This window comes from Metallosphaera yellowstonensis MK1, from assembly GCF_000243315.1.
Lineage (GTDB): Archaea > Thermoproteota > Thermoprotei_A > Sulfolobales > Sulfolobaceae > Metallosphaera > Metallosphaera yellowstonensis.
This window is the reverse complement of record NZ_JH597770.1, coordinates 292,740-347,673: the sequence shown is the minus strand read 5'-3', so window position 1 is coordinate 347,673 and position 54,934 is coordinate 292,740. Positions and strand designations below refer to the sequence as shown.

Annotated in this window: 65 protein-coding genes, 2 tRNA genes and 2 pseudogenes (1 of these 69 running past the window's edge); 38 read left to right on the top strand and 31 right to left on the bottom strand. The window is 45.5% G+C overall.

The features are described 5' to 3' along the window. A protein-coding gene (thrC, locus tag METMK1DRAFT_RS12685; RefSeq protein ID WP_048088011.1) for a threonine synthase crosses the window boundary here: on the bottom strand, positions 1-571 show its start. Its footprint begins 611 nt before the window's first position; 571 of the gene's 1,182 nt are visible here — the first part of the coding sequence; its start codon is at positions 569-571; its stop codon lies off the left edge, out of view. Between the two features lie 90 nt (positions 572-661). Here thrC and METMK1DRAFT_RS12680 point away from each other — a divergent pair, with 90 nt between their 5' ends. Then, positions 662-2,107 (top strand): UbiD family decarboxylase, encoded by a 1,446-nt coding sequence (locus METMK1DRAFT_RS12680; protein WP_009074786.1) that lies wholly within the window; start codon positions 662-664, stop codon positions 2,105-2,107. On the opposite strand, the gene METMK1DRAFT_RS12675 is transcribed toward METMK1DRAFT_RS12680, so the two are convergent. Continuing rightward, positions 2,079-2,351 carry a hypothetical protein gene (locus METMK1DRAFT_RS12675; RefSeq protein ID WP_009074784.1) on the bottom strand — a complete coding sequence of 91 codons (273 nt, stop codon included), beginning with the start codon at positions 2,349-2,351 and terminating at the stop codon, positions 2,079-2,081. The two genes, METMK1DRAFT_RS12680 and METMK1DRAFT_RS12675, sit on opposite strands and share 29 nt — an antisense overlap. 82 nt (positions 2,352-2,433) lie before the next feature. On the opposite strand from METMK1DRAFT_RS12675, the gene cdvB1/B2 reads away from it, so the two are divergent. Continuing rightward, positions 2,434-3,099, top strand: a complete 666-nt coding sequence (gene cdvB1/B2 / locus METMK1DRAFT_RS12670; protein ID WP_009074782.1) for a cell division protein CdvB1/B2 — start codon at positions 2,434-2,436, stop codon at positions 3,097-3,099. A gap of 92 nt (positions 3,100-3,191) precedes the next feature. Further along, a complete protein-coding gene (gene ppsA / locus METMK1DRAFT_RS12665; protein WP_009074780.1) occupies positions 3,192-5,537 on the top strand; it encodes a pyruvate, water dikinase in 2,346 nt (781 codons plus the stop codon). Between the two features lie 561 nt (positions 5,538-6,098). Here ppsA and METMK1DRAFT_RS12660 read toward each other — a convergent pair. Then, a complete protein-coding gene (locus tag METMK1DRAFT_RS12660) occupies positions 6,099-7,178 on the bottom strand; it encodes an inositol-3-phosphate synthase (RefSeq protein WP_009074778.1) in 1,080 nt (359 codons plus the stop codon). A gap of 92 nt (positions 7,179-7,270) precedes the next feature. Here METMK1DRAFT_RS12660 and METMK1DRAFT_RS12655 point away from each other — a divergent pair, with 92 nt between their 5' ends. The 9 genes from METMK1DRAFT_RS12655 to METMK1DRAFT_RS12615 are packed head-to-tail and all read left to right on the top strand — an operon-like array spanning position 7,271 to position 15,028. Next, complete coding sequence (locus METMK1DRAFT_RS12655; RefSeq protein WP_009074777.1) at positions 7,271-7,546, top strand: acylphosphatase; 276 nt, start codon at positions 7,271-7,273, stop codon at positions 7,544-7,546. A gap of 49 nt (positions 7,547-7,595) precedes the next feature. Further along, positions 7,596-8,864 (top strand): TrpB-like pyridoxal phosphate-dependent enzyme, encoded by a 1,269-nt coding sequence (locus METMK1DRAFT_RS12650; RefSeq protein WP_009074776.1) that lies wholly within the window; start codon positions 7,596-7,598, stop codon positions 8,862-8,864. A 9-nt stretch (positions 8,865-8,873) separates the two neighbouring features. Beyond that, on the top strand, positions 8,874-9,599 hold the full coding sequence (gene trpA, locus METMK1DRAFT_RS12645) for a tryptophan synthase subunit alpha (protein WP_009074774.1): 726 nt from the start codon (positions 8,874-8,876) through the stop codon (positions 9,597-9,599). Further along, positions 9,589-10,632, top strand: a complete 1,044-nt coding sequence (gene trpD / locus METMK1DRAFT_RS12640) for an anthranilate phosphoribosyltransferase (RefSeq protein WP_009074773.1) — start codon at positions 9,589-9,591, stop codon at positions 10,630-10,632. The genes trpA and trpD overlap by 11 nt, the downstream gene beginning before the upstream one ends. After that, the gene (locus tag METMK1DRAFT_RS12635; protein ID WP_009074771.1) at positions 10,619-11,215 is read left to right on the top strand and encodes a phosphoribosylanthranilate isomerase; all 597 of its coding nucleotides are present in this window, start codon (positions 10,619-10,621) and stop codon (positions 11,213-11,215) included. Before trpD ends, METMK1DRAFT_RS12635 begins: the two co-directional genes overlap by 14 nt. Then, positions 11,212-12,471, top strand: coding sequence for an anthranilate synthase component I (locus tag METMK1DRAFT_RS12630; RefSeq protein ID WP_009074769.1), 1,260 nt, complete (start codon positions 11,212-11,214; stop codon positions 12,469-12,471). The genes METMK1DRAFT_RS12635 and METMK1DRAFT_RS12630 overlap by 4 nt, the downstream gene beginning before the upstream one ends. A gap of 3 nt (positions 12,472-12,474) precedes the next feature. Beyond that, a complete protein-coding gene (locus tag METMK1DRAFT_RS12625) occupies positions 12,475-13,053 on the top strand; it encodes an anthranilate synthase component II (RefSeq protein WP_009074767.1) in 579 nt (192 codons plus the stop codon). Position 13,054: 1 nt separating this feature from the next. Next, entirely contained in the window at positions 13,055-13,807 is a 753-nt protein-coding gene (gene trpC / locus METMK1DRAFT_RS12620; RefSeq protein WP_009074765.1) for an indole-3-glycerol phosphate synthase TrpC, read from the top strand. Between the two features lie 3 nt (positions 13,808-13,810). After that, entirely contained in the window at positions 13,811-15,028 is a 1,218-nt protein-coding gene (locus METMK1DRAFT_RS12615) for a pyridoxal phosphate-dependent aminotransferase (RefSeq protein ID WP_048088009.1), read from the top strand. Between the two features lie 8 nt (positions 15,029-15,036). Here METMK1DRAFT_RS12615 and METMK1DRAFT_RS12610 read toward each other — a convergent pair whose 3' ends face one another. Further along, positions 15,037-17,523 carry a valine--tRNA ligase gene (locus tag METMK1DRAFT_RS12610; RefSeq protein ID WP_048088008.1) on the bottom strand — a complete coding sequence of 829 codons (2,487 nt, stop codon included), beginning with the start codon at positions 17,521-17,523 and terminating at the stop codon, positions 15,037-15,039. A 42-nt stretch (positions 17,524-17,565) separates the two neighbouring features. On the opposite strand from METMK1DRAFT_RS12610, the gene METMK1DRAFT_RS12605 reads away from it, so the two are divergent. Genes METMK1DRAFT_RS12605 through METMK1DRAFT_RS16775 form a run of 3 tightly spaced genes read left to right on the top strand, consistent with a single transcriptional unit; the run spans position 17,566 to position 19,215 of the window. Next, positions 17,566-18,552: an NAD(P)/FAD-dependent oxidoreductase gene (locus METMK1DRAFT_RS12605; protein WP_009074761.1), complete on the top strand. Its 987-nt coding sequence runs from the start codon at positions 17,566-17,568 to the stop codon at positions 18,550-18,552. Continuing rightward, positions 18,527-18,901: a hypothetical protein gene (locus METMK1DRAFT_RS12600; protein ID WP_048088104.1), complete on the top strand. Its 375-nt coding sequence runs from the start codon at positions 18,527-18,529 to the stop codon at positions 18,899-18,901. Before METMK1DRAFT_RS12605 ends, METMK1DRAFT_RS12600 begins: the two co-directional genes overlap by 26 nt. A 5-nt stretch (positions 18,902-18,906) precedes the next feature. Further along, complete coding sequence (locus METMK1DRAFT_RS16775; protein ID WP_009074757.1) at positions 18,907-19,215, top strand: hypothetical protein; 309 nt, start codon at positions 18,907-18,909, stop codon at positions 19,213-19,215. Here the strand turns inward: METMK1DRAFT_RS16775 and METMK1DRAFT_RS12595 are convergent. After that, complete coding sequence (locus tag METMK1DRAFT_RS12595) at positions 19,179-19,472, bottom strand: hypothetical protein (RefSeq protein WP_009074755.1); 294 nt, start codon at positions 19,470-19,472, stop codon at positions 19,179-19,181. The genes METMK1DRAFT_RS16775 and METMK1DRAFT_RS12595 overlap by 37 nt on opposite strands. Continuing rightward, a complete protein-coding gene (locus METMK1DRAFT_RS12590; RefSeq protein WP_009074753.1) occupies positions 19,469-19,687 on the bottom strand; it encodes a hypothetical protein in 219 nt (72 codons plus the stop codon). The genes METMK1DRAFT_RS12595 and METMK1DRAFT_RS12590 overlap by 4 nt, the downstream gene beginning before the upstream one ends. Before the next feature lie 119 nt (positions 19,688-19,806). Between METMK1DRAFT_RS12590 and METMK1DRAFT_RS12585 the strand changes: the two genes are divergently transcribed. From METMK1DRAFT_RS12585 to METMK1DRAFT_RS12565, 5 genes are all read left to right on the top strand, one after another. Next, positions 19,807-20,331, top strand: a complete 525-nt coding sequence (locus METMK1DRAFT_RS12585) for a hypothetical protein (RefSeq protein WP_009074751.1) — start codon at positions 19,807-19,809, stop codon at positions 20,329-20,331. Further along, positions 20,273-20,881, top strand: a complete 609-nt coding sequence (locus METMK1DRAFT_RS12580) for an N-glycosylase/DNA lyase (protein WP_009074749.1) — start codon at positions 20,273-20,275, stop codon at positions 20,879-20,881. Before METMK1DRAFT_RS12585 ends, METMK1DRAFT_RS12580 begins: the two co-directional genes overlap by 59 nt. A gap of 261 nt (positions 20,882-21,142) precedes the next feature. Beyond that, complete coding sequence (locus tag METMK1DRAFT_RS12575; protein WP_009074746.1) at positions 21,143-22,114, top strand: NAD(P)-dependent oxidoreductase; 972 nt, start codon at positions 21,143-21,145, stop codon at positions 22,112-22,114. Beyond that, complete coding sequence (locus tag METMK1DRAFT_RS12570) at positions 22,111-23,232, top strand: pyridoxal-phosphate-dependent aminotransferase family protein (RefSeq protein WP_048088007.1); 1,122 nt, start codon at positions 22,111-22,113, stop codon at positions 23,230-23,232. The genes METMK1DRAFT_RS12575 and METMK1DRAFT_RS12570 overlap by 4 nt, the downstream gene beginning before the upstream one ends. A 34-nt stretch (positions 23,233-23,266) precedes the next feature. Next, the gene (locus METMK1DRAFT_RS12565) at positions 23,267-23,557 is read left to right on the top strand and encodes a DNA-directed RNA polymerase subunit K (RefSeq protein ID WP_009074742.1); all 291 of its coding nucleotides are present in this window, start codon (positions 23,267-23,269) and stop codon (positions 23,555-23,557) included. Between the two features lie 211 nt (positions 23,558-23,768). Here METMK1DRAFT_RS12565 and cdvC read toward each other — a convergent pair whose 3' ends face one another. From cdvC to cdvA, 3 genes are read right to left on the bottom strand one after another with little or no spacing between them, the layout of a single operon-like run. After that, positions 23,769-24,881, bottom strand: coding sequence for a cell division protein CdvC (gene cdvC / locus METMK1DRAFT_RS12560; protein WP_009074740.1), 1,113 nt, complete (start codon positions 24,879-24,881; stop codon positions 23,769-23,771). A gap of 6 nt (positions 24,882-24,887) precedes the next feature. Further along, on the bottom strand, positions 24,888-25,688 hold the full coding sequence (cdvB, locus tag METMK1DRAFT_RS12555; RefSeq protein WP_009074738.1) for a cell division protein CdvB: 801 nt from the start codon (positions 25,686-25,688) through the stop codon (positions 24,888-24,890). Positions 25,689-25,706: 18 nt separating this feature from the next. Beyond that, positions 25,707-26,426, bottom strand: coding sequence for a cell division protein CdvA (cdvA, locus tag METMK1DRAFT_RS12550; protein ID WP_009074736.1), 720 nt, complete (start codon positions 26,424-26,426; stop codon positions 25,707-25,709). Between the two features lie 170 nt (positions 26,427-26,596). Here cdvA and METMK1DRAFT_RS12545 point away from each other — a divergent pair, with 170 nt between their 5' ends. Next, on the top strand, positions 26,597-26,845 hold the full coding sequence (locus METMK1DRAFT_RS12545) for a hypothetical protein (RefSeq protein ID WP_009074734.1): 249 nt from the start codon (positions 26,597-26,599) through the stop codon (positions 26,843-26,845). 2 nt (positions 26,846-26,847) lie between these two features. Here METMK1DRAFT_RS12545 and eno read toward each other — a convergent pair whose 3' ends face one another. Next, positions 26,848-28,101 carry a phosphopyruvate hydratase gene (gene eno / locus METMK1DRAFT_RS12540; protein ID WP_009074732.1) on the bottom strand — a complete coding sequence of 418 codons (1,254 nt, stop codon included), beginning with the start codon at positions 28,099-28,101 and terminating at the stop codon, positions 26,848-26,850. Between the two features lie 346 nt (positions 28,102-28,447). On the opposite strand from eno, the gene METMK1DRAFT_RS12530 reads away from it, so the two are divergent. Both METMK1DRAFT_RS12530 and METMK1DRAFT_RS12525 read left to right on the top strand, forming a co-directional pair. Then, positions 28,448-28,768: a hypothetical protein gene (locus tag METMK1DRAFT_RS12530; protein ID WP_009074728.1), complete on the top strand. Its 321-nt coding sequence runs from the start codon at positions 28,448-28,450 to the stop codon at positions 28,766-28,768. Continuing rightward, entirely contained in the window at positions 28,755-29,174 is a 420-nt protein-coding gene (locus METMK1DRAFT_RS12525) for a signal peptidase I (RefSeq protein WP_009074726.1), read from the top strand. Before METMK1DRAFT_RS12530 ends, METMK1DRAFT_RS12525 begins: the two co-directional genes overlap by 14 nt. Here the strand turns inward: METMK1DRAFT_RS12525 and gcvPB are convergent. Next, positions 29,141-30,649 (bottom strand): aminomethyl-transferring glycine dehydrogenase subunit GcvPB, encoded by a 1,509-nt coding sequence (gcvPB, locus tag METMK1DRAFT_RS12520; protein ID WP_009074724.1) that lies wholly within the window; start codon positions 30,647-30,649, stop codon positions 29,141-29,143. The genes METMK1DRAFT_RS12525 and gcvPB overlap by 34 nt on opposite strands. Beyond that, on the bottom strand, positions 30,650-31,987 hold the full coding sequence (gcvPA, locus tag METMK1DRAFT_RS12515) for an aminomethyl-transferring glycine dehydrogenase subunit GcvPA (protein ID WP_009074721.1): 1,338 nt from the start codon (positions 31,985-31,987) through the stop codon (positions 30,650-30,652). Positions 31,988-32,032: 45 nt separating this feature from the next. Here gcvPA and gcvT point away from each other — a divergent pair, with 45 nt between their 5' ends. The 9 genes and pseudogenes from gcvT (at position 32,033) to METMK1DRAFT_RS20170 (ending at position 40,315) form a co-directional block, all read left to right on the top strand. Then, positions 32,033-33,076: a glycine cleavage system aminomethyltransferase GcvT gene (gene gcvT, locus METMK1DRAFT_RS12510; RefSeq protein WP_009074719.1), complete on the top strand. Its 1,044-nt coding sequence runs from the start codon at positions 32,033-32,035 to the stop codon at positions 33,074-33,076. 11 nt (positions 33,077-33,087) lie between these two features. Continuing rightward, the gene (gene gcvH / locus METMK1DRAFT_RS12505; RefSeq protein WP_009074717.1) at positions 33,088-33,498 is read left to right on the top strand and encodes a glycine cleavage system protein GcvH; all 411 of its coding nucleotides are present in this window, start codon (positions 33,088-33,090) and stop codon (positions 33,496-33,498) included. Then, positions 33,498-34,250 (top strand): proteasome assembly chaperone family protein, encoded by a 753-nt coding sequence (locus METMK1DRAFT_RS12500; RefSeq protein ID WP_009074713.1) that lies wholly within the window; start codon positions 33,498-33,500, stop codon positions 34,248-34,250. Before gcvH ends, METMK1DRAFT_RS12500 begins: the two co-directional genes overlap by 1 nt. A 5-nt stretch (positions 34,251-34,255) precedes the next feature. Further along, a complete protein-coding gene (locus tag METMK1DRAFT_RS12495) occupies positions 34,256-34,633 on the top strand; it encodes a hypothetical protein (protein WP_009074711.1) in 378 nt (125 codons plus the stop codon). Between the two features lie 79 nt (positions 34,634-34,712). Further along, positions 34,713-35,705: an AbrB/MazE/SpoVT family DNA-binding domain-containing protein gene (locus METMK1DRAFT_RS12490; RefSeq protein WP_009074708.1), complete on the top strand. Its 993-nt coding sequence runs from the start codon at positions 34,713-34,715 to the stop codon at positions 35,703-35,705. Positions 35,706-35,732: 27 nt separating this feature from the next. Then, the gene (gene sufC / locus METMK1DRAFT_RS12485) at positions 35,733-36,473 is read left to right on the top strand and encodes a Fe-S cluster assembly ATPase SufC (RefSeq protein WP_009074706.1); all 741 of its coding nucleotides are present in this window, start codon (positions 35,733-35,735) and stop codon (positions 36,471-36,473) included. A gap of 106 nt (positions 36,474-36,579) precedes the next feature. Continuing rightward, positions 36,580-38,019, top strand: a complete 1,440-nt coding sequence (sufB, locus tag METMK1DRAFT_RS12480) for a Fe-S cluster assembly protein SufB (RefSeq protein ID WP_048088006.1) — start codon at positions 36,580-36,582, stop codon at positions 38,017-38,019. Position 38,020: 1 nt separating this feature from the next. Beyond that, positions 38,021-39,157: a SufB/SufD family protein gene (locus METMK1DRAFT_RS12475; protein WP_009074702.1), complete on the top strand. Its 1,137-nt coding sequence runs from the start codon at positions 38,021-38,023 to the stop codon at positions 39,155-39,157. 158 nt (positions 39,158-39,315) lie between these two features. Further along, positions 39,316-40,315: pseudogene (locus METMK1DRAFT_RS20170) on the top strand (IS701 family transposase). 137 nt (positions 40,316-40,452) lie between these two features. On the opposite strand, the gene METMK1DRAFT_RS12465 reads toward METMK1DRAFT_RS20170, so the two are convergent. Beyond that, positions 40,453-40,539: transfer RNA gene (locus METMK1DRAFT_RS12465), tRNA-Met, on the bottom strand. A gap of 679 nt (positions 40,540-41,218) precedes the next feature. Between METMK1DRAFT_RS12465 and METMK1DRAFT_RS12460 the strand changes: the two genes are divergently transcribed. After that, positions 41,219-41,307: transfer RNA gene (locus tag METMK1DRAFT_RS12460), tRNA-Thr, on the top strand. Here the strand turns inward: METMK1DRAFT_RS12460 and ccr1 are convergent. Next, positions 41,289-41,426, bottom strand: a complete 138-nt coding sequence (gene ccr1 / locus METMK1DRAFT_RS12455; RefSeq protein ID WP_048088102.1) for an aCcr1 family cell cycle regulator — start codon at positions 41,424-41,426, stop codon at positions 41,289-41,291. The two genes, METMK1DRAFT_RS12460 and ccr1, sit on opposite strands and share 19 nt — an antisense overlap. 416 nt (positions 41,427-41,842) lie before the next feature. Here ccr1 and METMK1DRAFT_RS12450 point away from each other — a divergent pair, with 416 nt between their 5' ends. Continuing rightward, positions 41,843-42,571: an integrase gene (locus METMK1DRAFT_RS12450; protein ID WP_009074696.1), complete on the top strand. Its 729-nt coding sequence runs from the start codon at positions 41,843-41,845 to the stop codon at positions 42,569-42,571. 16 nt (positions 42,572-42,587) lie between these two features. On the opposite strand, the gene METMK1DRAFT_RS12445 is transcribed toward METMK1DRAFT_RS12450, so the two are convergent. The 17 genes from METMK1DRAFT_RS12445 to METMK1DRAFT_RS12360 form a co-directional block, all read right to left on the bottom strand. Next, positions 42,588-43,271: a hypothetical protein gene (locus tag METMK1DRAFT_RS12445; RefSeq protein WP_009074694.1), complete on the bottom strand. Its 684-nt coding sequence runs from the start codon at positions 43,269-43,271 to the stop codon at positions 42,588-42,590. Beyond that, positions 43,268-43,741 carry a hypothetical protein gene (locus tag METMK1DRAFT_RS12440; protein WP_009074692.1) on the bottom strand — a complete coding sequence of 158 codons (474 nt, stop codon included), beginning with the start codon at positions 43,739-43,741 and terminating at the stop codon, positions 43,268-43,270. The genes METMK1DRAFT_RS12445 and METMK1DRAFT_RS12440 overlap by 4 nt, the downstream gene beginning before the upstream one ends. Positions 43,742-43,746: 5 nt before the next feature. After that, positions 43,747-44,571 (bottom strand): B277 family protein, encoded by an 825-nt coding sequence (locus METMK1DRAFT_RS12435; protein WP_009074689.1) that lies wholly within the window; start codon positions 44,569-44,571, stop codon positions 43,747-43,749. A gap of 239 nt (positions 44,572-44,810) precedes the next feature. Continuing rightward, the gene (locus tag METMK1DRAFT_RS12430; RefSeq protein WP_009074685.1) at positions 44,811-45,059 is read right to left on the bottom strand and encodes a DUF5493 family protein; all 249 of its coding nucleotides are present in this window, start codon (positions 45,057-45,059) and stop codon (positions 44,811-44,813) included. A gap of 37 nt (positions 45,060-45,096) precedes the next feature. Further along, complete coding sequence (locus METMK1DRAFT_RS12425; RefSeq protein WP_009074683.1) at positions 45,097-45,348, bottom strand: V1/V3 family capsid protein; 252 nt, start codon at positions 45,346-45,348, stop codon at positions 45,097-45,099. A gap of 13 nt (positions 45,349-45,361) precedes the next feature. Further along, positions 45,362-45,772, bottom strand: coding sequence for a V1/V3 family capsid protein (locus METMK1DRAFT_RS12420; protein WP_009074682.1), 411 nt, complete (start codon positions 45,770-45,772; stop codon positions 45,362-45,364). After that, positions 45,735-46,067, bottom strand: a complete 333-nt coding sequence (locus METMK1DRAFT_RS12415) for a transcriptional regulator (protein WP_009074680.1) — start codon at positions 46,065-46,067, stop codon at positions 45,735-45,737. The genes METMK1DRAFT_RS12420 and METMK1DRAFT_RS12415 overlap by 38 nt, the downstream gene beginning before the upstream one ends. Beyond that, on the bottom strand, positions 46,064-46,534 hold the full coding sequence (locus METMK1DRAFT_RS12410; protein WP_009074678.1) for a C166 family protein: 471 nt from the start codon (positions 46,532-46,534) through the stop codon (positions 46,064-46,066). Before METMK1DRAFT_RS12410 ends, METMK1DRAFT_RS12415 begins: the two co-directional genes overlap by 4 nt. After that, positions 46,524-46,769, bottom strand: coding sequence for a hypothetical protein (locus tag METMK1DRAFT_RS12405; RefSeq protein ID WP_009074676.1), 246 nt, complete (start codon positions 46,767-46,769; stop codon positions 46,524-46,526). Before METMK1DRAFT_RS12405 ends, METMK1DRAFT_RS12410 begins: the two co-directional genes overlap by 11 nt. Next, positions 46,766-49,222, bottom strand: coding sequence for a hypothetical protein (locus tag METMK1DRAFT_RS12400; protein WP_009074673.1), 2,457 nt, complete (start codon positions 49,220-49,222; stop codon positions 46,766-46,768). Before METMK1DRAFT_RS12400 ends, METMK1DRAFT_RS12405 begins: the two co-directional genes overlap by 4 nt. 267 nt (positions 49,223-49,489) lie before the next feature. After that, the gene (locus METMK1DRAFT_RS12390; protein ID WP_009074669.1) at positions 49,490-50,413 is read right to left on the bottom strand and encodes a hypothetical protein; all 924 of its coding nucleotides are present in this window, start codon (positions 50,411-50,413) and stop codon (positions 49,490-49,492) included. 35 nt (positions 50,414-50,448) lie between these two features. Beyond that, a complete protein-coding gene (locus METMK1DRAFT_RS12385; protein ID WP_009074666.1) occupies positions 50,449-50,799 on the bottom strand; it encodes a hypothetical protein in 351 nt (116 codons plus the stop codon). 9 nt (positions 50,800-50,808) lie between these two features. Further along, complete coding sequence (locus METMK1DRAFT_RS12380; RefSeq protein ID WP_009074663.1) at positions 50,809-51,186, bottom strand: C2H2-type zinc finger protein; 378 nt, start codon at positions 51,184-51,186, stop codon at positions 50,809-50,811. Next, the gene (locus tag METMK1DRAFT_RS12375; RefSeq protein ID WP_009074661.1) at positions 51,183-51,491 is read right to left on the bottom strand and encodes a DUF5658 family protein; all 309 of its coding nucleotides are present in this window, start codon (positions 51,489-51,491) and stop codon (positions 51,183-51,185) included. Before METMK1DRAFT_RS12375 ends, METMK1DRAFT_RS12380 begins: the two co-directional genes overlap by 4 nt. Beyond that, complete coding sequence (locus METMK1DRAFT_RS12370) at positions 51,488-51,628, bottom strand: hypothetical protein (RefSeq protein ID WP_245544643.1); 141 nt, start codon at positions 51,626-51,628, stop codon at positions 51,488-51,490. The genes METMK1DRAFT_RS12375 and METMK1DRAFT_RS12370 overlap by 4 nt, the downstream gene beginning before the upstream one ends. A gap of 41 nt (positions 51,629-51,669) precedes the next feature. Next, positions 51,670-51,804, bottom strand: coding sequence for a ribbon-helix-helix protein, CopG family (locus tag METMK1DRAFT_RS12365; RefSeq protein WP_009074656.1), 135 nt, complete (start codon positions 51,802-51,804; stop codon positions 51,670-51,672). A 1-nt stretch (position 51,805) separates the two neighbouring features. Further along, positions 51,806-52,105 carry a hypothetical protein gene (locus tag METMK1DRAFT_RS12360; RefSeq protein ID WP_009074655.1) on the bottom strand — a complete coding sequence of 100 codons (300 nt, stop codon included), beginning with the start codon at positions 52,103-52,105 and terminating at the stop codon, positions 51,806-51,808. A 730-nt stretch (positions 52,106-52,835) separates the two neighbouring features. Here METMK1DRAFT_RS12360 and METMK1DRAFT_RS12350 point away from each other — a divergent pair. From METMK1DRAFT_RS12350 to METMK1DRAFT_RS20165, 4 genes and pseudogenes are all read left to right on the top strand, one after another. Next, a complete protein-coding gene (locus tag METMK1DRAFT_RS12350; protein WP_009074649.1) occupies positions 52,836-53,150 on the top strand; it encodes an F-112 protein in 315 nt (104 codons plus the stop codon). Further along, positions 53,147-53,788, top strand: a complete 642-nt coding sequence (locus METMK1DRAFT_RS12345; protein ID WP_009074647.1) for a nuclease — start codon at positions 53,147-53,149, stop codon at positions 53,786-53,788. The genes METMK1DRAFT_RS12350 and METMK1DRAFT_RS12345 overlap by 4 nt, the downstream gene beginning before the upstream one ends. A gap of 335 nt (positions 53,789-54,123) precedes the next feature. After that, positions 54,124-54,687 carry a putative integrase gene (locus METMK1DRAFT_RS19250; protein WP_009074643.1) on the top strand — a complete coding sequence of 188 codons (564 nt, stop codon included), beginning with the start codon at positions 54,124-54,126 and terminating at the stop codon, positions 54,685-54,687. Next, positions 54,653-54,934: pseudogene (locus METMK1DRAFT_RS20165) on the top strand (integrase); the annotation flags it as partial. The gene METMK1DRAFT_RS19250 and the pseudogene METMK1DRAFT_RS20165, both read left to right, overlap by 35 nt.

The following is a 54,934-nucleotide window of genomic DNA, read 5'->3' as shown; positions in this document are numbered from 1 at the left end:
ACGGGTTGAAGGAATTTAGGGGATATACTGTCCCCATCTCCCTGTACAATTTCATCACCGCTTTCATTCCGACGTCGAAACTACCGTCTACCTCCAGTATAGTAGCCCCGTATAAGATCGATTGGGCCAGCTTTCCTATGGCAACCTTCTCTTTAGGGAGAACTAAGTATATTCTTAATCCTGCCCTGGCGGAGTACGCTGCCGCGGACGCTGCGGTGTTACCGGTTGAGGCTGCAATGACGATCTTATAGCCCTTATTTACTGCCGAGCTTATCGCTACTGTCATTCCGCGGTCCTTAAAGCTTCCCGTAGGATTAGCCCCCTCAAACTTAAAGTAAACGTTGCCTTGTCTCGACCTTATTAGCGGAGTACCTCCTTCATTTATGGTCACTATCTTCCTGTATTCGCCAGCTATGGCGTCGGAGTACCTCCATACTCCTCTCCCTCTAAGTTTGGAGAAGGAGAAATCCCGAGGGAGTACAACGTTGATTTCGAGGATCCCTCCACATCTGGGACACGTAATCAACTTCTGATCTAGTTCAGACTCAAAACCACAGTCCATACACCGCATGAAACCTTCTAGACTGTTTCCAACTGGAAGTCACCAGCCACGCATCTCACGTTTGCGAAAAAATTTAAGCTTTATGTACTCTTCAGGCACGTGGTATTTAGGGATCTACGACACTACTTAGATCATTTGAGGAGGAAGGGGCTCCTAGTGGAAGTGGACGACGAGGTTAGCGTCGACCTAGAGATAGCTGAGTTGGGAAGAATGGCCACGTACGCTCACTTACCTCCTTTACTATTCAAGCGGGTGAGGGGCTTTGAGGAGTGGAAAGTTTTGACCAACGTTTTCTACTCCATGGACTCCATGTACGATATTTTCGGAACCACAGACCTTGAGGGGATCTCCAAGGAGTTCCTCTCCACATTCGGAGAGCTCCCCATCACCTTCTTGGATAAGGTGAAATCATTACCATCCGTCCTGAAGTTGGGTAGGTATTCCCCAAGATCCAAGAGACCTGACTTTGAGGAGACCGAACTCGATTTGGAGAGGATCCCCGCGACCAAGACGTGGCCCAAGGACGCAGGAAGGTATATGACCTTCTCCATAGTTGTAACTAAGGATCCAGAGACTGGAGTAAATAACCTGAGCGTTTACAGGATACAGATCCTTAACAAGAACGAGGCAATAATACACTGGCAGGCTCTAAAGAGGGGTTCCTTAGCAGCCTCTAAATATCTGGAGAAGGGCATAACCAGGATGCCAGTTGCCATAGTAAATGGTGTCGATCCTGTGGTACTTTTCACTTCTGCCTCCCCGGTCCCCCCAGGCCTAGATAAGTACCTCTTCGCTGGGATATTAAGGGGAGAAGGAGTAGATGTCACTGAGTTGGAAAACGGCCTATTGGTCCCTTCACATGCCGAGTCGGTCTTAGAAGGATATGTGGATCTCAATGATAACAGGCTTGAGGGACCTTTTGGAGATCACTTGGGTTACTATACTCCCCCAGACTACTACCCGGTGTTCAGGTTGGAAAAAGTTTACTTGAGGGAGAACCCAATATATCAAGTAACCTCTGTGGGCAAGCCTCCCTTGGAGGATGCATGGATCGGAAAAGGAGTGGAGCGAATATTCCTTCCTTTCCTGAGGATGCTAATCCCAGATCTCGTCGACATGAACCTACCTGAGTACGGACTGTTCACTGGGATAGGGATCTTCTCCATGAGAAAGAGATATCCTGGACAGGCTAGGAGACTAATGATGTCTCTGTGGGGTACTGGACAATTAAGTTTTCTGAAACTAATAATTATTGTGGATTCCGACGTTAACGTACATGACTTGAACCAGGTTCTTTACGCAATATCTACAACAGTGGATCCGAAGAGAGACGTCATGATAGTGGATCAAGTTCTCAACGACTCCTTAGATCATACTGTTCCTAATCCCCCCTTGGGGAGCAAAATGGGCATAGATGCCACAAGGAAGTTTAAGGAGGAGATGGGTAAAGAGTGGCCTGAAGAAGTCAGGAGTGATCCAGAAGTAGTAAAAAAGGTTACCCCTATTTTTGAGAAGATCAGATCTGTATTTCGTCCCTCAGCGTGAAGTCTCCTCTGGTATAAATAACGTCTACTCCTACCACGTCCAAACCGCCCACAGGTATCTCCAGCCTTGAGAGCTTGCTTCCTATCTTAATGGAATCAGATACTATTCTCCTAAAACGCTCATTTTCTGGAGATAAGGCTGTGAGAGCGTATTTCACTATAATTTCTCTTATAAAGAGAGGCTGTCCTGAAATAGATTCTAATATAAGTTTCTCCCCCTCTAATCTAGCTCTAAACTCACTCATAGTTATCCTTTTGGGTTAAGAAGTATTATAGTTCGCAGTCCTTAAACCCAACCACACAACAATAAGAATCATTAGAGCACTTATGACGAGTAAGGTTGAAGAGTTTGTTAGGGGCTGGAACGGTAGGCAAGAACCTAGTATTGCAGATAAACTAAAGAACTCCCTCAAGCCCAAGCAGCCCCTCAGATATAAACTGGTAATGGCCAATTATAGACTAAAGACTACGGTAAACAGGTTGGAGTTATACATCTCTAAAATGCAGGAGAGGGACAGAGTCCTCTTCGAGAGGATAGTATCGGCCCAGATGTCAAAGGATAACGCTAGAGCGGCGATGTATGCCAATGAGATAGCAGAGATAAGGAAGGTCACGAAGCAATTGATTGGAGTTCAGATAGCTCTAGAACAGGTCCAGCTTAGACTCGAGACAGTGACTGAAATATCGGATGTGTTCAGCAGTCTCATTCCAGTAATAGGCGTAGTGAGGGAACTAAAGAATGCCATTAAAGGAGTTATGCCAGAGCTAAGCATGGACTTGATGGAGATAGAAGAGACGTTGCAGGAGGTCATAATAGAGGCCGGAGACTTCACAGGCGCCAGCGTCGAACAGGCAGCGACCAGCCCAGAGGCCAGGAAGATCCTCCAAGAGGCCACCGCGATAGCAGAGCAGAGGATGAAGGAGAACTTCCCAGACCTACCCTCATTTGTTAGTACTGCACAAAAAACCGAGAACGGTAACAGTTCGAAATAATTTATAACGAGTACCTTTTTCTCTTTTTTACCATTTTGATGATCTAAGCAGATTTTTAAGGTTCTGGGAGGAATGATTATGGGGATATCTTATTGGTTGCTCAACTCGTGAAAGAAGAGGGTATCCTTTCTTTCTCTAACATAAGGAAAGAAATGATAGATCTTGTCGGGGGGAAGGGGGCTAACCTCGGCGAACTCCTTAGCCAGGGGATCAGAGTACCCCCTGGCTTTGTTCTCACCTCTAAAGCTTATAGATATTTCCTGGATTATAATAATTTGAGGGAAAAGATAATCTCTATTTTGAAAGAAGAGAAGGACTCTGCCACAGCGAGCTCTAGGATCAAGCAGTTAATCCTTTCTGCTGAAATTCCGCCAGATTTGGAGGAAATTACACTAAATGCATACGAGGAGTTAGTAAAGCAAGTGGGTAAGGAAATCCTAGTAGCTGTCAGATCCTCAGCGACAGCTGAGGACATAGAGAGTGCTAGCTTTGCAGGTCAACAGGACACTTATCTTAATGTCGAGAGAAGTCAGCTCTTTGAAAAAATCAAGCTAGTCTGGGCCAGCTTATTCAACGAAAGAGCAATCGAGTACAGGAAATCAAAGGGGATAGACTCATCTAAGGTGGAGATGGCGGTAGTAATTCAAAAGATGGTCAATTCGAGATCTTCTGGAGTCATGTTCACCCTGAACCCGGCCAATGGCGACAGGAACTTCATTGTTATAGAATCGTCTTGGGGTCTCGGGGAGGCTGTGGTTGGAGGCATGGTGACTCCAGATGAGGTAGTTATCTCTAAGCATGATTTGAAGATAGTAGATAGAAGAATTTCAAAGAAGAATTTAAAGATAATCTACGATCCCCACCTCAAGGCTAATAGGGAGGTCGAGATTCAAGGTAAAGAAAGTGAAAGTCCGAGCATAACGGATGAGGAGGCCATAGAGCTAGCTAAGTTAGCACTAAAGATAGAGAAACATTACGAGGTTCCAATGGACATTGAGTGGGCAATAGATGGAGATCTCACGTTCCCAGATAACGTTTTCATTGTTCAGGCCAGACCTGAGACGTTCTGGGTTTCTAAGCAAAGCCGGCAGGAGCCCGTCACGGCTACTACCGGTGAAAGGAAGGTCATAGTTAAAGGATTAGCAGCTAGCCCTGGGATAGCCATGGGTAAGGCAAGAGTTCTCCTCGACATAAAGGACGCTAAAGAGTTCAAGAAGGGAGAGATCTTAGTCACTAGAATGACCGACCCAGACTGGGTACCAGTAATGAAGGTCGCTTCGGCCATAATCACCGATGAGGGGGGAATAACGAGTCACGCTGCAATAGTGTCGAGAGAACTCGGAATACCAGCCATAGTCGGCACTAAGGACGCTACTAAACTGTTGAGGACAGGGCAGGAGATAACAGTGGACGCAACCAGAGGAGTGGTTTACGAGGGAAGGATAATAGCAGAGGAGCCTAGGCATGAAGTTCAGCAATCCACTGGCCTTACAGGGTTGTCTAGAGACGTTCTCCTAAGCCTTTACCCTGTAACTGGAACTAAGATCTACATGAATTTGGGTCAACCAGATATGATAGAGAAATACTTGGATCTACCCTTTGACGGAATAGGATTGATGAGGATTGAATTTATTGTAAGTGAGTGGATAAAATATCATCCACTTTACCTTATTAAGATAGGAAAACCTGAGGAGTTCGTAAATAAACTGGCTGAGGGAATAGCTAAAGTCGCCTCAGCGATCTATCCTAGACCTGTTGTGGTCAGATTCTCGGATTTCAAGACCAATGAGTACAGGAATCTAATTGGTGGAGAAGAGTTCGAACCAGAGGAGAGGAATCCCATGATAGGTTGGAGAGGCGTCTCCAGATATATCAGTCCTCAATACGAACCGGCCTTCAGGCTAGAGGTAAGAGCGGTAAGGAAGGCCAGGGAGGAAATGGGACTAAAGAACGTATGGGTGATGTTCCCGTTCGTGAGAACCACATGGGAGCTCAAGAGGGCTTTGAGTATAATGGGGGAAGAGGGGTTGAGGAGGACTGGTGAGTTCAAAGCGTGGATAATGGCTGAAGTACCATCAGTAGTGATGATGGCTGACCAGTTTGCAAAGATTGTTGACGGTTTTAGCATAGGCAGCAACGATCTGGCACAACTCACTCTTGGTGTCGACAGAGATTCGGAGATACTCGGGAGAATGGGATATTATGACGAGAGGGACCCAGCAGTGCTCAGATCAATGAGGAGACTAATAAGGATAGCCCACAGGTACGGTAGAACTGTATCCATATGTGGGCAAGCCCCAAGCGTCTACCCTGAGGTGGCAGAGTTCCTGGTAAAAGAGGGAATAGATAGCATAAGTATCAATCCTGACACGGTGATATATACCAGGAGACTAGTGGCAAGCGTCGAACAGAAGTTACTCCTTAACAAGGCTAGGTGAGCTACCCCGCCTTGAGGGCGAGGCTTCCTGCTCCCTTCCCCCGCCTTGCCCGTAGCGTTTGGCCACAGGTGAAGGGCGGGGCTCCACAGGGGCTGCGGGCCGCTCCCTCCCTGAAGGGGTTGAGCCCACGTCACCCACACGGGCTACTCATGAGGCAGAGACTCACCTCATCGACCCTCGCCTTAACCGAGGTGCCTCGGTGACGCTTATCCAGTCGGTGATCGTCATTGAGAGGAGGTGCATCAAGCTGGTATTTAAAATCCCTTTGTATAAAGGGGGCTATCCATCCTTACCTCACGAGTCTTCCGCCCCTTTGAACCCCGTTTTTATAATTTCTTAGTACAAACTTTACATATTCTTTTAGATCCGTTGGAATAGCCCACACACTCTTCACAGATCAAGGCACCGCACGATTGGCAATATCCTACGGATAGGTTTCTACCGCACAGCATGCAGAGACTCATTCTACATAAAGAGCATATATTATCCTTTATGTGGGCTCTACAAGCTGCCCTTCCGCAAAGGGAACAGGTACCGTAAGTCTCCTCTTCCTCGCAGATCTCACACAGCGAGGAACTTCCTGAACCATTCGTAAGCTTCGTCATCGTCCTTGGCCTGTACCGGAGGATGCTTGAAGTAAAAGGCTGAGACTTCCTTCAGCGGTCCACCTATACGCCTGTCCTTGGCAACTTTGACGGCCCTTATGACGTCTACGAGTACCGCGGCACAATTTGACTTGTCATCCACTTCTAGGCTGGCTTCAACCTTTATTGGCCTTCCAGCGAAACCGGATCCTTTAACGTATATGTATGCGACCTTAGTATTTCCTAAGAAGGGCACGTAGTCACTTGGTCCTATCCTTATTTTTCCCTGGGTCTCAATCTCCTCCATCTTCTCCAATGTGCTCGTAACGGCCCTGGTTTTGCTTATTCTCTTGGACTGGAGTCTCTCCTCCGTCTTCATGTTCAGGAAATCTGTGTTTCCTCCTACATTGAGTTGGAACGTCTCGTCTACAGTTACTCCTCTTAGTCTGAAAAGGGAAGTTAAACTTCTATGAAGTATAGTGGCTCCTACCTGGCCTTTGACATCATCCCCAGCAAGGGGTAACTTGGCTTCAGCAAACTTTGCTGGGAATTGTCCAGAAGGATCACTGGCTATGAACACCGGTATGGCATTTATGAATCCAGTTCCAGCCCTCAGTGCAGCCTCCGCGTATATCCTGGACGCCCTTTCACTCCCCACCGGCAGCATGTTGACTAAAATGTCTGCCTCACTCTCCTTCAATATCCTCACCACGTCCTCCAGAGTACCCCCATCAGCAGGGTTAAAGACCTCCCTCATGTGAGGAGCTACCCCATCTAGAATAGGCCCTAATGATACCTTAACGCCCGATCTATCCATGTCCACTATCCTGGGGGTTATGTTGGGTTTCTCGAACAGAGCCTCTGAGACATCCTTACCGACCTTGTTTTTGGAAACGTCAAACGCCGCAACTATTTGTATATCAGTTATCTTGTAATCCCCAATAACAGGAGTTATTAGACCTTCGTAATAATTCTCTCCCTTCCTTCTGTAGAACTCTATACCTTGTATAAGCATGGAGGCACAGTTGCCAAGACCTGCTACTGCGACTCTAATCATCGGTTTTTTAGGCGTCTCGTGTAGTTAAAAATATAGTGATGAAAGGGATTTAGCCGAGTGATGAAGAGGTGGAGCGACTCTGAGGTGGTATCTTGGGGCTAGTCAGACTCCACGCAATAGTTGAGGGAGAAGTTCAGGGGGTGGGTTTTAGGAGGTTCATTCAGATACACGCCAATAGGTTAGGGCTCAAGGGGTTCGCAAAGAACCTCCCAGACGGGACGGTGGAGGTGGTAGCCGAGGGCTATCAGGAGTCCGTGGAGAAGCTACTTCAGTACATTAGGAAGGGTCCCCCCTTAGCCGTGGTGACCAAGGTGAACCACTCTATCGAACCTTACACGGGGGAGTTCAAATCCTTTGAGACATATTAGTTTATAAGATTCCAAAACTTTTATCTAACACGGTGTTCTTGATGCACCAATGGAGTTTCAGGAGGATTTAGTACCGAAGTATTGGTATAACATAATACCCGACCTACCCAAGCCTTTACCCCCACCTCGAGATCCCCCAGATTCCGAGTTCTCCAGAATAGAACTCCTAAAGAGAATAATGCCCAAGGAGGTGCTCAGGCAACAATTCACGGTGGAGAGGTTCGTCAGTATACCTGAGAAAGTGAGGGAGGCGTACATTAACATAGGGAGGCCCACCCCTCTCTTGAGGGCCAGAAGACTAGAGGAAATGTTACGTACCCCTGCTAGGATCTACTTCAAGTTCGAGGGAGCAACGCCCACTGGCTCTCACAAGATTAACACGGCAATCCCGCAGGCTTATTTCTCGATGGAGGAAGGGGTCAATCATCTGGTCACTGAGACTGGTGCCGGACAATGGGGAACCGCAGTGGCGTTAGCCTCAAGGATGTACGGCCTGGAGTCCTCCATATTCATGGTGAGGGTAAGCTATGAACAAAAACCCCAGAGGAGAACGATTATGCAACTCTACGGTGCTAAGGTGTACTCCAGCCCCACTTCCTTGACTGAGTATGGGAAAAAGCTCACAAGTCAAAACCCTGACCATCCGGGTTCACTTGGAATAGCCATGAGCGAAGCCATTGAGTACGCCATGACCAACGGTTATAAGTATCTCGTGGGGAGCGTCTTGGACGTAGTTGTTCTTCATCAGAGCGTAATAGGACTTGAGACCATTAACCAGCTGAGGAATCTTGATGAGGAACCTGATGTCCTGATAGGATGTGTAGGAGGGGGGAGCAACTTCGGAGGTTTCGTCTTCCCATTTATAGGGGCTCAAAAGGGCACAAAATACATTGCTGTAGGTTCCTTCGAGGTGCCTAAGTTTAGTAGAGGGACATATAATTACGACTTCCCTGACAGCGCAGGCTTACTCCCACTAATAAAGATGATCACATTGGGAAAGGATTATGTTCCACCTCCCATCTATTCTGGCGGTCTCAGATACCACGGGGCCGCTCCCTCATTGAGTATGCTAATAAAAGAGGGTATAGTTAAATGGAGAGAATACAATGAGAGGGAGATATTTGAGGCAGCACAGACTTTCCTCCAGGCCCAAGGTATAGTACCTGCGCCAGAGTCCTCCCACGCCATCAAGGCTGTGATCGATGAGGCTCGAGAGGCCAGAGTAAAGAACGAGAAAAAGGTGATAGTGTTTAATCTTAGTGGCCACGGTCTACTGGATCTTCCCAACTATGAATCTATGATGAAGAGGATGAGCTGATTGAGCAAGATGCTGGTCTCCTACCTTACATTGGGATATCCCAACAGGGAACAGTTCTTGACCTTATTGAAGGGTCTTGTAGATGCTGGATCTGATGTGTTGGAGATAGGCCCACCGCCGAAATACGCCAAGTATGACGGGCCAGTTATAAGGAGGAGCTTCAAGCAGGTCTCATCTCAGGGATATGACATGTGGGCTCTACTTAGAGAGGCCAGGGACGCTGTGAGTGTGCCTATAGTTATATTGACGTATCTGGAGGAGTGGATCCCCACTCTCGAAGATTTTCTGATCAAACTCAAGGATATAGGAATAAATGGGGTACTGTTCCCAGATCTGTTGATAGATTTCATCGATGAGTATGAGGAATATGTAGAGGCTGTGAGGACTCATGGGCTGAAGAGCGTTATATTTACCTCTCCTTCGGTTCCAGATCCCCTAATACAGAGGGCGTCGAAGTTATCAGACATGTTTCTCTATTACGGTGTACGTCCCACAACCGGGATTGCAATACCCATAACAGTAGAGTCGTTGATAACTAGAGTAAGGACATTAGTGGAAAATAAACTAGTGGTAGGTTTTGGGCTATCTGACGTGGAGGACATGAGAAGGGCACTAAAGGCCGGGGCCGACGGGGTAGCTATAGGAACCGCTTACATCGAGGAGATAGAGAGGGGAGGGGTGAAATCAGCTATAGCTCTGGCAAGGAAATTCAGAGGTGTATTAGATGGATCATAAGACTCTGCTCTCAAGATTGGTTGAAGGGAAATCGATGTCAATGGATGAGGCAATGGGACTAGCAGATTTAATAATGCAGGGCAATCTGCCAGAGGCTGTGGTTGGAGGATTACTTGTAGCCCTCAGGATGAAGGGAGAAACACCGGAGGAGATAGCCGGATTTGCTGCCTCCATGAGGCAACATTCCCTGAAAGTACGATTGGGGGACGCTCTGGACACTGCGGGTACCGGAGGAGATGGTCTTGGAACCCTAAATGTCAGTACTGCAGTGGCCATCCTAGTGAGTCAGGTTTACCCTGTGGCCAAGCACGGAAATAGGGCTGCCAGCAGTAAGAGCGGAAGTGCTGACTTCTTGGAGGCCTTGGGATATAATATAGAGGTTCCGCCCCAGAGGGCTGAAGTACTTTTCAAGAATCACGGATTCGTGTTCCTCTTCGCTCAGCAGTATCATCCATCTATGAGGAACGTTGCCTCAACAAGGAAAGCCTTGGGAATAAGGACCATTTTCAACATTTTAGGACCCCTAACCAATCCAGCAGGGGTGAAAAGGCAGTTATTAGGGGTCTTCTCAAGGGACTTCATGCTAAGGATAGCCATGGCTTCAACCTTACTAGGTTACGAAAAGCTAGTTTTGGTTCACGGGGAGCCAGGTTTAGATGAGATCAGTCCATCAGGAAGGACCTTTGTCGTGGAGGTTAGGGGTTCAAGATTAGAAGAATATGTTATCGACTCTCAGGATCTCCTTAGACGTCCTATAGACATAGTGAGACTTCAGGTCAATAGTGCAGAAGAATCTGCGATTAGGGTCTTGAGAGCTAGTGTGGGTAAGGATAAGGAAGCCGAGGAGTTCATCAAACTCAATTCCTCCATGGTTCTCTATACCGCTGGAAAAGTTAAGGACTTGAAGGACGGTTATGAACTCTCGGCTCAACTCCTGGAAGGAGTTCCAAAAAAGATCCAAGAGATAGTAGCCGATAACGGAGATCCCCTAAAATATAAGTCCCTGGTGGCGAGGGCTCTTGGTCAAAGTTAAGATTTGCGGAATAGCTACCCGAGAGGACGCTATTAAGCTGGACAAGTTGGGAGTGGACTACCTAGGATTTCTGCTGGATCCTGTGAGTCCTAGGTTCGTCAAGCCAGAGTTTCTAGGATTGTTACAAGGAAGAGTCAGTAGACCTAAGGTTTCCGTGATGGTCAATAGGGGACCCAAAGATATTCTCTCTCAATCTGGCAAGCTGTTCACAGATATATTTCAGTTCCACAGAATCCTCTCCAATGAGGAACTGGATCTGATCCCTAGCCTCCCCAGGAAGTCGATACTTTACGTCCCTGCCTCACGGAGGTATAGGAGATATCTTGAGGAGGCACTAAAGGTATCTGACATGATACTCTTGGATGCAGAGAGAAAGGGATATCCTTTGGACATGTCTTTCGTCAGGGAGGTATTGGCTGAGTATAAGGGAATAGGGGTAGGAGGGGGGATAAACCTCACTAACTTGAGGGAGTTCGTGGAACTTGACCCAGGCTGGATAGACGTATCTAGGGGAGTAGAGGACTTTCCAGGCAAGAAGAACATTGAGCTCGTGAGAAAACTCCTCAAGGAGGTAGGCGGATGAAGACCTATCCTCTAACCGCATTTGCCCAACCTTATGAGGTCTTCCAGTGCATAGAGAGGAACCAAGAAGTAGCTGCCTTAATGGAAAGTGTAGAGGGGGCTCAGGCCAACGCTAGATACAGCATCATAGCTTGGGGTGCAGAGAGGAAGATAGAGGCATACAGGAGTGACGACCTTGAGTCACTCATCACGAGCTCAGTCAGTGGCCTATCTGAAGGAGAGCTGAAGTTCACGGGCGGTCTACTGGGTTACATATCATACGATGCAGTAAGGAGATGGGAAAACATAAAGGACATCAAACCTATGGCAGAACGTTGGCCAGACGCCGAGTTATTCCTACCAGAGAACATTATAGTCTATGATCATGCACAAGGTAAGGTATATGTGGATGGGGATCTTCCGCTAGTGGTCGGTTGCGGAGAGCCCAACGAGCTTAAGGTGAGACTTTATGACGAATCCCTAAGTAAACCTGAGTTCGAGAAGGCAGTGAATGAGGTTTTAGAGTATATAAGATCAGGTTACGCCTTTCAGGTTGTCCTTTCGAGGTTCTACAGGTTCTCCTTTGAAGGCGATCTAATGAAGCTATACAGAACATTAAGGAGGATAAATCCTTCACCATACATGTTTTACATCAAATTTGGAGAGAGGAAATTGATAGGGTCAAGCCCAGAACTCCTCTTCTCCGTCACTAAGGGCCTCGCGGAGACCTTCCCTATAGCAGGTACTAGACCTAGAGGTACCACGAAGGAGGAGGACTTCGAATTGGAGCAAGAACTCCTCAACTCCGAGAAGGAGATGGCGGAACATCTGATGTTAGTAGATCTAGCAAGGAACGATATAGGGAAAGTGTGTGTCCCAGGTACCGTCAAGGTTCCAGAGTTCGCCTATGTCGAGAAATACAGCCATGTACAACATATTGTCAGCAAGGTAGTTGGGACACTAAAGAAGGAGAAGACCCCTTTGGACGTTCTAAGAGCTACGTTCCCAGCCGGAACGGTGAGCGGAGCCCCTAAGCCTATGGCTATGAACATCATAGAGACACTCGAGCCCTTTAAGAGGGGGCCGTATGCTGGGGCGGTAGGGTTCATTTCTAACACTGGTGCTGAGTTTGCTATAACCATAAGGTCCGCATTCGCTAGCGGTGACCTCCTAAGAATTCAGGCAGGAGCTGGAATAGTATACGATTCCGTTCCAGAGATGGAGTTCTGGGAGACGGAGCATAAGATGAGGGCACTTAAGGTGTCCCTGGGGGTATGAGGGATGGATATCACGCTAATAATAGATAATTATGACAGTTTCGTCTATAACATAGCGCAGATAATAGGGGAGCTCGGGAGCTACCCTCTGGTCGTGAGAAACGACGAGATCTCGGTTAAGGGTGTAGAAAGACTCTCACCCGATAGAATAGTAATATCGCCAGGTCCTGGATCCCCAGAGAAGACAGAAGACGTCGGAATAGTCCCTGAGCTCATAAGGACTCTAGGGAAGAGAATTCCAGTGCTAGGGGTATGTCTTGGCCATCAGGCCATAGGATACGTGTTCGGAGCAAGAATTAGGAGGGCTAAGGTAATATATCATGGAAAACTAAGCGTCATAAAGGTTCGAGAGTCTCCCCTTTATATAGGTTTACCCTCAGAGTTTAAGGCTACCAGATATCACAGCCTAGTGGTTGATGAAGTTCAGGACCCTCTAGTCGTGGACGCAATTTCCAAGGAGGACAACGAGGTCATGGGGCTTCACCACAAGGAGTTCAGGATATATGGAGTCCAATTTCACCCAGAGAGCGTTGGAACGACTGTGGGACAAAAGATATTTTATAACTTCCTTAATAGGGTCTAAAATGCCGAGATACCTTTCAGGTTGGCTCAATGACGTTGTCAAGAACGCGTTCAAGAGAGGCTACATCTCCAAGACTAGGGAGAGGCCAATTCACGATTTTGTTCAAAGGGTGATCGAAGTCAAGGGGTCTGGAAGAACCCCAGTTATAGCCGAATATAAGAGGAGATCCCCATCCGGGCTTAACGTTGAAGCGGATCCAATAGCTTACTCTAAGCTCATGGAGAGAAATGGAGCTGCCGCGTTGAGCGTGATCACCGAGAACACGATATTCTCTGGATCTTACGAGTACCTAGAGATAATAGCTAGATCAGTCAAAATACCAGTTCTCATGAAGGACTTTGTGGTCACAGAGGCCCAAGTGGATACTGGTTTCAATTTAGGAGCGGATATGGTTCTACTAATAGTGAGAATATTGACGGAGAGGGAGCTAGAGGGACTAATAGAGTACGTCAGATCCTACAGAATGGAACCACTGGTGGAAGTGCACGACGAAAATGAGCTGGAGATGGCCTTACGTTGTGGAGCAAAGGTAATAGGGATAAACTCGAGGGACCTATTGACACTGAAAGTTGAAAAAGAAAAGGTCAGGACAATCCTACCTCTCATTCCGTCTGAGGTTTTAAAGGTGGCAGAGAGCGGTATTCAGTCCACGGAGGAGATACGGGAACTAAAGAGAGCGGGAGCCGATGCCTTCCTTATAGGAACATCGCTCATGAAGGAACCAGATAAAATTAAAGATTTCGTTAACGCCTAAACACTGATACAAATGCCCGATTTCGCTTCGTCTCTGTCAGCCCTCACCGGGGAGTCGACACTTCTATATCAGGAAATAGCTAGAAATGTGGAGAGAACCAAGGGGATCAAGACAATAAATTTTGGGATTGGACAGCCTGATCTACCAACTCCATCCAGGATAAGAGAAGGGGCTAAGTCTGCCCTAGATCAAGGTTACACCTCCTATACTCCTGCCTTAGGCATAGACGAGCTTAGGTCCAAGGTGGCAGAATTTTTGAGCCAGAGATACGGCGACAGGATACTTAAGGAAGAGGTCGCCATCACTCCAGGCGCCAAGACTGCTCTCTTCCTAGGTTTTCTGCTTTATATTAATCCTGGAGATGAGGTTATCCTATTTGATCCATCCTTTTACTCATATGCTGAAATAGTGAAACTACTAGGTGGGAAACCCATATACGTTCCGCTGAGATTTGATGAGACTCAAGGATTCAGATTCGATATAGAAGACGTCAGCAAGAAGATCACCTCTAAGACAAAGATGATAGTTTACAATAATCCACATAATCCCACAGGAATGAACTTCGATCGTAAGTTAACTGATGAGCTGTATAATCTTAGTTCCGAAAAGAAGATACTTCTACTCTCCGATGAAATTTATGATCATTTCGTCTATGATTCTGGTTTCAAAAGTGTACTAAGCGAGTCTGGGTGGAGAGACAACGTGTTCTACGTGAACGGGTTCAGTAAGACGTTTAGTATGACTGGTTGGAGGCTGGGAATCGTAGTTGCCAAGAAGGACGTAATTAATAAGATTGGGGTGCTGGCGTCCAACATCTACACGTGCCCAACGAGTTTTGCCCAGAGAGGAGCTCTCCACGCCTTCGAAACCATGGACGAGGTCAGGTCCATGATAGAGACGTTCAGGAGAAGGAGAGACGCCATGTATTCTGAGGTTAAGAAGATAAAGGATATCAAGGTGTATAGATCCTCTGGGGCCTTTTACATGTTTCCGGACTTCTCTGAGATCCTCAGGAAATCTGGACTGGACTCTAAGTCCCTAGCTATAAGGCTCATAGAGGACGGAGGAGTGGTAACGATTCCAGGTGAGGTTTTCCCTCAGGAGGTCGGTAAGAGATTCCTTAGGCTGAGCTTTGCACTGAGCGAGGAGAAAATAAAAGAGGGAGTAGCGAGGATGAAAGCTGTACTAGAAAAGCTGGCTGATGAGAAGGAAAAACGGTGATTGGTGATCTAAACTCCCATGGGCTGATCTGGTTCGACTTCAATGATTGGCCTAGACGAGTCGTTAATCTCGTAGGTCATTTGTGTTATTTTTAGTGTCTTCTTCAAGTCCTCCTCCACCTTTCTTATATCTTCTACAAAACTAAGGGATCCGATCAATTTTACCTTAACGGGCGAATTCATGGATAGCCTCATGCTGACCTTCTTAGTCCTTATGGCAGAGTTAATTTCCTTGACTTCGTTTCCTATCCTTACGGCCTCTTGATCTGAGGGTATGTCAGAGACAGAGGGCAGTTTCTCCATTAGTACACTCTCCTTATCCCCAAAGAGTTTAGAATAAATTTCTTCTGTTATATGTGGAGCTATTGGGTGTAATATTATAACTATGTCCTTAAGTATTCTGCTCAACGTGTAGATTGCCGACTGATCATCAGAGAACAATCTATGTTTTATTAACTCCAAGTACTCGTCAGCTATGATCTCCCAGAAATAGTTGTATAACATGGAGAGTACGACATAGAAGTCCTGGTTCTCATAAGCGGAGATAGCCCTTTCCACAAAGTTCCTGTGCTCGTTAAGTACCCATACGTCTAACACGTGTGGTTTCTCGGGCCTCTCCACCTTCCTCTTGGAAATGAAGGGATATGCGAGTCTGCTGGCATTCCATAACTTTTGAAGGAGGAGTTTCTTCCCCCTTACGGTGTCCCACTTAAACGGAAAGTCGTCTCCGATAGCCGCATCCAATAGAGTCATTCTGATCGCATCAGCTCCATACTCTTCGATCCTATCCATTGGTGAGACTACGTTCCCCTTACTCTTGCTCATCCTAGTTCCGTCTGGCCCTAGGACCTGTCCATGAACTAGCACTCTCTTAAAAGGCACGTCTCCAGCTAACATTAAGGTTCTGAAGAAGGTGTAAAATAGCCACGTCCTGATAATATCCGTTCCCTGAAGTCTGACATCTGCCGGAAAGGCCTTAGCGAACCTTTCTTTGTTGTTGTAAAATCCGGCCAAGTATAGTACTGTAACGCTGGAATCTACCCACACATCAGCCACGTGGGTAACTGGTTTCAGTGGGAGTCCGCAATGCGGACATTTCTCCAGGGGAGGAGAAGATTTGGTGGGATCTACGGGCAACGATGAGGGATCAGCTGGAACTAGGTGCAGATTCTCACAGTGCCAGAACGGTAGGGGAGTACCATATACCCTTTGTCTACTTATGTTCCAATCCCATTCCATGTTATTTATCCATTCTTGGAGATAGTATGCCATTCTAGAGGGCTTAAAGGTCATTTTCTTCATCTCGGAGAGTAATCTGTCCTTGAATTCCAGGACACTTATGTAGACCTGATCCTTAACTAGAAACTCTATGGGGGACTGACAGTCGCTTCTCTCAGTATGAGAGAGAACGTTGTGTGTAAGCCCTTCTAACTTCTTCAGGAACCCTTGTTGCTTAAGCATCTCTACAATTTTTTTCCTGGCTTCCTCCACCTTCAAACCGTCCAGGAACCCCGTCCCTTTCATCCGTCCCCTTTCATCAATCATCTCGTCCACTGGCAGATCGTACTTCAGTTGCCACTTGATGTCCTGCGGATCACCGTAAGTGCTTATCATGACTGCTCCGGTTCCAAACTCCTTGTCCACAGCTGGGTCTGATATTATCCTTACCTCCTTATTGAAAATCGGTATTATGGCTACCTTACCCACTAAGTTCTTGTATCGCTCGTCCTCTGGGTTTACAGCCACTGCCTGAGTAGCTCCTAGAAGTTCTGGTCTAGTTGTGGCTATTACTATTTCTCCTCCTTCCTTCAGAGGGAAGGATATATACGCTAGGATCCCCTGTTTCTCCAGGTATCCTACCTCGCTTTGGGCAACCGCGGTTTCACACTTAGGACACCAATAGACTGGTCCCTTCCTCATCTTTATCATGCCCTTATTGAACATGTCTAGAAGACTCCTCTGTATTATTGCCCTGTACTCAGCGGAGTAGGTTCTGTACTCAAATTGTTCCCAGTTAGGTCTATAACCGAGCCTCATCATTGCAGATTTCATCTTACCTATCATCTCCTCTGTCCATTCCACGCATTTCTTCAGGAACAACTCTCTATTTTCCTTTGGGATACCCAACCTATACTGTACCTTCAGTTCAGTAGGGAGACCTTGAGTGTCCCACCCCTGCGGAATGAGGACGTTATAACCCTGGAGTATCTTAAACCTCGTCATAGCATCTGCTATGGTTACCCAGTAGGCGTGACCCATGTGAAGTTCGCCACTGGTGAAGGGAGGAGGAGTGTCAATAAAGAAGACCGGTCTCGTATCGGAGTCTTGGAACCTGATCACTTTCTCCCAGAACTCTCTAGATAGCCATTTGTTTTGCCACCTAGGTTCTATTTCCTTGGGGTTGTAGTGCTTAGGCCACTCCTCCATCTTTTTTAGGATATCTCCTTGGGAAGACAATAACTGATCACCGTACCTTGGGCAATAATTAAAACGCATCCATCCAAAGACTCTTTTATACTTTTCGACGATAGTTAGGCAATGCTTAGAGTAGCAATCAGGGGAGGGGGAGTCGCTGGGTCACTATTGGGGGCCCTACTTCGTAGGGGAGGTCACGATGTAACTCTTTACGATATAAAGGATCACTACATCAAACCCTGTGGCGATATAGTGCCCAACGTGTATTCCCCTCTGATCCCCTGGGAAGTGGAATATGAAATAAAGGACTTCGCCTTCTACCTAGATGGCGAGAGGGTGTATGACGTATCATATAGGCGCACCAAGTGGCTCACCATCAACAAATCCAACTGGATAAACTCCATGAGGAGAGAAGTCAGACAGGTTGTGGGTATGTCCGCTCCAAACCCATCGGATTACGATGTGATGATAGATTCTAGGGGTCCTTATTCCATGGATAGAGAGGTAGTGTACACTACTAGGGCTCTGGTTAGAGTAGATAACTTCACGCCTGAGGCTGTACTGGAGTTTGATACCAAGTTGACTGGCTTCTATTGGATCTTCCCCAGTAGTGATAATATTGTGAATATAGGTGCCGGATTTTTGGAAGAAAAAAACTCAAGGGAACTGTTACTGAGCTACCTCAAGGAGAAATACTCTAAATACGAAATTCTGGACCTCAGGGGTGCCCCCATCTCCATAGGCAAGGTAAGACAAAAGGAAGGAAGAATAGGGGAGGCTAGGGGTCTGGTGTTCCCACTGAGCGGGGAAGGTATCAGACCCTCGGCCATATCAGCTGAACTGGCATTCAGGGCAATACACACAGGGAAATCCCTAGAGGAGGAACTAGATCAGGGGTTAAGGTTAATCGAAAGGAGGATATGGATACAATCGATTTTCCTGAAAATATATAGAAGCTCCTCAAGATCCTCTAGGAAAGCAATCATGAGACATTTTCTCAAAAACGACGTACTCATAGACGCCTTCCTAGAAGACAAGTTGGATGTACAGGGGATGAGGGAATCCTTGGAGATGGTCAAAAGTGGTGGAGTTAGTTCTGGAAAGATCTAAGAGTCTCACTGGGAAGCATGCAGTAAGAACGTTTTTGTTTAAATGGGACGGCAAACCAATAGAGGTGAAGTTCACAGGAACAAAGATTCCCCCCACTTATAAGAACGGAGAGTCCTACCTTCTGGCGCTCAAGGAGAAGGGATCCTTCGTCTACATCAGGCTTCTCATGAACTTGAGGGGTAGGGTGAAGGGGAAGATAATGGTGATTAAGGACGGAAATATTGCCCTCGAGCTCAGTTATAGGAAGTTAAAGATCAAGAGGGTCTCTGGAGATCCGGCCCTGTTCGAGTTAGTTAAGCCTATAATTGAGATGTTAAAGATCCCCACCAAGAAGGTCAACTTGAGGTAGGTCAGGTGTTCAGGGTAATCTTAGGTATTTACTCGGACCCCCTCCAGATGAAGGAACTCTTTAAGGACATGGAGAACGTGTTGCAGAACATATGTAAACCAGCTAGGATTGGAGCTTCATACATATGTTCTCCTTCTCCAACTTCACTAGTCACAGCAGTCTTTAAGGAGAGAGAAGCTAAACCCATGTTGCTCCTCTTCATGATAGAATCAGAAAACGCACAGGAGGTAGTTAGGTTCGCTACAGAAATAAGTCAGCGGCTAAAGAGTATGGGTATTCATTCCAGTTTACTTAGCACTGATGAGACCGCCTGATAGATCTCCTCAGCAGTCGGCTTAGTAGTTCCGTTCAACTTAACAACAGCGTTACATATGAATGTCCCATGCTCAGTAGGGCATATCACTATCCTTTTTATCACGCCGTGGCCTATCTCAATTTCCGTCTCTTTATATACTATTTCCGCAGGGCTCTCCTTGAGGTAAGGTATGGAAAGGTCCAGATAGACTAATGTCCTACCCAAGTCCTCAATGAAGGTTACTTTATGATTCTCCACGTAAGAACTTGTTATCATACTGCAGGTATCAACTCTGTGTTACAGTAAGGACATCTCCCCTTTACTCCTCTCTTATCGGCCTCGCAAAAGTATGCCTTATACTTCTTCTCGCACTTTGGACACTTGAACACTATATCGCTACCGAGCCTCAGCGTGGTGTGGCAAATGATACAGTAAACCTCGAACCATCCAATATGCCCATATGCATTGGTTCCCTTCAGTCTCAGACTCATGTTAATATCAGCTTGCTATACAACTCCTACACGTTATATATTTTTCCCTGGGTCTTACCTCCACAATAAAGGGAAGTTTAAAATGGTTAGGGGTCTTAGTTTTAACCCAAGGAGTTGCATTGGACGCTACCATAGTCTACTACGATATAGTGGAGGTTCAACTCAATAACGTCAAACTATACGGGGTCAGATACACTAATGAGGAGAAAGTATCACTGGAGTCCACGGAGATGGCCGAATCGACCTTAGTCCCTAACAAGCTTGTCCTCGTGAGGACAAAAAACGAGATATTCTTCAACGTCGGTAAGAAAATGGACTACGTCTTTCCCTCAATCGTCCATATTCGCAGGGTAGGTATTCCTATAGAAATCAATAACGAAACAGTGAAAACAAGCTTCTTAGACGTCCCAGACGAAGGTTTAGATTTTATCGGATTGGACATCAACTTCACTCCGTCGATGCCACTAGTGATCCTTGAGACCAACGAAGGGACAAGAATCATTTCCTATGCCTCCATTCATGATGTGAAGCCGGACAAACCTGCTCAATCCCAGAGTTCCCAGTCCAAAAAGAGGAGGAAAAAACATGTTAAGAAAGCTCGTAGGAAACGCAAAATTAAGAGCAAGGGTTCTAGAAAGAGTTGACGAATTCAAGTTAAATAAGAGGGCAGGAGAGAGCGTTTGGTATAGGGAGCTGGTGCTGTGTATTCTGACGTCGAATTCCAGTTTCTTTAATGCGTACAAGGCCCTCCAGGAACTCGGCGAGCTAATCTTCACGGGTTCTAGAAATCAGATTAAAGAAACCCTGAGAAATGCTGGCTACAGGTTCTATAACACGAAATCGGAGTATATATACAGAAGCAGGACTGTACTGGGCTCCTTAAAGAGGATAGGGCAATTAGCAGAGAAAGACACGTTGGAGGCCAGGGAGAAACTACTCGAGATAGACGGATTAGGAATGAAAGAAGCTAGCCACTTTCTTCGCAACGTTGGGTTCCTGGACGTAGCCATTATCGATAGACACGTTCTCCGCTACCTTTCGGAGCACGTTGGGTTTCAGGGTAAGATGACCAGCAAGAGGAGGTACCTTGAACTGGAGAGCCTGTTGAAATCTATCTCTTTTACCCTAGGTCTGGAGGTAGGAGTTCTAGATCTATATATCTGGTACAGCATCACGGGGAAGTTGGCTAAATAATATCCCTGTGAGGTTATCACAAGACTGCTGGGAGCAACTTTGAACTTCACGAAGTTGTTCCAAAACATCAGGTTGTCGAAACTAAAAATATATTAACCCCGAGTTAGGGTTTAATCTGACTAAAAATGAGAGAAGCCTATCCTGAAGTTCGACCCGGGTTGATTTTTAGTTCGATTCCGTTTGTTGCCCTATACGGCTCTACTTCTTCTTACCTCTCATCACTCTCATCATGTTAAACTCCTTTTAAGGAAGGTGAGATAGATGGCAACTTTACATATAGACCATTCTCTATCTAAAGACTCTATATCCGTATTGATAACGGATCCGGTAGACGAATACATGATAAGAACCTTAAAGGCTAAGGGATTAAAGATAGTCTATCAGCCAGATATCACTAGAGAAGAGCTACTAAAGATCGTAGAGAACTTTGATGTGCTAGTTGTGAGGAGTAGAACTACAGTGAATGGTGAGATAATAGAGAGGGGAAAGAGGTTGAAGATAATAGCGAGAGCCGGTATAGGAGTGGACAACATAGACGTAGATGAGGCTGAGAGAAGGAAGATAAGGGTCGTTTATGCCCCTGGAGCTTCCACAGACTCCGCTGCCGAGTTAACGTTAGGTTTGATGATAGCTGCGGCTAGAAACATGTATACCTCCATGGCTCTAGCCAAATCCGGCATATTCAAGAAGACTTCGGGAATGGAACTCAGCGGAAAGACCATAGGCATAATAGGATTTGGAAGGATAGGGTACAAGGTAGGGTACGTAGCTAAAGCCATGGGGATGAAAGTCCTGGCTTATGATGTGATAGACGTGAGCAAAAGAGCATCTGAGATAGAAGCTACGGTTGCTGATCTTGACAAACTGGTTAGCGAATCCGACGTCATAAGCCTCCACGTGACTGTAGGTAAGGATGCAAAGCCGATATTAACCAGAAGGGAGTTTGAACTCATGAAAAAGGACGTAATAATAGTCAACACGAGTAGGGCTGTGGCCGTGGATGGGAGGGCTCTCCTGGATTATATAAAGAAAGGCAAAATAGGGGCCTACGCAACTGACGTCTTCTGGAATGAACCCCCAAAGGAGGAGTGGGAGCTAGAGTTGCTTCGTCACGAGAAGGTAATCGTAACCACACACATAGGAGCACAAACTAGGGAGGCTCAATACAGGGTCGCAGTCATGACCACCGACAACCTCTTGTCCGCTCTTAGGGAAATGGGTGTTTCCATTTGATGCTTATTCCAGGTCCTGTGAACGTTCCCAAGAGCGTGGCGATGAAGTCCACAATAGTCATGAACCATAGATCAGACAGGTTCAGAAAGGTAGTGGGTGAACTGGAGGAACTCATGCGGAAGCACTTCGGAGCCTCAAGGGTTTCCCTCCTTACGGGATCTGGCACCCTCGCTGTAGAATCCATGGTGTTTTCACTCCTGAAGAAGGGGGAGAACATTATAGTGCTAAGCTACGGGGAGTTCAGCGAGAGGTTACTTGACTCAGTGATCAAGAGGGGAACAGCTCCTAAGGTCTACAGGAAGCCCTTTGGTGGAAGTTTCACCCTCGAAGAGTTTAAGTCCATACTTGACGAGAACAAGGACGCTTCTGCTATAGCGTTTGTTCACAACGAAACCAGTACCGGCATAGCTTTCAGAGACCTCAAAGGTATCGTGGGACTGGCAAAGTCAAGAGGAATGAAGGTTCTAGTCGATTCAGTCTCAGGTTTCGCTGCGTATGAGATAAGAGTAGACGAGTGGAAAATAGACGGAATAGCTACAGGAAGCCAGAAGGCCTTAGCTTCGGTTCCTGGGGTAGGCTTCGTGGCCCTTTCTAAACAAGGTGTTGAAGAACTCCAGGAAGATGTTCCCAACTACCTTAATGTAAAGCTTCATCTGAGGTTTCAGGACAAACGTGAGACTCCATTCACTCCTGCTGTTGGGGCGTTCTTCGCTACACTGGAGGCTGCAAGATTATTGGAGAGAGAAGGTATAGAGAACAGATGGAGACGTCACGATGCTTGTGCCAGATTCCTGAGGAAGATCACATCAGAGATGAATTTCAGACTTTTGGGTAACGAAAGTAACTTTTCAAATACAGTGGTAGCTGGGGTTCCACCCATATCTCCCAAGACGTTGATCCAAGAGTTAGAAAAGAGAGGCATAGAGATTTCTGGTGGAATCGGGGAGCTAAGGGACAAAATAGTAAGGATAGGCATACTAGGTCTCGTAGACGACAGGGCGATATCTAGGTTGAGTTACACTCTAGCTGACATCTTGAAAACAGATCTGAGTGTTTCTCCACCAGTGGAATGCAAACTTCCGGAGTTTCTTAGGGAAGAGGTAGATTGGAGCGATTAATTTTTATTTGTTAGTTTAGATTGTGTCAACTACAATGAGATCAGAACAGGCAGGCTCAGTTATCAATCCATTGACCCCCACATTTGTAGCTGGCTGGAGAGAGAGGTTAACTTCGTATGAGAGAGCGAGAATAGTGAGTGCAAGGGCATTGCAATTAGCCATGGGTGCGGCCCCACTAATAGACGTAGTAAGTTCTGGCCTAGTAAACTCGAGCTCTATAAGAATAGCAGAGGAGGAACTAAAGGCTCGTCTACTTCCCATAAGTGTCAGGAGAAGGTTTCCAAACGGAAAGATAGAACTGGTTTCTGCCATGAATGCTCAGTGAGATCCCTCTCCAACTACATTCTAGCTTTGTAATGTGAAGTCTCACCCCGCGTCTCTGAGCGCTGGAAGTGTGTGAGATTGATATAAAAATCCCTCTGTACTATCTATATGAAAGAGAAGGGCAAGGACTGAGGTACTAGTTGGGAAAAACTTGAGTAGAGATGATGTGAGTCATGCCTTTAGAGCGGTGAAGAAAACCCTGGGGTAGCTGATTACAGTGCCTTGAACTTCTCGTGCCAGGCCTCGAAGGCCTTTATCATCTCTTGATTAACACTAGGCTTTCTCACTCTTAGGACTTCCTTAAAGTCCTCCATGGTGATTGCTCTGGGCTCGTGGAGATTTCTCTCGAACATTTCCTTGACTACTCTCATATGCGCTGATTGAACTATGTCCCTTATGTCGCTTGCCGTGTATCCCTCTGTCATGTTAGCTAGCTCCTCCAAATTTACGTTGGGGTCGAGTTTGACCTTGGAGGTATAGTGTCTAAGTAGTTCCAGCCTATGTGCCTTATCTGGTAGGGTAACATAAATTCTCTTCTGGAATCTCCTTAGGAATGGCTCATCTAATCTCCACGGTTTGTTAGTAGCTCCTATTACGTATACCATCGTGTTCTCGTTCTTATCTGCCAAACCATCCATCTCCTTGAGAAATTGATTCCTCACCCTAGCCTCTCCTCCAACCTCGGAAACATACGAGGCCAGGAGCGCATCCAATTCATCGATGAATATGATCGCAGGCTTGTTCTCCTTTTTGGATACCTCCCTGGCCGTCTTAAATACCTTGGAGACATTTTTTTCAGCTTCTCCCAGCCATTTTGACATTATTGACGCAGCGTCGACGTGAATGAACTCGCAATCCAATTCATTAGCTACCGCAGCAGCTATCATGGTCTTACCACATCCAGGGGGACCATAGAGTAGTATGCCTCTGGGCCACCCTAGGGGGAACAAGTCAGGTCTCTTACTAGGATATATAACAGCCTCTTTCAACGCCTCCTTTACGTCTTCTAAGCCCACTATCTCACTTAAGGTGACCTTGGGTTTCTCCTTCATTACTAACTCCTCCTCTACCTTATCATCTTCATTAGCTCCCCCTTCAGGTAGTGCCTGAGTCAGCACTTCCAGTCTCCTCTTGTATTCACTTATCATCTGCTCGTAGGCGTTCCTAGCTACTATATCTGGGTAAAGGGTTACAATTTGCGTTAGCACCTCTATAGCCTTTCTATAATTAGAAATGGCATCCTCTCTCCTACCCTCCTTGTCAGCCCTTACAGCAGCTATGGCGTATTTCCTAGCCATCTCCTCGAGAAGCACTTGTCCGCTCAATTACTATCACTCCTCCAGTGCTATGAGACCCTTCTCAGCCATAGTCTTTAGAAGTGACATTACCTCCTCTTTATCCATGCCGAACTGCCTAGAGATGAAGTTAATGTCAAGTACATTCCCGTGGCTGGCTATTATATTGAGTATATCCTTCTCCGTAATTCTGTTTTTAAACTTGTTAGTCTCCTTGCTAGTGGGTGGACTAGGCAGATCCACGTTTGCGGGGGGATGAGGGAGCTGTAAGTCTGGAAGCATCTCTTTCACCTTGGCTTCTGCAGTTCTCTGGGCTTCATCTAAGATCTTCCTTGCCTGTTCGTCTAACGCTGGAGTCAAGGTCCTGTCAGGAACTGCAGCCCCGGTCTCCACTGCAATACTATTGACACTGCTGGTTATGGAATCAAGGGCTATGGCGACCTCTGGAGCTAAACCCCTTATGTGCTCCTTAAGATCTCCTAATATCTTAGCGACTGGCAATAGGACTAACGAGACCCCCTGTAGCTCCTGTACCGTATCCAGTTTAAGCCTCACCTTCTCTATGGCTAGATATGCAGTGTACATCGTCTTCATCATCTTTCTTATATCAGATATTTCTTGTGCATAAATTGTAGCTCTAGCAGTTTCCCCATTCATTTGAGACCTTACCGCCTTATCGAAGAGTTCCCTGTCCCTCTCCTTGAGTCTTCTCATGGCCTCATCTAGCTTATCCTGCTGATCCTTCAGCTTGATGGAGATTTCAGTTATCCTGTAAGCGAGGTCTTCCTTTCTCTTCTTTCCTCCATTGCCAAAGAAAAGTGGTAAGTTTAACTTCATCCTATTTCACTAGATTCGTCAAAGAGTATTTATTACCCTTACAGGTATTGGTGTTGGTATTTCCGATTTAGGTGTCTCGGTCTTCTGGGAAGACTCGGAAGATCCTATCATTGACCCTGGTGCTTTTATATCAAGCCCTCCCTCCTTATCTGTGAGGTCCAGTTTCTCCATAGTTTTTCTTATATCGTCCTTTTCCAAGGTATAGCTTTCCTTAGCCTGCCTCAAGATCTCTATAGAATTTTTATACGCAGTCTCAGATAATTCTGCGGCTATGTAGCTCATCTTAACTGCTATTGTTGCCCTGTCAATCTGAGTCAATTGATCCTCCACTTCGTTCAGCCTGGACTTCAACTTACTCTTAATTTTCGCATACTCGTCTCTCAACTTCACCATTTCACTGTCCAATTTTCTCTTCATATCGTCGTAGGAAGACTTAGGGATTTCTTGTTTTGCATACAATTCCTCTAATGCTCTCTGTCTCTTACGTATCTTCTCCATTTGTAGAAGCGATCTCATGGACTCTGCCTTCCAGTCAGGAAGTACAATTAGATTTTCCCTTTCTATACTTATTCTATATGGTTCCAGTGTGCTGAAGGAGTTACCGTACGCTACCTCAACACCGGTTACAGTTCCGTCTACTTCGGTGTAGACGTGAACTAAGTGTCCTACTTCCCTTCCGTACGGGTCCTTAACTTTCTGCCCTATAAATTTCATCAAACTCTCAAACGATATTGCCATAGGTAATACTCCTCAAAAGAATTAGTTATCCATCGTTTTGTTTATAAGGCTTAGTGCCCGTCAGAAGCGGTCTCTCTTCACCATTTACGCGCTTTTAACCTTCATCATCCTGCAAGGTAGTATTGAGTGGAAATTCAAATAAAGTTTCCCACAGAAGTAACTCACTGATCATGACACTGCAAACAGTACTCAACGTAACCTCTAAGATATTCCACTCGGTCAACTTCAACGCGGAGCCGCTCTCGATGGCTCTAGTTGCTGTGGGGATAATAGTCTTAATGTTAGTAGCGTTCGGTGGGATAGTTTACGGTCTATTCAAGGTCGCTAAGGTAGTACCACATATGACCACTAAGCAATTCATACTGTTCCTTATGTTAGTCGCTCTAGCGCTGGTAATAATTGGGATAATTTTGCCTTAACATCAAGCTAATTTCTTCCCCATATATTCAAATCCAAATTCTTTCTCTATTTCTAAAAGTCTATTGTATTTGGATGTCCTTTCTCCTCTAGCTGGTGCCCCAGTCTTTATGAATTCACTGTTGACAGCCACTGCTAAGTCCGCTATGAAGCTGTCCTCTGTTTCCCCGCTTCTGTGACTTATCGCAGTTTTAATGGAATGTCTCTTGGCTAAGTTCACGAACTCCATGGCTTCAGTTATTGTGCCTATCTGGTTGACTTTCACTATTACAGCCTTTGTTGCACCTGACTCTATTCCCTTAGTTAAGTATTTCACGTTAGTAGTGTAGATATCATCACCGGATACTAGAACTCCCTTCATTTTGCTCTGGAGCTCAGTAAAGCTCTTAAAGTCATTCTCCTCAAAGGGATCCTCAACGTATAAGAGCGGATAGCGATCCTTTAGGGATACATAGAAGTCTATCATTTCCTGTCGAGTTTTAGAGTTACCATCTATCTCGTATTTATCTTCTTTTTTATTATAAAAATTCGATGCTGCCGCATCTAAACCCAGCAGTACCTTATCCTCGTATCCTGACCTCTTCACTGCGGAGTGGACCAGTTCCAATGCATCTTCAGTTTTACTAAGGGGTGGAGAGATTCCTCCCTCATCCCCTACCGCCGTATAAATCTTCCCGTACTTCTCCGTAACTAGGGACTTCAGTGCCTTATATATTACTAATGAAGCTGAGAGCGCTTCCTTAAGGGTATCAAAACCTACGGGAATTATCATGAACTCTTGTATTTTCAAGTTGTTACCAGCGTGAAGTCCTCCGTTGAGGATGTTCATTAATGGAACTGGAATGATATGTGGCCCTGAACCGCCTAGATGCATGAACGTTTCTACCCCCAAGGCCAGTGAGGCTGCCTTACTCACCGCTATGGATGTAGCCACCATCGCATTGGCACCGAGTCTTGACTTATTCTCTGTTCCATCTAAATTTATTAAAACCTTATCTACGGTGGTTTGGAACTTCGAGTCCATCCCTATGAGTGCAGGGGAGATGTAGTAATTGATTGATTTCACTGCCATCTCCACAGACCCACGCTCATCCCGGAGTTCCACTACTTCCCTCGATCCCTTAGAGGCCCCAGCTGGAGCGTCCCCGGTGGCCGTAACACCGCAACCTAACTTAACCTTTGCCCTAACAGTAAAGTTCCCTCTAGAGTCTATTATCTCAAAACCCTTGAGATCAAATATGGACAAATCACTCATCATATAAACTCGTCCAGATTATGACATAGGAGGTATAAATGTCATTGTTACCCATAGCCGTTTTCATTGTTTATGGTATCCTTTCTCCTCTCTATTACAGACTTTTGAGAGGCAAGCTAAGCAACGAAGTCGCCTTTCTAGTCACATGGGTGACAGCTCCATTTCTGGCCTCTTATCCATTTTTCTATTCTGATTTAGTAGTACTCCTAGTCCTTCTTATGATAAATCTAGTCGGCTATTTACTTATAATAAAACATAGATATAAATATATCTATAATGGAATTATTTTCCTGCTCGTTCCAGTCGTTACAATACTTATTTTTAAACTGCTGACCTTCATATAACACGTATGCCCAAGAAGCAAAAGGAGCCAGACGTTTGTCCAAACTGTGGAGCCAAGGTAGATAAACCGTTAAAGACTTGGAACCTGGTCTCTCCACTTCCCGACGCTTACGGTAGGATAACCATAACGGTTATGGGCTCCTATGAATGTCCCAATTGTGGTCATAGATGGAGGGCCGTCGTGTCAAAAATAAGAGCCGGGGGCACTGGAGTAGAGGTGGAAGGTAAGAAGGGAGTAAAGAAGTTTGGAGAACAGAAGGCGGAGCAACGAGAGGAAGAGGGGGAGATAATAGAGCTTGACCTAGGTGACATAGATGAAGAAGAGTGATATCGCAATAATTCTTTTCATAGCGTTAGTCTACATCGTCTTCTTCTCCAACCTGGTGAGTTCTGCCAGCGTGGAGGGAGTCTCCATGTATCCAGTATTACAGAATGGTGCACTCACCTTTTACGGATCCCCAACAAATATACACTATGACTCTATAATCATATATAAGTCACCACAGCTTCACACGTACGTGATTCACAGGGTCATTGAGGCTAGCAACGGTTTTTATATCACTCAGGGTGTTGATAAAATATCTAATCCAGAGCCAGATAATCGCATAGGGCTGGAGCCGCCTTATGGTGTTCCTTCACAGTACGTAATAGGAAAAGTGATTAATGTGGGGGGATATGTGATCTCTATCCCCTACTTGGGCTATCTCTCGATCCTACTCTCGTCTCTTATCTGATTTTTGATCTGCTTGAGCACCCTGTAGCTGGGAGTTAAGGTGGAGGGATGGTTGGCCTTAACCTGATCCAACCTTCCTACAGAGGTATTCACTGGTGAGTTCATGAGAGCGGAGGGGTCCTTGTAGGCTAGATCTACTATTTCCTTTAATGCGTCTGCAAAGGCGTCTAGGACCTCAACCGGTTCGGTCTCAGTAGGTTCTATCATTAAAGCTTCCTCTATTATTCCGGGGAAGTAAATAGTCGGAGCATAGAATCCCCTGTCCAATAATGCTTTGGCTATATCGAAGGCGGTCACACCTGTCTCCTCCTTTAGTCTTTTAGCACTGAACACCACTTCATGTTTCCTGAACCTATGAGGGGCTATGAGATCTAGACCTCTTACGTCTCTTAACTTCGAGATAAGGTAATTTGTCGCCAAAGTACTCATTCTACCTACCATGGATATCCCATCGGTCCCAAGACCCAGTATGTAGGCATAGGCCCTAAGCACGTTGCCGAAATTGCCGTGAAAAACCGACATTCTCCCTATTGATTTAGGAGGGGAGACGAACCTGTACACATCGCCTTCCCTACTGACATAAGGGGGTAGGTAATCCTTCATTTTCCTGTTGGCGCATATGGCACCTGCCCCTGGTCCTCCCCCTCCATGGGGAACTCCAAATGTTTTATGTAGATTAAGGTGAATTATGTCAAATCCCATGTCTCCTGGTCTTGCAATCCCCAGTATCCCGTTTAGGTTTGCTCCATCGTAATATAATATCCCATCTACTAAATGAACAAGTTCAGCTATTTTCTTTATGTTCTCTTCAAAGAGTCCCAACGTGTTGGGATTTGTGAGCATGAATCCTGCGACGTTCTCACCGATTACCCCCTTTAGTGTCTCCAGGTCAACCAGACCTTCACTGTTAGACTTGATGTAAATGACCTTGAAGCCTCCCATGGCTGCACTGGCTGGGTTAGTTCCATGAGCAGTATCTGCAACGAGCATCTCAGTTCTAACCCTGTTAAACTCCTTGTGGTACTTCCTTATCATCAGGATTCCAGCGAATTCCCCTGCGGATCCTGCGGGAACCTGCAAGCTACACTCCTCCATTCCTGTTAACCTTGCAAGCCACCTCTGCATTTCATAGATGACTTCTAGGTTTCCTTGAACGGTTGTCTCGTCCTGAAGGGGATGATAATTCTCAGCTATTCTCGCAGAATCCTCCTCAATTTTTGGATTATATTTCATCGTACATGATCCTAACGGCATCATCCCTAAGTCCACGCCGAAGCTCATCTGGGAGAGCCTCAAGAAATGTCTGGTCACCTCGAGTTCGCTGAGCTGTGGGAGTTCTGGGTCATTTCTTCTCCTTATTTTCTCCGGTATTTCTATGGTAACTTCTATATCCTCCTTTGGTACCATGAAACCTATTCTTCCCGTACCTCTGTACTCCGTAATGAGGGGTTCATCCCATTTGGCCTGTCTCCACATCTATATCACCTCTCCAATACTTTCCACCAGTTCGTCTATAGCTTCCTTACTATGAACCTCGGTTACACAGAAGAGAGCCTCGTTGGGCCCAAGCTTCAATCCTCCGTGAATTCCTTTATTTAATAGGTGAAGGTGAATTTTATTGTATTCCTTTTCAAAGCTCATTACGAATTCTTCGAAGAAGTCAGATCTCCATTTTCTCTTTCCAACCAGCTCCATCTTCTTCGCAGCGTAGTGACTTCTCTTGTATACTTCCTCGGCCAGTTCCCTTAGGCCGTCCTTTCCCAGCAAGGAAAGGAACACCGCATTGGCTATGGCAACTAGTGCCTCGTTGGTGGTGATGTTAGATGTGGCCTTCTCTCTCCTTGCGAATTGTTCCCTGGTCTGGAGTATCAGTGTGAACCCTCTCTCCCCCTTAACGTCTTCAGTCATACCCACGATTCTACCGGGCATTTGCCTCACCAGCTTCATGTCCATTCTTGTGGCGAATATACCAGTGTATGGTCCGCCAAAGTTGAGTGGTATTCCCAATTCCTGTCCGTCTCCCACAGCTATATCGTAACCCAGTTCTCCAGGTGACTTCACCAGGGCCAGTGAGATCGGACTCACTCCTGCCACGCTTACTATATTGTGCTTTCTGGCCCAGTCAGCTATGTATTCCATTTCTGTCTCCCATACTCCGAAATAATTTGGTTGTTGTACATAAATAGAGGAGACTTCCGTGGGGTCGAGTTTGTCCAAGAAGTCAAGGTCCATTCTACCCTCCTGGTCCACTGGGATCTCAACTAGGTTAACTTCCTTTCCAGCTAGCCAGGTTTCAACAACCTGCTTGTGGAGAGGATTAATGGATTTAGGTAATAGAACTTTTTTCCTGCTGTTGATCCTCAACCCCATCATTATTGCCTCCGCTAAACTGCTCCCCCAATCGTAGTGGGAGGAGTTAACGACTTCCATCTCCAATAGTTCCGCAATAAGACTCTGATACTCAAAGAGAGCTTGTAGTAGGCCTTGATTTATCTCGGGTTGATAAGGAGTGTAGGCGGTGTAAAACTCCGACCTAGAAATGATAAACTTGACAACTGAAGGAACGCTATGTTGACAAGCCCCCCCACCTAGGAAAGGAGGGTACTTGAGTTTCCTGTTTTTTTGTTTCACCTGTTCGAGCCTTTGCCTTATCTCCTCTTCTGACAACGGTTTATTGTAACCTACCTCTACTGGACTTTCCAGGAGTATATCTTGAGGTATGTCGTAAAATAGTTCATCGACATCGTTGATCCCTATGACGTCTAACATTTGACGTATTTGGTTCAGGTTTGGGAGCCATGGATGCATGTCCATATAAACTCCATCAGCAATTGAGTTACAGTGGCTAGGCGATTAAGAATGTTTCGCACACCTCTACTTAACTTCGAGGAAAAGTTAGGGGCTAACTTCGGCGAGTTCGCAGGATGGGAGATGCCGATGAGCTATTCCTCTTACCAAGAGGAACACATAAGCGTCAGGCAGGGGGCAGCCTTTTTCGACCTATCTCACATGGGTAGGCTGAGGATCAGGGGAGCCCAGAAAGAAGTTGAACGTCTCGTTGCCAAGGAAGTCTCAAGGGCCTCCCCTGGAGAGATGATAGGCCCAACAGCTTTCCTCACCGACAAGGCAGGCTTTGTGGACGACGTTATGTTATATAAGGTCTCGGATCAGGAATTCCTGGTTGTTACCAATGCCATAAACAGGGAGAAAGTCATCAAATGGATAAGGAACAACTCCTCCTTAGACGTTGAAGATCTAACATTCCAATTAGTCATGATAGCAGTTCAAGGAAGGAAGATATGGGACTTCTTGGAGAGGATTGATCTGCCATTTCTCCGCTTCATGTTGAATTCTAAACTGGAGGGACGAGACGTGTTTCTCTTGAGCAGGTCCGGCTGGACTGGGGAAGACGGTATAGAGTTCTGGTCAACTCCAGACGTTGCTGAAAGTTTACTTTCATCGTTTATATCTAGAGGGATCAAGGGAGCGGGGCTAATGGCCAGAGACAGTTTAAGACAGGAGATGGGATTCGTTCTTTACGGGGAAGACATAGATGAGACCGTAAACCCAATAGAGGCTCGATACTGGGTGTTCTCACTCGAGAAGGAGTTCATAGGAAAGGAAGCCCTAGTGGATTCCCTGAAACAAGGGGTAGATAAGTTAAGAGTAGGTTTCAAGTTGCCCAAAAAGCTCAGGGTTATCCCAAGGAATGGAAGTACATTCAAGATAATGGGAATACCTGTAGGAAGAGTTACAAGTTCCTCGTTCTCACCTTATCTCGAGAGGGTCATAGGGATGGGATATGTGGACTCTAAACACTTCTTCCTGGGAGGTAGTATGGACGTGGAGGTTAGGGGAAAGGATTATAATGTTAAATTATCCGATTTCCCGTTATTAAAGTAATGGTGATATGATTGAGTGAGATAAAAGTTGGGAAATATATAGTGTTAAGAGACCTCCTTTACACCGAGAGCGATGAATGGGTTAGGATAGAGGGTAATGTGGCTACAGTGGGAATAACGGATTATGCGCAGAAGAAGCTAAGGGACATAGTTGGTGTAGACTTGCCTAAATTGGGCACTAAAGTGAGGATTGGGGAGTCATTAGCGGTGGTAGAGTCGGTTAAGGCGGCTGCAGACATCTTCTCGCCATTATCCGGTGAAGTTGTAGAAGTAAACCAGGAGTTGACATCAACACCTGAACTACTGAATAAGGATCCATACGGCAAAGGGTGGATCTTCAAGCTACGAGTGAGCAATCAGGACGAAACCAAGAAACTTCTAACTGCAGAACAATATAGTGACAAGATAAGGGGTGAACAATAATGGACCAGGATTTTGAGGTTGAGGAGTCCTTTGTACCTAACCTAAGGAAACCTACTTACATGATAGTAGGAATTCCAGACGCCGGTTTAGTTGGCGAGATAGCAACTGAGTACCTCATTTCTAAGGGAATAGTTGACGAGTTTGGACAGATTTACTCCAGGAAGCATCTCCCCACCATCATGCATGTGGATGACGGAGTAGCCAAATCTCCCCTAAGACTTTATTACGGCAAAGAGTCCAATCTGGTCGTCCTTCACGCATGGACTGCCATTCCAGTGAACTCTGCGTATCCTCTTGCCAAGTTCATTTCTGACTATGCTACTAAACTGGAGGTCAGTGCTGTGATCTCCATCACTGGGATGCCCATTCCCAACAGATTAGAGATAGAGAAACCCAATGCGTATTGGATAGCAAATTCTAAGGAATTGGCCCAGGAACTATCTAAGCTAGATATCATGCAGAAGTTCTCGCAAGGTTACATCTCTGGGCCATACGCCCCAATACTCTTTGAGACAGCCAGAAGGAAGATTAACAATTTCGCTGTGGTCGTGGAGTCTTTCCTTGACATACCAGATCCAGAGGCCTCCGCAGTAGCCTTGGATATAGTTTCCAAGTACACAGGTTTCACAGTGGACGTAAGTTTGCTCCTACAGGAGGCTGAAGAGATCAGGGCACGCATTAAGGGGCTCATGGAACAAACTAAGAGGGAACTTCCCACATATGCTTCAGGGAAACCCATGACATACGCGTGAGAGGGATGCCAGCCTATAAGGATCTGGAAGATATGGTTAGGAAGGCCATAGAAGCTGAGATGAAAAGGATGGAGGAGATAATTGAGTTCGTCTCTAGGGAGGTAAAGGAGTCAATGGAAAACCAGAGTTACATAGAACCTCTTTACACCGAAATAAGGAGAGAGAACAAGGTCGTCTATGTACTTGACGTTCCGTATCTCAGGGACGAAACCATCTACATCAAACTCGAGAAGAATACACTCAACTTCTCCTGTACAGATAATAGGGGGACAAAATACAGGCTCTCACTGAGGATACCGAACGATATGTCTCAACCAGAGGTCAAGGTATCTAGGGTTAAGGGGAGAGTCTGTCTAATAGTGGAGGGAAAGGCATCCAAATAAAAACCTCTTTTAAAAAGGCTTAGGAAGGATTTGCAACATATTTATAAACAGCGTTTAAGATAATTATAAAGGGATTGACTTGGAGGAGCTTAATAACGCCAAGGATATAGAGACTAGAAAAGTTCAGAAGTTAGGCTCATCATCCCTCTTTATCACATTACCTAAAAAATGGATAAATAAGTGGAATGTGAAACCTGGGGACAAGATTTTGATCGAGGTATCAGATGACGGATCTCTGAAGCTGATTGCGGAGAGGGTTAAGTTAGGGGTAAATCACAAAAGTATAAAGATTGACGCTGACTCCTTAAAGCAGCCTATAGCCAGTGTTATTCCCTGCCTATACTCACTTGGTTATGATGAGATCGTCTTTGAATCGAGGAAGTCCATTTCTCAGAAGGACGTGGAAGAGGTTATAGGAGTTACCAAGCAGATGGTAGGGGCTGAGGTCACTGAGGCCTCCGAGTCTAAGATAAAAATAGAGTGCCTCTTGGATACGGAGAAGGTGGGTCTAGAGTCTCTGTTGAGGAGAATGCTCAACACGGTCTCCAAGAAGGTAGACGAGGCTATAGCCTTGGTAAGTAAGGAGCAACCTAGAGACACCTCCACAAACCATGAGGATATCAGAAGACTCTACCTCATGTTGATGAGAAGAATAATGGGGAGCAAGTATGAAACAACGAGGAACATGACAAAGAACTCCCTTATCGTTATAAACTCCATTACTCTCCTAAACGTAGCCTCTGTCCTAGAGAAGCTGGTCATGGTCATAAGAAGTTCTCAACTGGACGAAAAGCGAATTCAGATAGTCAAGAGTGTCCTCAAGAAGTCCAACGACCTCCTTGATGAGGTAGTGATGACTGTCCTCTTTCCAAGCACCAAGAGAGTACTCAACGGGCTCAATCTCATAAGGGAGTCCAGAGCCGAGCTTTCACAGCTGGATAGAGGTACAAATCCCTTCTTACTGGAGTACCTAGAGGACTTAATAAGCTTCCTAGAGAGGGCTCTAGAGAACTCCTCATGTACACTGTTCCTCGAGGATATGCCCTGGATAGAAAGAAACTTAACTCCATAAAAACAATATAAAAGGAGTGACCGTAGAATGTCTATTCTAAAGGTTCAAGACCTTCACGTGGAAGTTGAAGGAAAGGAAGTGCTAAAGGGAGTTTCCTTTGAGGTGAGGAGCGGAGAGATTCATGCCTTGATGGGTCCTAACGGCAGCGGGAAGACAACGCTCTCTCTCGCCATCATGGGCCACCCCAAGTATAAGATAACCAAAGGTTCCATAATCTTAGACGATGAGGACATAACTAACTTGGAGACTAACGAGAAGGTAAAGAGGGGCCTCTTCCTCGCCTTCCAGAACCCGGTGGAAATAGGGGGAGTCAAGTTATCGACGCTCCTTGTAGCTGAACACAATAGGATAGCAAATCCCTCCGGCTCTGTAACCGAGATCATTCAGAGGATTAGGGAGATGACCAAGACTGTAGGACTATCTGAAAGCCTTCTGAACAGGGGTGTCTTCGAGGGTTTCAGCGGAGGAGAGAAGAAGAGGACCGAAATCCTCCAGATGATGCTCCTGAAGCCCAAGTTCGCAATACTCGACGAACCGGACTCTGGGGTAGACGTTGATGGACTAAGGGTTATAGCCGAGTCCATAAAGAAGCTCAAAGAAGAGAATAACACCGGGTATATCATCATCACACATTACAGGAGGATCTTAGACTACGTGAATGCGGACAGGGTTCATGTACTCTACAAAGGAGCCTTAGTGGCCAGCGGTTCCATGGAACTTGCCAAGAAAATTGACGAGAAAGGTTACGAAGGGGTAATAAAGTCCTGAAATTAATTATATATTTTAAATTTTCATTTTACTTAATATACTAGACGAAATATAATAGAAAGACTTATAGGTGTTCTTTAACACAGTTAAAGATGGTAATGTAGAAATGACTGAAGAGAAATTATCGCTTGACATGAACGAGATTTTGAACGCATCCATAGAGGCCAAGTATGAGAAACTTAACCAGAGTGAGTTCCACAGGAGGATAGTGGAGTCAGGTCTATCTAGGGGCACAATAGAGGAGATCTCTAAGATAAAGAAGGAGCCTGAGTGGATGTTGCGACTCAGGTTGAAGTCTTTGGAGCTCTTTGAGAAACTGCCAACCCCAAATTGGCTACCTGACATCCTGGGTACACTTAACGTCTCTAACCTAGAGCTTTACATAAAGCCTGACGTAGAACAAACGAATAGCTGGGATCAGATACCTAAGGAGATAAGAGAGTATTATGATGTATTAGGAATACCGGAATCGGAGAAGAAGTACTTAGGTGGCTTAGTTGCAGTATTCGAGTCGGAACCGATATACTCCAACGTAAAGGAGGAACTGACTAAAAAGGGCGTGATCATGATGCCTCCAGAGGAGGCCATGAGGAGATATCCTGACGTGTTCAAAGAGTACTTCACCAAGATCTTCCCTGTATCTGATCATAAGTTCGCGGCCCTTCATGGGGCCCTCTGGAGTGGAGGTGTGTTCGTGTATGTACCGAAGAACGTGAAGATTACCACCCCAGTGGAGGGGTTCTTCATAATAGGTAGTGAGATGGAAGGCCAATTTGAGCACACGCTGGTGGTAGCGGATGAAGGCTCTTATATACACTTCATAGAGGGTTGTAGTGCCCCTCAACTTAAGAAGTATTCCTTCCACGACGGAATGGTTGAGCTCTACGCGAAGAAGAACGCCAGGATAAAGTTCACTACTATCCAGAACTGGAGCAAGAACGTCATAAACTTCAACAATAAGAGAGCGTGGGCTGACGAGAATGCTACCATAGAGTGGGTAGAGGGATCCTTGGGCTCAAGATATAGTTTCGTTTATCCATCTACTATACTCAGAGGTCAAAATGCTTCGTCTACAAGTCTAGTAGTGACCTTGGCTTCAGGAGAGGGCGAATGGAAGGACAGCGGTTCTAAAATGATTCATGCGGCCCCATATACTAAGAGTAAGATAGTTAACAAAAATATAGGTTTTGGGGGAGGCGTCAACATTTACAGAGGTCTTGTCAAGGTGAATAAGGGGGCCAAGGGTTCTAAGGCATTTGTGAAGTGTGATTCATTGATGCTGGACGAGAAGACCAAGGCTTATACCTTCCCTCACAACCAAGTTTTAGAGGATGATGCAGATGTAGCCCATGAGGCCCACACATTTAGGATGAGCGAGGATCAGCTCTTCTACCTAATGAATAGGGGAATTGATGAGAAGGAAGCAACGTCGATGCTGGTTTTAGGTTTCATTGACGAGATCATGAAGGAGTTACCCTTCGAGTATGCCACCATGTTGAACAAGGTCATAAAACTGGAGTTGGATAAGTTGGGAGCAGTGGCATGAGATGCCAGTTGTCGACCCAGAGAGTCTCTCAGCATACATCAGGGCTTTGGACTCTCCTTATGAAAGGGAAGAGCTATTCCGCAAGTACTTAGCAATGCCTTACCAAGTGGTTAATGATTCCCCAACGATTAAGCATTATACGGAATGGTCCAACTTCGAGAAGCTAAACCTAAACCTAAGGGAAAGGAAGAGCTCGATCAACACTCCTATCGCTGAGGGTTACGAGACGTATCAGGTCGTGAATAACGTATTATTGAGAGGGGAGGTCAGGGACGGAATCAAGTGTGGAATAGTTAGGCCCGAAGACCACAAACTAGCTGCGTTGGTGCTATCTTCCTCAAGGGTCATCTCCATTAGGTCAGGAGGAAAGTTCTTCATCTATAATTCATGTGAGGAAGGTCTATTCTGTCCCGTGGCTGTAGAGGTGAAGGTTCCAGAAGGAGAGACAGCAGACGTTGTGTATTACTCAAGGAGTATAGGTAGGGCTATGACTGGAGGAGTTATTTCCCTTGAGGTCCCTAAGGGTTCCTCTCTCTCTTTCTCCATGATCGGTGATGGACGTAACTCGTTCGATTATACCTTTGCTAAAGGCAGGGTGGAAGGAGAGATAAGCTCCTCGCTCTTCTCCGCAGGATACTCGACAGGACACATGGAGTATAGGGTTGAGTTAGAGGAGGAGGCTATAGCTAAGTTCTCCGCTAAGGCCTTGGGTCTCGATAACAATAACGTGAGTTTGTTGGCAAATGTAAATCACGCGGGAAAGAGGAGTAGTAGTAATGGTATCCTCAAGGCAGTAGCATCAGGAAGCTCCTATACAGTAATAAGAGGAGACGCAGTAATAGGCGAGAATGCTCTAGACGCGTCTACCACCATTATAGGAAAGGCGCTCATAGTCGGGGAGGAGGCTAAAGCTGTAGTGGCCCCAATGCTGGAGGTCAAGACGGGAAAGATAATCACAGCAAAACACTCTGCCTCGGCGTCTAAGGTTAACGACGACTTGATTTTTTACCTACAGAGCAGGGGATTTGATAGAAGAAGTGCGGAGGGTTTAATTATACGAGGATTCCTTACAGATGAGGGAGATAACGAGCTTATCAGAAAACTCGTTGAAGCCGCGATAGCTGGCATGGGGTACTAAGAACAGCTGGACAATCAGATATACACAATATCAGCAGTTATGGGAATCTTAGGGAGGTAATACGAAAAGCCTGTATTAGCGAGAAGTTTTTCAGCGTCGTCCTGCTGAAAAGGTGCGGAAGGACAGATCGAGTTCGCTAGGGAGAGGCTGTCAGGGAGATCAACAGGCTGGGCGTGGTCAGGGGGAAGGGGAGGAGCAGGAAGGTTAACTGGCACTAGTCCTCATGGTCCTGGTAGGTGGGAGGGCCAGCGTGAGGAACGCGGCCGAGACGTTCTGGTTGGACTACGCAAACCTGCTGGAGGCGTTGGGAGAACTCGACGACGCGTGGAGGGACTACCTGGAGGTCCTGTCAGACTTTGAAGGGTCAGGTCGTCATCGTGGACGACACAGTGGACCACGACGCTCAGGGGGACGTGAGCCCCCGAGAACCACTGGATCTACTGCCACACCCACGGGAGGTTCGAGAGGGCCAAGCTCCTCACGGTCGCCGTAGTGGACCTCTCCACGGGCAGGACGTTCACGGTTTTCCCCATGCCGTGAGGAAGATGTTGGATTTGTGAGGGTCACCGAGTTCAAGACCAAGATCGACGTGGCCAGACGTTGGACGTGCTCAAGGAGCCCTTCCGGTAGCCAGGGTCTTCTTCGACTCCCGTACCGTCCGAGAAGCTCGTGACGGACAACGTAGTGTCTGAGCTCAAGCCCAACCGAACTCAGGGTCGAGTCGGTCCAGGGGACCCTCGAGGAGGTGGAGGGACACCTCCGAGTGGGATACCCCCGGAGTCTACTACGCCGACCTGACCCTGGGAGGCCGACCCATTACGGTAAAGTTGCTAGTCCGGGAACATAAACGTGACTCTGGGACACACGCCAGGTACCTCTACACGACCGACCTCTCGCTCAGCGAGGAAGTCGAGGAGGCCTGGAGGATGAGGTTGGAGATCGAGGAGCTCCAAAGGACGTCAAGGCCCTGGAACTGGAGGACTCCTCGTTCTGGAGGAGGGAGAGGCTTCAGGGCCACCTCATGATCTTCACCATCAACAACGTCGTCAGGGAGCTGGTAGTGGAGCTAAACCTGAGGAGCGTGGGGGCGTTCCTCAGGCTCTCGAGCGCCCTTTAGGCGGACCGCCGGGGCTGATGAAAATCTTTAAGTTACGTTAAAGTCCCATAACTGCTGTAAGTTAAACTAATGTTTAAAAGGTTTAACCAAGTTATTCAGATATTATTATTTAATTCTTACTTTTTAGCAGTTCCTCATCAAGAAAACTATCTGAAGTTATTGACAAATTTAGTTAAGGTGCCGCCGCGGGGATTTGAACCCCGGACGACCGGATATCCCCGTGCCGTATGAGTCCGGCGCTCTGGCCAGGCTGAGCTACGGCGGCACGTAAACACATAGATAATCAACACCTAAAAATTTTCCCTTACGTAGAGTCTAGAGCAAACGAGAAAGGGTTTTCATGAACGTGATTAAGAAACTCCCCCGCCAACTGTTTCAGATGAAAGCTAGACGGCCTCTCTGGGTCCCTTTATAAACTTGTTTTCGTCCTGATATGATGAGCAATCACTTGCTATATTTATCGTTGCTGATATACTATTGTAAATAGTTCTATACTTAACGCTCGTGAGAGAGGAGAGGTGATACCACATTTTATACGGAGAGAATATAATACTCCCAGGTCTTCGGCTCCCTCATTCTAATGTACAATCTCTCTGCGTTTCTACCTGTCCAGAGGAGTACGCATCATTGTAGGGCAGTCTGGATATGTTTATCTTGTGGTGAATATTATACAAGGAGTATTATAAGTTCCGTGTTAATCTTTTCGTTAAGACGCACTTTGGTGTTTCTCGTATGTCGTCAGTTAGGTCTAGGCTACGGCTGCCTACCTTTACTTGGAGGAGTCTAGTGGAAGAAGGACTTCTTAGTAGTATGCGTCCCATGCCCATCACTGAGATCGAGGTAAAATGCGATAAAACCCTAGGATAACATCATCAGGAAGTTTGGGCACATCTATGTGAATCTTCTGGGAAAGACTTTAATGGCATATTTTCGATGATTATAACGCCGCTGTAGCTCAGCCTGGCCAGAGCGCCGGCCTTGTAAGGATCTCCTGGAGAGCCGGCGGTCGCGGGTTCAAATCCCGCCAGCGGCTTCTAAATATTTCTTAAGGGCATCCCTGATGATCTCGCTTCTGGAGACCTTCTTATTGGCAGCATAGAGGTCAAGCCTAAAGAGCAAATCCTCTTCTGCCTTGAATGTTATTACCCTCATGATCTCGGTATTACCTTTTTAACAGAATATATATGTTAAGATACTTCCGCAACTCCGTAGAGAGAGGGGTAAACGAAAGTAATATGTTACAACTCCTCTATTGTAGTCCGATGTAAAACAAAAGGGTTTTCTCAGATAACTCGCCTACAGTCTCAAAGTTTCCCCCAGAGAGTTTCCTTATGTATCGCTATAAAACCCTTTTAGATTAAATTTTTAATATAAATACTAATGTGTGTTTGTCATCTACGTCTTCAGACTCCTTTGTAATAATTCTGTTCGATATTTAGAGAACGGGACCATAAGAGGTAGCCGGGCTGGGATTCGAACCCAGGTCCCAGGGGCCAAAGCCCTATTTAGGGGATAAACCCCCTAAAATCCCACGTGAATCTATCATTACAGATACGTCAGTTAGAATAATGAAGGAAGAGAAAACGCATTCTAAAGCAAATGAAAATTTGCCGTCTGAAGTTGAACTATTTACATTTTATAACGATTGTATAAAGAAAGTTTCACGTGAAACTTGCAAACAATATACAAATTATTTGCGTAAGCAATTAGACACTAATAATAAGGGTTCTATCTTAGCGTGGAAGAAGTACTATAACTGGAAGGGCGATATAGAGAAGTGGAAAGCGATAAAGACGAAGAAATCGGGCGTGGATTTAAAGGTACCGTCAGTAGACCAGATTAGACAGTGGGCTGAAAAGGTAAAAGGAACCAGAGTTGAGCTATTGTTCAGACTACTTTTAGAATCTGGAGTTAGGTTTACTGAGGCTATAAAAGTGCTAAGCGAATATTCACCAGAAAATGATGTTTGTGAAAACGGGATTTGTATCTACACGCTCAACTGGAGTAGGGGCTCAAAACGCGTGTTCTATGTTTTCCATGTTTCGCCGTTACAAAGACAGAGCATTACTTACAATTACGCAAAGAAGATAATGCATGAACTAGATATTGCACCTAAGTACATCAGAAAATTCACAGCTACAAAAATGCTAGAGTTAAATATACCGGGCGAAATTGTAGACTTTATTGAGGGTAGGACACCCGGGAATATCCTAACAAAGCATTATTTAGACTTATACGCTTTAGCGAAAAAAGAGTATAAGAAGTACGCGGAATGGCTAAGACAGACACTGACCTAACCCCCGTTTTCCAGCCTTAATCTGCGTCACTTTTAACGTCTTTTTTGCTGAGTGATACTTTGATCTGCGTCAATAAATCTAATTCTTTCTCTTTTCTCTTTTTCAGATATTCCTGGTAAAAGTCGTTTGGAAGGTCTACTTTGTAATAATCTAGAGCTTCATGCTTAGATTTGGTAATAAATTGGCCATTTGTGTTTCTAGAGAAGTCCTTTTTATAGAGCATAGCCACAGCTATTTTCTGTTTCTTGTTCTTCCATACTACCTTTATCTGATACCATCCTTTCTCTCTCAAGAAATAGGCTAGGTCGTCAGGTGCGGGCGTAGTGAAAATCACCGCTGACACCCTTGACCTAATAAGGGCATAATATGAATAGAACGATTTCATATAATCCTTGTACCAGTAGTATTTTGAAAGCCAAATTGAGGCGTCGTCGAAGATGATGTAGGGTATCCTCTCGTCCCTCTCTGTAATTTCTTGAATATACTCAAGTGCATCCGGTAACTCGAAGAAGTACTTAACATACTTCCACGCCTCATCTTTTGTTTGTAAACCGCGTAATGCGTATTCAACATCTCTAGCGACTTTAAAAGCATAAGTAGTCTTCCCAGTCCCCTGTGGGCCAAATATCACTGCACTGACGAAGCCCATGTTCTTGTATGCATCTATTATTTGTTCGGCCAACCATAGTAGCTCTGTCATTGTTCGCCACCTTCTAGGTCTGAGTCCTTCCTTCCCTGAAGTAGCTGTTTAAATATCGACTTGTTCACGTTTTCCCTTGCCTGGCCACTACTGACTCTCAGAACCCTGAGTATATCCCTACGCCCTCTTCCGCCCTTACTTACCAGATAGTGCGCTAGTCTGTGGCCGAATTCCGCTAACTCGACAACGGGTTCTTCCCCAAAATAACTAGGGAGCCTAGCGAATTCAAACGCTGTCAAAATCAGCGATATCTGAGACCCCGACAAATAATACATGGTGTCCTTAGGTTCTACCAATTCATCGATTGCTCTGTTTGTTACTGTGTAGGGGTTCTCGATCTCTCGAACCTTATCTTTTCCACCTAATTCCTTACTATTATATAGTAAGCTCTCTAACTCCGCTAACCTTTTCTTCAGTACATCGTTTTCCTGTTTCAACTGCTCCACTTCCGTTCCGTTCTTCTTAGCCATTCAGGTCACCCCTTTGTACTATTACTGGGAATCGTGAAACTAGGGGACGATGCGGCAGGGGAATGCGTGACTGTTGTATTTGCCACGTGCTGAGCTAACAGGTGTGTCAGATTCGAGTTAGCGATACCGAAACCTATGCCCACCCCGATTCCTATCCCCATTATCGCCCCTATAACCAACATGACATAGTCTGGCCCACCACCGACCTTCGCTAACGCTTCGAAGAACTTAGTCTTTATAATAGAATGCATGATCTGAGGGGCATTCAAGTTCTTGAGCGTGAGCTGTCTAATCTTATCGTCTATCGTCAGATCCAAAGTGTAGGGATAGTCAGGAAGGACGAAATGGACAGCTACGAACTTCTTGCCGAATAGGAATTTCCCTCTTTCGAGAAGGAGTGGTTCACCGTTCAAGACCCAACTCTTCCTTAACTTTCTGTTCTCTAACATCAAGTACCCCTGGTTCTCGACGAGTTTCGCTTTCCTCAGGAAGAGAAACTGTAGGCCGTCACGGCTTTGCTGTAACATAGCCACGTAATGCTCAGCGGTTAACACACGCGAGTTCATCCACTTCTTAACTACCTTAACCCTGACGTCAATCTTCTCTTTCTTGAACCTCTTGTCCTTCTTAGATAGTTCAGCCTTCAACTGCTCAAACTGTGCCTTCTTTATCTCAAACTCTCTTTTCTCGTAGGCCTTGTAAATTTTCCTTAAGACCTCCCTGTCGGCTATCTGTTTCTGAGCGTCTTCATACTTCTGCCGTAGCTCCTCCAGGCTTTGGGCCTTTCTTAGCTCCTCTTCCCAAATCGACACGAGTTTTCCATCATTCACCTTAAATCACCCGTGAGTAATCGGCGTAGTTCACGCAAAAAGCACAATCCCCCAAGGCTAAGACGCCTATAGCTGACATGACTAGAGAGTACCCTAATCGCTTTACGTTCCTGGGGTATAATGCTAACTTCCCTTTCCACTCTTTTGAGTCTCTTAATCGATACGACATAATCCGCGTAATTGAAACGAAACCTAGGGCGTATGGTTTTAGGACTAGTGACATTTCTCAGCCACCTCATTTAGATCCGCTCCTCCCTCACCCAGTTGAAGAAATAGCCAAGGTTCACCAGTCCCAATAAGAGCGGAAAGATCGCTAAGTAAAATGTCGATGAAGAGAACGTTATATCTGTATAATCCTGGACGAAAACTAAAAACCCCAAAGCTCCTATGAAGGCACCCATCAAATTAACTAGGTAGTTTCTCGAAATGAGACCTAAGGCAGGGAAGAGAATGGACAGACTATAGATTACATCGCCTAACGCCGTCATTAGGAGGGAAAAAGAAGTTTGACTTTATAAAGGGCCTTCAATCCCGGTACATCTTATACGCTATGACGGCCGGCACGACAATTAACACCAGGATATAGAATAGCGGTACGAGGTCTACGAGGGTAGCATTTGAGGAACCGACATATTGGGGGTTAGCTTCTGTGGTATTGCCGACCTTAATGGTCGGCGTGGTCACGAGGTTGACATAACCCGCTATCGGCGATAGTAGTACTATCCCTATGAGGATGAAAAGAACTAGAAAAATAACTGACTTAACGTCTACCTCCATGTTTTCACCCCTCTTACTCTTTGTATATCTTGTACGCCACCACTGCGGGAACTATTATGAGGACTAAGATGTAGAACAACGGCACCAGGTTCAGCAAGGTGGCGTTAGTTCCAGTCACCGAAGGCGAGGTACCACTAGTTAGGGTACTCACTTGAGAGGTGATGACAGGGAGCAATACTATGCCTATCAATATGAAGATAAATAGGCCGATTAAGACCCCGATATTAAGGGCCCCTTCACCCTTTACGAGTTTTGGGTTACTTTTGGCAACCTCTACAAACCTCTTAGCTGAAGATATTATTCTACCATCCCATGTCTGCCAGAAGACTTTAACGCCTTCTGCTATTACTTCTTGGCTGAAATACTTGGTTGGATTTCTTACCACCTTAAGGGCTACTCCTGATACCTTTAGCCTTTCTAACATTTTGGCTCATCACCGTGTCAGTGGTAGGGTTTATAAGACGCTCCAGTTCTGAATTCAGAATCTGAATTTGCTTAGCGTTATCTTTGATTTTTGCAAACAATATACGCCCTTCTTTGTATAGCTCTACGTATCCCTCCTGATTTAGCACTCTCAGGTGTCTTAGGACCGTGGCGTAACTCAGGAGGAGCGTATGAGAGATTAGTGACGCTGACAGTACATAGTTTTCCGCTAACAGCTGTAGTATCTTCTTCCTAAGTATTTTGGCCCTAATCTCATTTGCATTGTACTCATTCATGGCCCGTACCCCCTTATCAACTTCACAAGTTCCCAAATCAAGATGAAATTGATAATTAATGTGAAAGCTGTTAGGAACGGCCCTACCACAGGCACAGAGGCCAAGAGAGAGACGCTCCCTGTGAATATCGACAGTAGATACCCCATGACTGACGCAATGGTCACGAATGTCCAGATGATCCAGTCGAACACGTAGATGACGGGGGCCAGCCATGAGAACGATATGCTGAAGAACGTTATGGACGGGATGGTTATACTTGGCACTGTGGTCCCTAGTATCGAGAACGAGGGTACTAGGGTGATTGACGGTATCCCTGCACTCCATACTATCGACGATGCCAGGTTCACCGCTGAGGTATATGACGGGGTAGCGGGGATACTTGGAGCCGACAAACCTGAATAAGCCCCCGCCATTAAGGCAAGAAATATGTCAAAGAATAGGACATATACGATGAGTTTAGTCCCCATTTAGCTCACCTCCTGACAATATCATTCCTGCGATTAACGCAAATATGATAGCGAGACCCCAATACAGGGGTATAAAGTCTAGGAACATTAAGGCAAAGATTGACGCTATTCCTGTCACAATAGATGGCGTCCTCCCTACGATTTTGTATGTCAGCCCCATCATTATAAGGATTATAATGATGGCCACTACTGGGCCTAAGCCCGTGCTTAATGCCAAACTAATGGCGTCTGTCATTCTTCACTCCCCATGAAACGGTCTACGAATATTTTCGCTATCAGCATTGCGATGCCAAATATGAAGACGTAGAAAATGTACCACGGCATAAGCCCCAGATAGCTCACAAGAATTAAACCCATCACAGCGCCTCCTGACGCACCAGACTTCCCACCGAATTTCCAGCCCAACAGTGCCGTAACTACCGCTATAACTATCCCTACCAGTGTGGCCCACGGCTGGGCTCCGCTGAAGTTGAACAAACTGCTGGTAGGCGATATATTGTTATGGAAGGGCTGAGTATAGTTGTAGTTAATTGTGGAGCTATTGATAGTGGTAGTCGTAGACGTGGTAGGCTGAGTGACGCTTATGTTCAGAATGGCGTATTTCTGTAGACCGGCCCAATAGATTTCTATCAACTCATACGGCTCATCTGCCAGCGTCACGGTCACCTGGCCGAACCCTGTCCCATTTGTGTATCCGTATGTATACTGGGTCAACGTGCTCAGACTTGTACCCGTTAAGATTGTATACGCCTGTCCAGCTGTGGCCGATTGCAATATTATGCCATCCGCAAAGAACCAATTAAGCGTTAGTTTGCCCGCACCGTAATAGAAACCTAACCCTATCATGTCCGTAGTATTTGAGATCTCTATAACCTGACCCTGACTATTACTTACTAATATCCGCCCTAGACCGTTTACCTGAAACTTCAGGCTATTGACGCTGTTATTGACAAAGCTGAGACCAGCACTTCCGTTAAACGGCAGTAGATAGTTTTGACTCCTTGTGATAATGATGAAACCATCGTTCGCTGAACTCCAACTTCCCTTGAACTCCACTAGACTAGTTGAAGACACAAAAGAGGCGTAAGTCCATGCGAAAGTAGTAGTCGTCTGTGTAAACGCTGACATAGTCGTGTTACTGACGGGCGTGTTTAGGGTGAATTGGAAAGTGATAGTGACCCTAGTCCCTGCTGTCACTGATGCGGGATATTGTGAGACGAATATTATCGGGAACTGGCTGGTAGGATATACGGTGATTAAGCCCGTAAGAGAACCTAGAGAGACTTGACCGAGTTCTATGTTTATCACGTAATAATATGTTGTTTGCGCTATAACGTTCACTGTAGTAGAATAAGGTAACGGTACAAAGCCGTTAGTGAGGCCCTGAATGTCTATTTCAGACTTTGGCTGACTTAACAGCTGGTATCCTAAGTTGGAGGGGAAATTCACGGCCGTGGAGTTTGTTACGCTAATCGTTTGCCCGCTCAAATATGAAGACGCTGGGGGCGTGACGTAGACGGAAACGGCGAAAGCACTGACAAAGACTGGGACCGTGACGTTTTTGTCAACGGTCTGGCTGGGCGTCACGAACTGGAATTCTATCGTGACGTTTAGGTACCACCCGTTAACGTTTCCTCCCGGGTATACGTTTGTCAGAAGGTATATCCCCTTCGGCGCAGTTGAGTATGTCACTGATCCCGAGAGGGAGTACTGGCTACCGGACACACTGTAGTTCTGAACGCTCTCGATCTTCACTACGCTCCAAGATGTAGCGTTCGTTGTCACGTTTACTGGGTTCCCGGCTCCCGTGAAGGCATATAAGGCCTTAACACCGTTACCGAGAGTAACGGCAGTCCACGACACCGTCACGGCGTATTTTGTAGTCGTAGTAGTGGTAGTAGTCGTAGTCGTCGTAGTAATGTACTGATAGTTCACTATGATCCATTCACCATAGTCCGAAACGCTGGTATCTACATCCACGGTGTAAGTGGACGTCACTGTGGCCAAACTTTCGGCCTTGAACCCTGTCGATGTTTGGTACACCGGTGAGACCTTGTACACGTGGAGCGTCCCGTTAAACCAGTAGACGTTAACCGTGTTTGGGGGGTTGAAGACGAAGCCCAACATTACGTCTTGGCCTGTATTGAAACTCCCTACTGACCAGTTTCCCCATACCACTCCATTATAATATAGGAAGATATGATAGTCTGCCATTGCTCCACGCTCTAGTACAACTACGATACCGTAACTCCCGTATGGGCTGGCTGGCCCATAGTTCCCTAGAAAAGTGGAAGGATATAGGACACCATAACCTATGGCAAATCCACCGTAGTTCCCCGATGTACCGCTAGGCACTACGACCGTTGTGTTCAGTCCCGTCACTGACGCTGATAGGGACACTGATGCGTTATTGTTCATGTCTGCTTGATCGGGCAAGACTTCCAGTTGGTTCGTGTTCACAACGCTGACGACGCATGGATCCAACCATGCGAGACCGTTCCAATTAGAGCCAGGATCCGTCACTACTTGGGTGGTCGTGCTAGTAGAGGATGAACTCCCAAACGTGAAAGTGGTCGAGTATGTGAACCATGAAAAGCCTCCCCCGCCTCCAAACCTCACGAATGCTGAAATCGGTATTAGTAATGAAAGTAGGACTAAAGTCATTATTATTAGTATACGCCACATCATTGAGTGAGGAAAAAGAGAACGACTTTTTAAATGGCCCGTCTAAAAATCTTCCTCAATTCAGGCGAGAGGTAAAAAGTTAATGCGGTGGAAATGATGCCCGCCGCAATGAGGAACTCCGGTAAATAGTGCACATACCACGGAGGAGGTGGTTGAATTGCTTCAAGCGGGGGGATTGTAGTGAAGGTTGTAGTGTTGAAGGCTGTAGTGTTGGAAACATTGATTATCATAACAAAAACAAAGGGGAAAGAATTAAAAAAAAGCTTTTCCTTATAGGCCGTACGTTGTATCGCCTAACCAGGAATAGGTGAATTGGTATAGGTAGTTCCAGCCACCATAACTACTATAGGGCCATCCGTTGTATATTTCGGCAAAAGCACCGTTGTAAGCTGAGGACGAACCGAGTTGGTAGACGTCCGCGTATATTGTGCCCGAGGGATTAGTACTAGGCCCGACATGTTCGTTCCCATCTTGGCCGATATATTCGAAATTGAAGTTTATCATTCCGCCGGACAGATATGGTAACTCATAACGGAATCCGGAGGATGATTCAGGGGCCTCGACTATGCTCATGGCCGCACCTGTATGAGTCCACGGTATAGATTCATATACTTTTGTAGTCCAAGTTGCCCCATTGGAGTAAAATACGAAAAACTGAGCCATTGCGGTTCCGTTTTCAAGATTACTTAAGGACACATCGAGATGAGTCACCCCAGCCACGGCGGGTACATATGTTTCATAGTCGTTCAATATATTTCCGTTGTCGATAGTAAATACGAAATACAGAATGTAGTAGCTATTACTCGATGTTATACCTATAATATATCCGGCCTGTACGAAGCTACTCTGTTCTTGACCAGATGAGGCACCGTAGTCGTATCCGATTTTTGCGGGGCTAAGCCCGACCCATATGGCCACCTCGTCAGGATAGGAATAGCCTGGCGTTGAAACGTAAGCTAGCGAAAGATTTCCGACGTAAATGTAGTCACTGGCCGACAGTACTGGCCCCCAGTGGTTGAAAATTCCATCTGTCCACCACTCGACGGAGTACGCCACGCCGGCCCAATCCGTTGAGTTGTTAACGGTATTTACTATCTGGTTCGCCCCCAATTGACTTGCCGTTATTGCAGATACGTTTAGAGAGATTAGAGCTAGCAAAAATAGCGAAACGCCGATTACTAGGTACTTCCTCATTTGCCGGAACGAGAAAATCAGACTTTAAAAAGGGCTTAAAACAGTGGGGGGTAGTTGTAGAGAACGATAAGCGTGTTATTGACATCTACTAGTATCGACAACGCGATAAACGGTAACAATGAGAGCCACTTATACTTACCTACCTTCAAGACGTCGAAAAGCCTTGTAAACCAGTAGACCCCGGTGAAAAACAGAAGTTTTATCGATATTGCCATTAGAAGTGCTAAGCGAAACGAGATGATACCTCCATTATTGGCGGAGTATATCCAGATAAAGAAGTTCTCTTCATCCAAGATATTTCCTTCATGCCAATACACGGCTGATAAGACTACGTCATAAACGTTGAGTAGGATGAAGAGAACCCATACTATTTTAAGGATTCTCATCGACATCACCTAGCCAACACAGATGTTATGTTTTTTGCAAACATGATCTAGGGCCGAATCCGTATTAGCGAACTCCTTCTGACAGACGGGACAGGTCGTCATATGCTCAGTATAACGAATGTGCTGTTTCAAACTAACGGAAGAGCTGAAGGGCATTAGGCAGAGAGGACAGACATATGACGATACGGCTTTACTCTGTATTAAACGATATAGGTAGTTCGACTCCTCAAGTAAATCAGGCCTCAAGATTAGTGTTTTTACTATCGCCCTAATTACCTTCTTTTGTTCAGGAGTGAGAGAGTGGTAAAGCATTAATTCCTTTAATGAGACGTGAATCATTATACCCTTATGGTTACTCAGGTACTTTTTAGTACCTGACTCCGTCATTTTTTCACCCTCCACAATGTGTAAATGTTTGAGCAAGTCACTGCACCCTCCACGATAGTGTCAATGTAAACGACTGACATGGGCGATAGGTGCAAGACCGTTAGCCAGTCTTGAGCGGTCAAGAAGACGAAAATTAGGAGGAATGTGGCCAAACCAAACTTGAAGATCACGAAACGTGGTACACTGGTCACGAATGGCCTCATTACAGCGTTTACTTCTGCGGCACCAGCCCTCAAACCTAACCATGTGGTAAGGAAATCGGTGAACTGAAAGCCGTAGAACGCTACTATTTCGGCCAGCATCATGCCTCGCCTTTTGCCATCCTCTTGATATAATTGCCTAGTTCCTGGCTCAACATGTCACACACCCGCTTAGCGTCAATTAGTACCTCTAGGACCTCAGTCTCGTCATTAAGATCGCCATCTACGACGTCTTTTAACAAACTCTCTAAAGCCCACGAAATCCGATATAAGCTCCTGATGTTCATTCCTCCTCAGCCTCCAAATATCGCATCAGGGCGTCACGAATGATTGAGGACATGGACCGATGTTGGTTTATACTATGGAGCTGGAGTTCTTCATAAAGATATTCGTCTATCTTCACCGTGATGATCCTCATTCTATTCCACCTCCTCTAAGGGTATCACTGCTTTTATCAGGCCGATTCTGATTGTGACGTCACTGGATATCGTCACCGTTAGAGGCAGTAACTTCCCTGCCATTTTGGCGTACCCCCGTGCCACCATGAGGGTCTTCAAAATTGGGTCCCTCTCGAATGTGCTGAGGGCCTCTATCGAGAACGTAGGCCCTATTGTCATGTGTTTTTGGAGGACCTCAAAAAAAGATGGGGACCCAATCCATTTTGTTACCTTTTCCACTATTGCCCCCTGATGGGGGTTTCGGGTCGTGGACTCGACCATCTATCTCATCTATCTCTCACCTATCTCTCTATAATAATAAAGCTTTCTCTTTTGTTTGACATAGCTATCTCTCACCTATCTCTCACTAGTTTCATTACTATATACGTGATGATGATATATAGATAGAGTATGCCACGCTCTAAAGGCTCATCGGATTATGTGACCGTTCAGATACCAAAAGAACTAGTAGACATGATAGATATGATATTAGCAGAGCATAAAGGGGGATATAGGTCTAGGACTGAGTTTGTAGCGGATGCAGTGAGAAGAAGGATAGAAGACTTGCTAAAAAGCTAACTTTTTCTCTCTTATCTCTCTACACTCTCAACACTCTCTTGACTTACAAAACTAAAAACTAAAACTATACTTCCCCCTCCCCAGCATTATACAAACCGTGTTTTATACCCTTTTTTAGTTTTAGTTTTTAGTCCAGTGAGAGAGGTGAGAGATAGATGAGAGAGAGAAAACTACATGAGTTCATTCAGGAAGTCGAGTTTCGCATTACGTTTGATTTTTCCCCTCAGCTCTTCTAGTATTTTCATACATTCATCTTTAGTTTTTGTTTTATTGCATTCATCTATAATATACTCAAATAAAACTAACAACTCTGCTTTTTGGCACGTCATGAAGAAACAAACCAGGCAAAAAAGAAGACACGGTAGAGCGATAATAAGAAAGACAGAAAAGTTTAATATCTGTGTGAGATAGATGAGAGATAGAGGTGAGATAGGTGTCTCAAACCAGACTAAACAAACTGAATGACGTCCAAAGGGCCAAACTACTAGTCAAAATACTGCAGGCGAAAGGTGAACTGGACGTATACGATATAATGCTTCAATTCGAGATTTCGTATACTAGGGCAATTCCAATAATGAAATTAACACGCAAAATATGCGAGGCTCAGGAAATATGTACATACGACGAAAAAGAGCACAAACTAGTTTCTCTGAATGCGAAAAAAGAAAAAGTAGAGCAAGATGAGGAGGAAAACGAAAGGGAAGAGATAGAGAAGATACTGGACGCACACACGAGGCGGGAGCAATGACTGCTGATTCTTTTAAGCTTAAGTATTGGGGGAATCAACAAGAAGATTACATTCTTCCAACAGCGGGGTTAGGAAGAGAGTACCTAGTTTTAGGCAAATTACTGATAAAGCTAGCTCAATGGCATAAGAAAGGCCTATTGAATTTTGACGTATATCTTCGGCCTACTGGAGTCGGGACTTTAACGAATGTAATAAATGAACAATATTACAAAGGGTTGGACGATAAATACGATTTAACTTTATACGTGAAATCTAAGGAGCAATACTATCCGCTCTTATGGATTGATATAACCGGAAGTTCATGGACTGAAGAGCAAAGCAAAGAGAGATACGGCGAAAGCGTATACGCTATCCTTAGCGTTAAAGTCGAGACTGCAAAGAAGTATAATGTATTAGGGCGGGTATTCTTCTTGCACTACTCAGATGCTGAGGATAAGCTCAAGTGTATATCAGCACTACAAATTTTGAATCTTGAGAGACAGAACAAGATTAAGAAGGATAAGTTTGAGAGGGATGCTAAGAGCGAATACTATCTTATTCCTCTAGAGTACTGGAAGAACTTAATGGAGCTAAGAGTTACCCTCCGAGGATTTTACCAATCGTTCTTAGAGTTCCAAAGGGGAAAAACATTATGGTGAAGTACAAAGATTTTGAGATAATAGGTTGGGTGTGGTTTAAGGCGAACGGCGAACTAAAATCGAACGGCGTCAATGTTACGAGGGGCGACGGGCGATATTTCATATATAATAATAAGAAATTCCCGCCGGGCGTTTACTATCTGATACGACGCCATGGGCGTGTGTTTTTAATAAGCGACGAATTCCTCAGTTCGCTTTGAATTTTCTGACTGCAGCAGTTTCCATGAAATTCAGTTTTTCGTATAAGTGTGGACTTTTTACCGTCTTCTTTCAACTGATTTTTCGATATTCTATTAGAATGAGTATTTAAACCCCCGTTACTTAACATTCTTAAAATGCCTTCTTTTTACGTCAATTCTAAATTCTATGTAAAAGAGATCAAAGGAAAGTATTATGTTTACTCCATAGAGAAGGATGATGGTGGTAAGCAAAGGCATAATTACATTGCACCTTTAGATAAGATAATTGAGACATACGTTAACATCGGGGGTGTGGGGGAATCCCCCACTAAGGTAGCCGGGCTGGGATTCGAACCCAGGTCCCAGGGGCCAAAGCCCTATTTAGGGGATAAACCCCCTAAAATCCCACGTGAATCTATCATTACAGATACGTCAGTTAGAATAATGAAGGAAGAGAAAACGCATTCTAAAGCAAATGAAAATTTGCCGTCTGAAGTTGAACTATTTACATTTTATAACGATTGTATAAAGAAAGTTTCACGTGAAACTTGCAAACAATATACAAATTATTTGCGTAAGCAATTAGACACTAATAATAAGGGTTCTATCTTAGCGTGGAAGAAGTACTATAACTGGAAGGGCGATATAGAGAAGTGGAAAGCGATAAAAGACGAAGAAATCGGGCGTGGATTTAAAGGTACCGTCAGTAGACCAGATTAGACAGTGGGCTGAAAAGGTAAAAGGAACCAGAGTTGAGCTATTGTTCAGACTACTTTTAGAATCTGGAGTTAGGTTTACTGAGGCTATAAAAGTGCTAAGCGAATATTCACCAGAAATGATGTTTGTGAAAACGGGATTTGTATCTACACGCTCAACTGGAGTAGGGGCTCAAAACGCGTGTTCTATGTTTTCCATGTTTCGCCGTTACAAAGACAGAGCATTACTTACAATTACGCGAAGAAGATAA

Coding starts and splice junctions, on each gene's coding strand:
- gcvPA (WP_009074721.1), bottom strand. CDS start 31,987: ATGGACATGCATCCATGGCTCCCAAACCTGAACCAAATACGTCAAATG.
- METMK1DRAFT_RS12605 (WP_009074761.1), top strand. CDS start 17,566: ATGCTTAGAGTAGCAATCAGGGGAGGGGGAGTCGCTGGGTCACTATTG.
- trpD (WP_009074773.1), top strand. CDS start 9,589: ATGGATCATAAGACTCTGCTCTCAAGATTGGTTGAAGGGAAATCGATG.
- METMK1DRAFT_RS12625 (WP_009074767.1), top strand. CDS start 12,475: ATGGATATCACGCTAATAATAGATAATTATGACAGTTTCGTCTATAAC.
- METMK1DRAFT_RS12530 (WP_009074728.1), top strand. CDS start 28,448: ATGCCCAAGAAGCAAAAGGAGCCAGACGTTTGTCCAAACTGTGGAGCC.
- METMK1DRAFT_RS12380 (WP_009074663.1), bottom strand. CDS start 51,186: ATGACGGAGTCAGGTACTAAAAAGTACCTGAGTAACCATAAGGGTATA.
- METMK1DRAFT_RS19250 (WP_009074643.1), top strand. CDS start 54,124: ATGCCTTCTTTTTACGTCAATTCTAAATTCTATGTAAAAGAGATCAAA.
- METMK1DRAFT_RS12475 (WP_009074702.1), top strand. CDS start 38,021: ATGCCAGTTGTCGACCCAGAGAGTCTCTCAGCATACATCAGGGCTTTG.
- METMK1DRAFT_RS12450 (WP_009074696.1), top strand. CDS start 41,843: ATGAAGGAAGAGAAAACGCATTCTAAAGCAAATGAAAATTTGCCGTCT.
- METMK1DRAFT_RS12575 (WP_009074746.1), top strand. CDS start 21,143: ATGGCAACTTTACATATAGACCATTCTCTATCTAAAGACTCTATATCC.
- METMK1DRAFT_RS12650 (WP_009074776.1), top strand. CDS start 7,596: ATGGAGTTTCAGGAGGATTTAGTACCGAAGTATTGGTATAACATAATA.
- gcvT (WP_009074719.1), top strand. CDS start 32,033: ATGTTTCGCACACCTCTACTTAACTTCGAGGAAAAGTTAGGGGCTAAC.
- METMK1DRAFT_RS12425 (WP_009074683.1), bottom strand. CDS start 45,348: ATGGAGGTAGACGTTAAGTCAGTTATTTTTCTAGTTCTTTTCATCCTC.
- METMK1DRAFT_RS12675 (WP_009074784.1), bottom strand. CDS start 2,351: ATGAGTGAGTTTAGAGCTAGATTAGAGGGGGAGAAACTTATATTAGAA.
- METMK1DRAFT_RS12590 (WP_009074753.1), bottom strand. CDS start 19,687: ATGAGTCTGAGACTGAAGGGAACCAATGCATATGGGCATATTGGATGG.
- METMK1DRAFT_RS12405 (WP_009074676.1), bottom strand. CDS start 46,769: ATGACAGACGCCATTAGTTTGGCATTAAGCACGGGCTTAGGCCCAGTA.
- METMK1DRAFT_RS12660 (WP_009074778.1), bottom strand. CDS start 7,178: ATGATTAGAGTCGCAGTAGCAGGTCTTGGCAACTGTGCCTCCATGCTT.
- METMK1DRAFT_RS12375 (WP_009074661.1), bottom strand. CDS start 51,491: ATGATGCTGGCCGAAATAGTAGCGTTCTACGGCTTTCAGTTCACCGAT.
- METMK1DRAFT_RS12440 (WP_009074692.1), bottom strand. CDS start 43,741: ATGGCTAAGAAGAACGGAACGGAAGTGGAGCAGTTGAAACAGGAAAAC.
- trpC (WP_009074765.1), top strand. CDS start 13,055: ATGCCGAGATACCTTTCAGGTTGGCTCAATGACGTTGTCAAGAACGCG.
- METMK1DRAFT_RS12365 (WP_009074656.1), bottom strand. CDS start 51,804: ATGAGGATCATCACGGTGAAGATAGACGAATATCTTTATGAAGAACTC.
- cdvA (WP_009074736.1), bottom strand. CDS start 26,426: ATGGCAATATCGTTTGAGAGTTTGATGAAATTTATAGGGCAGAAAGTT.
- METMK1DRAFT_RS12390 (WP_009074669.1), bottom strand. CDS start 50,413: ATGAGGAAGTACCTAGTAATCGGCGTTTCGCTATTTTTGCTAGCTCTA.
- sufC (WP_009074706.1), top strand. CDS start 35,733: ATGTCTATTCTAAAGGTTCAAGACCTTCACGTGGAAGTTGAAGGAAAG.
- METMK1DRAFT_RS12630 (WP_009074769.1), top strand. CDS start 11,212: ATGAAGACCTATCCTCTAACCGCATTTGCCCAACCTTATGAGGTCTTC.
- cdvB (WP_009074738.1), bottom strand. CDS start 25,688: ATGAAGTTAAACTTACCACTTTTCTTTGGCAATGGAGGAAAGAAGAGA.
- trpA (WP_009074774.1), top strand. CDS start 8,874: ATGCTGGTCTCCTACCTTACATTGGGATATCCCAACAGGGAACAGTTC.
- cdvB1/B2 (WP_009074782.1), top strand. CDS start 2,434: ATGACGAGTAAGGTTGAAGAGTTTGTTAGGGGCTGGAACGGTAGGCAA.
- METMK1DRAFT_RS12400 (WP_009074673.1), bottom strand. CDS start 49,222: ATGATGTGGCGTATACTAATAATAATGACTTTAGTCCTACTTTCATTA.
- METMK1DRAFT_RS12495 (WP_009074711.1), top strand. CDS start 34,256: ATGCCAGCCTATAAGGATCTGGAAGATATGGTTAGGAAGGCCATAGAA.
- METMK1DRAFT_RS12415 (WP_009074680.1), bottom strand. CDS start 46,067: ATGAATGAGTACAATGCAAATGAGATTAGGGCCAAAATACTTAGGAAG.
- METMK1DRAFT_RS12610 (WP_048088008.1), bottom strand. CDS start 17,523: ATGCGTTTTAATTATTGCCCAAGGTACGGTGATCAGTTATTGTCTTCC.
- METMK1DRAFT_RS12345 (WP_009074647.1), top strand. CDS start 53,147: ATGACTGCTGATTCTTTTAAGCTTAAGTATTGGGGGAATCAACAAGAA.
- METMK1DRAFT_RS12410 (WP_009074678.1), bottom strand. CDS start 46,534: ATGGGGACTAAACTCATCGTATATGTCCTATTCTTTGACATATTTCTT.
- METMK1DRAFT_RS12430 (WP_009074685.1), bottom strand. CDS start 45,059: ATGACGGCGTTAGGCGATGTAATCTATAGTCTGTCCATTCTCTTCCCT.
- METMK1DRAFT_RS12580 (WP_009074749.1), top strand. CDS start 20,273: ATGTTAAGAAAGCTCGTAGGAAACGCAAAATTAAGAGCAAGGGTTCTA.
- METMK1DRAFT_RS12385 (WP_009074666.1), bottom strand. CDS start 50,799: ATGAGAATCCTTAAAATAGTATGGGTTCTCTTCATCCTACTCAACGTT.
- METMK1DRAFT_RS12595 (WP_009074755.1), bottom strand. CDS start 19,472: ATGATAACAAGTTCTTACGTGGAGAATCATAAAGTAACCTTCATTGAG.
- METMK1DRAFT_RS12545 (WP_009074734.1), top strand. CDS start 26,597: ATGACACTGCAAACAGTACTCAACGTAACCTCTAAGATATTCCACTCG.
- ccr1 (WP_048088102.1), bottom strand. CDS start 41,426: ATGAGGGTAATAACATTCAAGGCAGAAGAGGATTTGCTCTTTAGGCTT.
- METMK1DRAFT_RS12565 (WP_009074742.1), top strand. CDS start 23,267: ATGAGATCAGAACAGGCAGGCTCAGTTATCAATCCATTGACCCCCACA.
- gcvPB (WP_009074724.1), bottom strand. CDS start 30,649: ATGTGGAGACAGGCCAAATGGGATGAACCCCTCATTACGGAGTACAGA.
- METMK1DRAFT_RS12420 (WP_009074682.1), bottom strand. CDS start 45,772: ATGTTAGAAAGGCTAAAGGTATCAGGAGTAGCCCTTAAGGTGGTAAGA.
- eno (WP_009074732.1), bottom strand. CDS start 28,101: ATGATGAGTGATTTGTCCATATTTGATCTCAAGGGTTTTGAGATAATA.
- METMK1DRAFT_RS12360 (WP_009074655.1), bottom strand. CDS start 52,105: ATGGTCGAGTCCACGACCCGAAACCCCCATCAGGGGGCAATAGTGGAA.
- METMK1DRAFT_RS12500 (WP_009074713.1), top strand. CDS start 33,498: ATGGACCAGGATTTTGAGGTTGAGGAGTCCTTTGTACCTAACCTAAGG.
- sufB (WP_048088006.1), top strand. CDS start 36,580: ATGACTGAAGAGAAATTATCGCTTGACATGAACGAGATTTTGAACGCA.
- METMK1DRAFT_RS12445 (WP_009074694.1), bottom strand. CDS start 43,271: ATGACAGAGCTACTATGGTTGGCCGAACAAATAATAGATGCATACAAG.
- METMK1DRAFT_RS12525 (WP_009074726.1), top strand. CDS start 28,755: ATGAAGAAGAGTGATATCGCAATAATTCTTTTCATAGCGTTAGTCTAC.